Source organism: Pseudarthrobacter sp. MDT1-56, from assembly GCF_059383555.1.
Map to the genome: position 1 here is coordinate 1 of NZ_JBWZCK010000017.1, position 42,401 is coordinate 42,401.

The following is a 42,401-nucleotide window of genomic DNA, read 5'->3' on the forward strand; positions in this document are numbered from 1 at the left end:
ACAAGGAGTCCATCTCCGGCCAGATCGTGCACGCCGGCATCAACGAGGCCGGTTCGGTGGCGGCGTTCACCGCCGCGGGCACGTCCTACTCCACGCACGGCGAACCGCTGATCCCGATCTACGTCTTCTACTCGATGTTCGGTTTCCAGCGCACGGGCGACTCCTTCTGGGCCGCCGCGGACCAGATGACCCGCGGGTTCATCATCGGCGCCACCGCCGGCCGCACCACCCTGACCGGTGAAGGCCTGCAGCACGCCGACGGGCACTCCCCGATCCTGGCCGCAACCAACCCCGCCGTCGTCACCTACGACCCGGCCTACGGCTATGAGATCGGCGTCATCATGCGCGACGGCCTCAACCGCATGTATGGTCCCGGCCCGGCGGACAACGACCCGTCGCGGAACGTGATGTACTACATCACCGTCTACAACGAGCCGATCTCCCAGCCGGCAGCTCCGGCGGAACTCGACGTCGAGGGCATCATCAAGGGCATTTACCTGCTGGCGCCGGCCAAGATCGACGGCCCGCGCACGCAGATCCTTGCCTCCGGTGTGTCCGTCCCCTGGGCCCTCGAAGCCCAGCGGGTCCTCGCCGAGGACTGGGGCGTCTCCGCCGACGTCTGGTCCGTGACGTCCTGGACCGAACTGCGCCGCGACGCCATGGCGGCTGAGGAAGAAGCTTTCCTCAACCCCGGCCAGCCCGCCCGCGTCCCGTTCGTCACCGAACAGCTCGCCGGCGCCACCGGTCCGATCGTGGCCGTGACCGACTACATGAAGGCCGTCCCGGACCAGATCCGCCAGTTCCTGCCGAACGAGTTCGCCTCGCTCGGTGCCGACGGCTTTGGCTTCTCCGACACCCGCGCCGCCGCCCGCCGCTTCTTCAAGAACGACATCCACTCCGTGGTTGTCCGTTCACTGCAGATGCTGGCCCGCCGCGGCGAGGTGGATGCCCAGGCTCCGGCCCAGGCGATCGAAAAGTACCGCCTGCACAACGTCAACGCCGGCACCACCGGCAACGCGGGCGGCGACTCCTAGGGTCACCCCGGCAACAACGACGGCGGTCCCCACCGAAAGGCGGGGCCGCCGTCGGCGTTTAAGCCCCGCTTACGCCCCGCTCCCGGTCCGGCGCGGCACCCGGTCAGCCTGCAGGGCCGCATTGGGATCCAGCACTGTGATCCAGCACTGTGATCCAGCACAAGGCGCCTTGTAGCCTTTGCACAAATGGAGCTTGGGCGGCAGGCCCCGTATGCTCGATGCATGGCCGAGCCGATCACCACTCCCGCAAAACGCAAGCCCGCCTCGAGGGCGATGCCTCCGGAAAAGGTCGAGACGCTCAAGAAGCTTCGGGCGAGCGTCGGGCAGCTTTCCACGACGACGCTGCGCCAGCTCGAGAAATCCTTGCCGTGGTACAGCCGGCTGAACTCCGACGAGCGCTCGGCCCTGGGTATGGTGGCCCAGAACGGCATCGCCGCCTTCGTCACCTGGTATGAGCGCCCCAGCTCGCCGTCGTGGATCCTGTCCGACGTTTTCGGCACGGCGCCGACCGAACTCACCCGCTCCATCAGCCTGCAAAAGGCCCTCCAGCTGATCCGGATCGTCGTGGAAGTGGTGGAGGACCAGGTGCCAGTGATCGCACCGGAGGCGGACCAGGGCGCGCTGCGCGAGGCGGTGCTGCGGTACTCCCGCGAGGTGGCCTTCGCCGCCGCCGATGTGTACGCCCGTGCTGCCGAAACCCGCGGATCGTGGGACACCCGGCTGGAGGCGCTCATTGTGGACGCCATCCTGCGCGGCGAAAACACCGACGCCCTGCGGTCCCGGATCGCCGCCCTGGGCTGGAAGGCGCAGGAGCGCTTCACCGTCATGGTCGGCAATTCGCCGTCGGAACCGAACGCCAGCTACGTCAGCGAGCTGCGCCGCACCGCCGGACGCTTCGCCGAGGACGCCCTCGTCGGGATCCAGGGCGACCGGCTCATCCTCATCCTGGGCGGGCTCCACGACCGCGAAACCGCGTACCTGAAGCTGGCCGAACTTTTTGCCCCGGGCCCGGTGGTCTACGGCGCCGAAGCGGGTTCGCTGCTGGAGGCCAGCGGCTCGGCGCAGTCCGCATTTGCGGGGCTGACCGCTGCCCGCGCCTGGCCGGCCGCGCCGCGCCCGGTCGCCGCCGATGACCTCCTGCCGGAGCGGGTGATTTCCGGTGACGACGCCGCCCGGCGCTCCCTCGTCAAGAACATCTACCGGCCCCTGCTCGCGGCCTCCAACGGGCTGGTGGAGACCCTGGGCACGTACCTTGAACTGGGTCATTCGCTCGAGGCCACGGCCCGCGAACTCTTTGTCCACGCCAACACCGTGCGGTACCGGCTCAAGCGCGTCTGCGACGTCACGGGCTGGGATCCGCTGTTGCCGCGGGAGGCCTTCGTGCTCCAGACGGCGCTCGTTGTTGGCCGGCTGGCGGCCCCGCCGAAGCCCGCCACGGAGCGGCAGCCTTCGCGGAATAGCCCCTGAGAAGTTGTAGACTTCCTACAAAGTGACCCTGTGAGCTTGGTGCATGAATGCACCGATAATCTCGCCGTAGTTTGGAAAGCTGGATACGTGCTTGCAATCGTCTGCCCTGGACAGGGCTCCCAGACCCCCGGTTTTCTCGCCCCCTGGCTGGAACTGCCGCCTGTCGCAGGCCACCTGGCCTCCCTCAGCGAAATCGCCGGGATCGACCTCACCGCCCATGGAACCACCTCCGATGAGGAGACCATCAAGGACACCGCCGTTGCGCAGCCGCTGATCGTCGCGGCCGGACTGGTGGCCGCGAAGTCCCTGTTCGACGTCGAACTCGGCACCCTGCCAGTCATCCTCGCCGGGCACTCCGTCGGGGAAATCACCGCCTCCGCCTTGGCCGGTGTGCTGACGGAAACCGAAGCCATGACCTTCGTCCGCGAACGCGCCAACAGCATGGCGGCAGCCGCTGCGGCCACTCCCACCGGCATGAGCGCCGTTGTCGGCGGCGACCCGGCCGAGGTCCTGGCCGCGATCGAGGCCTGCGGCGCCACGGCAGCCAACGTCAACGGCGCCGGTCAGACCGTCGCGGCCGGAACCCTGGACCAGCTCAAAGCCCTCGCCGAGAACCCGCCGGCCAAGGCCAGGGTCATCCCGCTGAAGGTCGCCGGCGCGTTCCACACCCAGCACATGTCCCCCGCCGTCGCGGCGCTGCGGTCCCTCCGGCCCACACTGCACCCGCGGAACCCGCAGGTCCCCCTGCTCTCCAACTTCGACGGCGCAGAGGTCACCGATGGTGCCGCCGCCGTCGAGAGCCTGATCGCCCAGGTTTCCCGCCCGGTCCGCTGGGACCTCTGCATGGAAACCCTCGTGAAGCGCGGCGTGACCGGCGTGATTGAACTGGCTCCGGCCGGGACCCTTGCCGGACTCGCCAAGCGCGGCATGCCGGGTGTGAAGACCGTAACCGTCAAGACCCCGGACGACCTGTCCGCCGCCCTGGCCCTATTCGCAGAACTGGAAGGACAGGCATGAGCGTTCCCACGTTGAAGCAGGCCCCCCTGCACGAGAACACCCGCATCATGGGAGTCGGCGCCTACCGGCCCGACGTGATCGTCACCAACGATGACGTCTGCCAGTGGATCGACTCCTCCGACGAGTGGATCCGCCAGCGCACCGGCATCATCACCCGGCACCGCGCCCCCGCCGACATCAGCGTGATCGACATGGCCGAGGGCGCTGCCCGCGAGGCGCTGCAGAAGGCCGGCATCGAGGCTTCCCAGCTCGGCGCCGTCATCGTCTCCACCGTGACGCACCCCTACGCGACGCCGTCCGCCGCAGCGAGCCTCGCCGACCGCCTCGGCGCGACGCCGGCGCCCGCCTTTGACATCTCCGCCGCGTGCGCCGGGTACTGCTACGGCATCGCCCAGGCCGACGCGCTGGTCCGCTCCGGCGCGGCCGACTACGTCCTTGTGGTCGGTGCGGAAAAGCTCTCGGACGTCATCGACAACACCGAGCGCACCATCTCCTTCCTCCTCGGCGACGGCGCCGGCGCCGTTGTGATCGGCCCCTCCGACACCCCGGGCATCGGCCCGTCGGTGTGGGGCTCGGACGGCAGCAAGTGGGACGCGATCGGCATGACCGGCTCCATGCTCGACCTCCGCGAGCTCGCCACGGCGGGCAAGCAGGGCGGCGCGCTGAGCGCCGAGGAAGCCGCCGTCACCGACGCGGCGCTCTGGCCGACGCTGCGCCAGGACGGCCAGACGGTGTTCCGCTGGGCGGTCTGGGAGATGGCCAAGGTGGCCCAGCAGGCACTGGACGCTGCCGGCATCGGCGCCGATGACCTCGCGGCCTTCATCCCGCACCAGGCGAATATGCGGATCATCGACGAGATGGCCAAGAAGCTGAAGCTGCCGGAGCACGTCATCATCGCGCGGGACATTGCCGACGCCGGCAACACCTCCGCAGCCTCCATCCCCCTGGCCACCCACCGCCTGCTGCAGGAAAACCCGCAGCTCAGCGGCGGGCTTGCACTGCAGATCGGCTTCGGTGCCGGACTGGTCTTCGGTGCCCAAGTGATCGTGCTTCCGTAGGCGTTCGCCGCTTTCCCCGTATTTCCCCCATTTTTAAATCCCACGGCAAACCGAGCCCTCGGTTTGAACCATTTCCGCCCGAAGCTGCCGGCACACCGGCAGCCAACGGCAATAACAAGAAAAGGAGCCATCATGGCTAGCAACGAAGAGATCCTGGCCGGCCTGGCTGAAATCGTCAACGAAGAGACCGGCCTGGCCACCGAGGCCGTCGAAATGGACAAGTCCTTCACCGAGGACCTGGACATCGACTCCATCTCGATGATGACGATCGTCGTCAACGCCGAAGAGAAGTTCGGCGTGCGCATCCCGGACGAAGAGGTCAAGAACCTCAAGACCGTCGGCGACGCAGTCGGCTTCATCGCCAACGCACAGGCCTAATTTCGGCCCCGGCCGGTCCGGGGGCGCAACTGCACCCCCGGACCGCGCCATTTGCAGCACCATCCAGTGCAACACCCCAGAGTTTTTCAAACGCAGGCCCCGGCAGGCTTTCCCAAGCCCCGGATACGGCAGGCGCACCGACAGAGAGTGATCCCATGGCACGCAAAGTAGTCATTACCGGTTTGGGTGCCACCACACCCATCGGCGGCGATGTCCCGACGATGTGGAAGAACGCGCTGAAGGGCGTCTCCGGCGCGCACACGCTCGAGGACGACTGGGTGGCGAAGTACGAGCTTCCCGTCCACTTTGCCGCCCGCGCATCCAACCCCGCAACCGAGGTCCTGAGCCGGGTCGAAGCCAAGCGCATGGACCCGTCCACGCAGTTCGCCGTAGTCGCCTCCCGCGAGGCCTGGGCCGACGCCGGCATCACCGAGGTCGACCACGACCGCCTGGCCGTGGCTTTCGCCACCGGCATCGGCGGCGTCTGGACCCTCCTGGAGGCCTGGGACACCCTGCGCGAAAAGGGCCCCCGCCGCGTCCTGCCCATGACTGTGCCCATGCTGATGCCCAACGGCCCGGCTGCGGCGGTCAGCCTTGACCTGGGCGCCCGCGCCGGCGCCCACACCCCCGTCTCCGCCTGCGCGTCCGGCACCGAGGCCGTTCACATGGGCCTGGACTTGATCCGCTCCGGCAAGGCCGACGTCGTCGTCTGCGGTGGCGCCGAAGCCGCCATCCACCCGATGCCGATCGCCGCGTTCGCCTCCATGCAGGCACTCTCGCGCCGCAACGACGATCCCGAGCACGCCTCACGCCCCTACGACCTTGGCCGCGACGGTTTCGTCATGGGCGAAGGCGCCGGCGCCCTGGTGCTGGAGGCCGAGGAACACGCCCTGGCCCGCGGCGCCCGGATCTACGCTGAGCTGGCCGGAACCTCGGTCACCGCCGACGCGTACCACATCACCGCCCCGGACCCCCAGGGCCTGGGTGCCACCCGCGCGCTGAAGGCTGCCATGTTCGACGGCCGGATCCAGCCGGAGGACGTGGTGCACGTTAACGCGCACGCCACCTCTACCCCGGTCGGCGACAAGCCCGAGTACGCGGCCCTGAAGGCCGCCCTCGGCAAGCAGCTGGACAGCGTCGCAGTCTCCGCCACCAAGTCACAGATGGGGCACTTGCTGGGCGCCTCCGGTGCCGTGGAAGCCGTGCTGACCGTCATGGCCATCTACGACCGCAAGGCACCGGTGACCATCAACCTCGAAAACCAGGATCCGGAGATCCCGCTCGACGTCGTTACATCGGCCCGCGACTTGCCCTCCGGCAGCATTTCGGCGCTGAGCAACTCCTTCGGCTTCGGCGGCCACAACGCCGTTATCGCGGTGCGGAGCGTCTAGCTCACGCCACCCGTCCACGCCAAGATGGCGGCAATGTTCTACGTGAACATTGCCGCCATCTGTCGTTTGGCGGTGCTATGGAGTGTGTTGCGGCTGAGCCCTGCATTGCCGCCGGGCTGGCCTTCCGACCGGGCTGGGGCTCCAGCCTGTCTGGGGCTCTAGCCGACCTGGTGGAGCCAGCGCACCGGAGCGCCTTCGGCGGCGTGCCGGAAGGGCTCGAGCTCCTCGTCCCAGGCTTCGCCAAGTGCCAGGGAGAGCTCGTGGTAGACAGCGGAGGGGTCGCCGGCGCCGGATTCGTAGGCATAGCGGATGCGGTCCTCGGAGACCATGATGTTGCCGTGCACATCTGTGGCAGCGTGGAAGATGCCGAGTTCCGGCGTGTGCGACCAGCGGCCGCCGTCGACGCCCTGGCTGGGCTCCTCCGTGACTTCGTAGCGCAGGTGCGCCCAGCCCCGGAGCGCAGACGCCAATTGAGCTCCCGTGCCCGGATTTCCGGCCCACGACAACTCAGCCCGGTACATTCCGGGCGCTGCTGGCTGAGCAGTCCACTCAAGATCCGTCCGCTTGTCCACAACAGAACCTATGGCCCACTCAACGTGGGGGCACAGGGCCGTTGGGGCCGAGTGAACAAACAACACACCGCGGGTCAGTGCAACAGACATTCCATCCTCCATAGCTGTAGGTACGTCTTCCCCAACGACCTCTGCCTGGATGTCTGTCTGGTGCGCGGGTCCGTGATGATGCGGGTGGTCCCTGCCAGACTATTAAGTTACTGCCCTGTTCGTCGGTATTGCTTGATGCTCAAGAGCTTCAAGCATCACTTGAAAGTTGCCGGGCGTGAGTCTTATTCTGCCGTACCCCACCGCATTACGCCAGTGCAATTCGGCGCGTCTTTCCCGGCGCGCCGCGCGGCGACCGGTATGGAAGCATTACTGGCGACCGGCCCGGCTTGGGCTCTGGGGTCAGGCCCTTGGATGGGCCTGCTGGTAGCTCTGCCGGAGCCGTTCGACGGAGACATGGGTGTAGATCTGGGTGGTGGCCAGGCTGCTGTGGCCCAGGATTTCCTGCACCGCCCGGAGGTCAGCCCCGCCGTCGAGCAGGTGGGTGGCGGCGGAATGCCGCAGGGCATGCGGACCGGTCGCGGCGGTGTCCCCCAGGGCTTCCAGCAGATCGTGGACGACACTGCGGACCTGCCGCTGGTCCACGCGTCGGCCGCGGGCGCCGAGGAAGAGTGCCGGGCCGGAGGTTTCCGTGGCGAGGGCGGGCCGGCCCCGGCGCAGCCAGTCGTCGACGGCGAGCGCCGCAGGCAGGCCGTAGGGCACGGTCCGTTCCTTGTTGCCCTTGCCGAGCACCCGCAGGGTTCTGCGGTCGGGATCGAGGTCGTCCACGTCGAGACCGGCCAGCTCGCCGACCCGGACCCCGGTGGCGTAGAGCAGTTCAACCATGGCGCGGTTCCGCAGCGGCAGGGGCCCGCCTGCGGCGGCCGCGGTTTCCGTGCCTTCGACGAGCCGAAGGACCTGTTGCTGATGCAGTACTCCGGGCAGCGATTTCTCCCGCTTCGGCGCCTTCAGCCGCAGGGCGGGGTCCGAATCGATCAGTTCCTCACGGATGGCCCAGGCGGTGAAGGCCCTCGCGGTGGCGGAGCGGCGGGCCAGCGTGGCGCGGGACATCCCCGCTTCGCTCTGCGATCCCAGCCAGCGCCGCAGGGTGCCAAGTTCCAGCCCGGCGGGGTCTTCCACCCCTTCGGAGGCCGCATACTCCAGGAGGCTACCGACGTCGGCGAGGTACGCGCGCACAGTGTGGGCCGACCGCCCCCGTTCCGCTTCCAGGTAGCGGCCGAAACCCTGGGCGGCCTTGGCCAGTGCGGCCGGGATCTGCTGTGTGGACACCCCCTAACTCTCGCAGGAATAGCCGGGCGATCAAGGAGCCAGGCGGCGAGCCGCGGGTCTGGTGCCGGCCTGTGACCTGCCGCCACCCGCCACCGCCGGAGGCTGGCCGCCCGTCAGCCTGCCGAGCCGGACCGTTTCCAGCCGCCGCGGTGCGATTCGGCCAGGCCCAGCAGCCCGAGACGGCCCAGGCCCGCGCGGACCGAATCGGCGGATAGTCCGGCGACGGTGGTGAGCTTCTCGACAGAGGTGGTGGCCCGCAGCGGCAGGGCGTCCAGCAGGATGAGGTCTTCCAGGGTCAACCCGTCCTGGACCGCCGCCCGGCCGGTCTTGACCTCGGGCAGCGATTCGCCGCTGGGCGAGGCGAGCTCCGCGACCTCCCCGGCGTCGGTGACGCAAACCGCCCCTCCTTCCCGGAGCAGCCGGTGGCAGCCCGCGGAGTTGGCGCTGTGCACCGACCCCGGCACTGCGCCAACGGCTCTGCCCAGCGTTTCCGCGTGGTGGGCTGTGTTCAGCGCGCCCGATCTCCACCGGGCTTCCACGACGACCGTGACGGACGCCAGCGCAGCAATCAGCCGGTTGCGCTGCAGAAACCGGTACCGAGTCGGCGCGGAGCCCGGCGGGACCTCGGCCAGGACCGCGCCCTGGTTCGCGACTGCCCGCAGCAGATCCTCATTGCCGGAGGGGTAGAAACGGTCCACTCCCCCGGCCATCACGGCGATGGTGGGCATGCTCCCGGCCGTGCCGCCGGCGAGAGCTGCCCGGTGCGCGTGCGCATCGATCCCATAGGCGCCGCCCGAGATGATCGTGAAACCACGCTGTGCCAGCGAATACGCGAGGTCGCCTGTCACGGACGCACCATAGGAGGTGCTGTCCCTGGAACCGACCAGCGCAACGGACCGGGCGGGCGCAGGCAGCTCCTGCTCGATGCCGCGCCACCAGAGACAGAGCGGTTCCTGCAGTCCGAGGTCCGCCAACTGGCGGGGCCACAGCTCGTCCGAAGGGATAATCAGGCGGCCCCCGAGCCGCTGCATCGTGGCGAGGTCCCGTGCCGGCGCGAGGTCCGGGACCCTCGGCGCCCAGCGCTGACGGGCTGTCCCCAGGCCTGTCCAGCCGCTGCCTGAGCCGTTCTCGTCCAGCAGCTGGAAGATCTCCCGCTCCAGTTCGGCTCCGGCGGCCAGCTGGCCGGTGGCGATCTTCAATGCGTCCTCCGGTCCGGCGACGCGGACGAGCGCGAGGCCTGCAGCGTCCTGCGGCTCAAACAGCCGGGACAACGCTGCCCGGGCGGTCCGTTCGCTCTCTGTCATGGTGTTGTTCCTTTCGCAGGATGGCGATGAATGATGGCGCCGCACGCACGCGGCGGCGTACGCGGAATGTCCAGCTAAGCGGCGACGGCGGCCTGCCGAAGATTGAGGGCCAGGCCGATGTCGTCCGGCTCCGGGATGTCCCGCAGGGCCAGGTCGGCCAGGGTCCACGCCAGCCGCAGCACCCGGTCGTAGCCGCGGGCTGTCAGCGTGCCGCGTTCCAGGGCGTGGTCCAGGATGCGGGTGGTGGGGGCGCTGAGCCGCAGGGCACCCCGGAGGACGCGCCCAGGGACCTGGGCGTTGGTTTCCATGCCGAAGGGCAGCAGCCGCTTCAGCTGGCGCTCCCGTGCAGCGTGGACGCGCGCGGCAATGGTGGCGGTGTCCTCCTCGGCCCCGGGTAGGCCAAAGTCGGCCAGCGATACCCGCTCCACCTGCAGCTGGATGTCGACCCGGTCCAGCAGCGGCCCGGACAGGCGGGCCAGATACCGCCGGCGCATGGTCGGGGTGCAGATGCAGTCCACGCCCTTGCCCGTGGCCTTGCCGCACGGGCACGGGTTGGCCGCGAGCACCAGCTGGAAGCGGGCTGGGTACGCCGCTGTTCCCGCTGCACGGTGCAGCACGAGCTCCCCGCTCTCCAGCGGCTGCCGGAGCGCATCCAGGACCCTGCGCTCGTATTCCGGGGCCTCGTCAAGGAACAGCACTCCGCGGTGGGCCCGGGAGGCAGCTCCCGGTCTGGGCAGCCCTGAGCCTCCTCCGATGATCGCCGCGGAGGTGGCGGTGTGATGCGGGTTTTCATACGGCGGCCTGCGCACAAGTTGCAGCGGGGCTGAGGTCAGCGAGCAGAGCGAATGGATGGCGGTCACTTCCATGGCCTCCGCGTCTCCCAGGTCCGGCAGGAGTCCGGGCAGCCGTTCAGCCAGCATCGTTTTTCCCGCGCCCGGAGGACCTGTCAGCAACAGATGGTGGGCGCCGGCGGCGGCGACTTCCAGTGCCCGCCGGGCGTCCCCCTGCCCGGAGACGTCGCGCATGTCCGGCGGCGCAAAGGCCAGCGCGTCGGCTCCGGCCTCCGGTTCGTCAGGGTCAGGGGCCGGGTCGAAGTCGAGGGCCAGGTCCTGCGGATCGGCACCGAAATCGAAGGCCAGTCGGGCCAGCGTGATGTAGCCCTGCACCCGGGCGCCGGGCACGAGTTCGGCCTCGGCTGCGTTTGCCTGGGCCACAACGACGTCGGCGTAGCCTGCCCGCACCGCGGCCATGACGGCGGGAAGGACGCCGCGGACCGGCCGCAGCCTGCCGTCCAGTCCCAGTTCGGCGATGAACACCGTCCGGCCCGTGGACCGGACATCGTTGGAGGCCAGCAGGGCGGCCATGGCGATGGCCAGATCGAAACCGGAGCCGCGTTTGGGCAACGACGCGGGGATGAGGTTGGCGGTGATCTTCCGGCGGCTCAGCGGAATTCCGGAGTTCTGGGCGGCCGAGCGGATCCGCTCCTTGGCCTCGTTGAGCGAAGCGTCCGGCAGCCCGAGGATGATGAATGCCGGCAGGGTCTGGCCGATGTCGGCCTCCACTTCGACGATGTAGCCGTTCAGCCCGACGAGGGCTACCGCATAGGTCCGGCCGAGCGCCACCTACCCCACCCCTTTGAGGTGTTCCACAGCGGGGGCACCGATACCGTCGTCGAGCACGGCGATCACATCGACCCGTCTTAGCGGCATACGGAGTTCATGGTCTCGGCACCAGGCGGAGGCCAGCCGGTGCAGCCGGGCCAGCTTGTCCACACCGACAGCTTCGAACGGATGCCCGTACGCGAGGGACTTGCGGGTCTTCACTTCGGCGATGACCAGAGTGTCGCCGTCGAGGGCGACGATGTCGATTTCACCCTCGGAACACCGCCAGTTGCGGTCCACGATCCGCATGCCGTGGGCTTCGAGATAACCGGCTGCGAGTTCCTCCCCGCGCCGGCCCAGCACGTCTTTAGCTCTCATAAGACCAGCCTGCGACGCGGCAAGAGCTTGGCACAGGCGTGCAGGACGCTATGTGGGAAACCCTCGGCCAGGGCCGGCGAGTTGGATAGCCGGCGTTCCGGGCCACCGACGCGGACCACCACAGATTGTCAGGGCCACGCCATAGCTTTCAAGTGCCGGCAGCCACCAGGCGTCCGGGGAACACCCTCACCAATTCAGGAGGACTGATATGACAACGAATTCAGCATGCCGGCGGGCGGGTTCGCCGGTCAGTTCCCGAGATCCCCGGCCTTGGGCAGGGCGAGTTCCTCGCTGCGCGGGAGCTCCTCGACGTTGACGTCCTTGAAGGTGATCACGCGGACGCTCTTGACGAAGCGGGCGGAACGGTAGACGTCCCAGACCCAGGCGTCCTGCAGCGTCAGGTCGAAGTAGACCTCGCCGTCGGCGCTGCGGGCCTGCAGGTCAACGTGGTTGGCCAGATAGAAACGCCGTTCGGTCTCGACCACATAGCTGAACAGCCCGACAACGTCGCGGTATTCGCGGTAGAGCTGCAGCTCCATGTCGGTCTCATAGTTTTCAAGGTCCTCGGCACTCATGGTTCCATCTTGCACCATCCGGCGCGCCGCGCGCGCCACGGTCCGTCCCGCGGCACCCCTGGCGCCGCTGCCATCCGGGCGGGAACGGGGCGGACGTCAGTCCGCGAGCAGCTGCCAGCTCACGCGGTGGTACGGCGTGGGTCCGGCGGCGCGGATCGCTTCCTTGTGCGTGGCGGTGCCGTAGCCTTTGTTCTCGTCCCAGCCGAAGGCGGGGTATTCGTGGTGCAGTTCGCGCATCATGCCGTCGCGCTCCACCTTGGCCAGGATGGACGCCGCGGCGACGCTCAGGCACTGCATGTCGGCCTTGACCAGGGTATGCACCGGCGCGTCGCAGCCGGGCTCCGCCGGGCCGTCGTCGAACAGGGACGGCTGCGCTGTCGGCGAAAGCCAGTTGTGACTGCCGTCCAGCAGCACGACGTCCGGGATCACCCCGGCGGCCAGGACCGCGAGCCAGGCGCGGGTTCCGGCGAGCCGGAGCGCGGCGACGATGCCCAGGGCGTCGATCTCATTCGCGGAGGCATGGCCGACGGCCGAGGCCACACTCCAGCTTCGGACCAGCGGCACCAGGCGTTCGCGGTCCGCCACTTTGAGCAGTTTGCTGTCCCGCACATCGGCGAGCAGTTTCTGCTGCTGGAGGTCCACGACGGCGATTCCCACGCTGACGGGCCCGGCGAGGGCGCCGCGGCCCACCTCGTCGACGCCGGCAAGGAGCCTGGCGCCGGAGCTGCGGAAGCGCCGTTCGTAGTCGAGCGTCGGGGCTTCGGACATGACGTCAGCCGCTACTTTCCGGCCGGGTCGGTCACGTCGCGGAAGACGTCCGGGTAGTTGTCGAGGGCGGTGATGCGGTTCAGCGGCCAGGCAATGACGGCGGCCTTGCCTTCAATGTCGGCGATGTCGACGAAGCCGCCGTTGCTGTCCGTGTGGGCGCGCGAGTCGGCGGAATGGTTCCGGTTGTCTCCCATCACCCAGACCTTCCCTTCGGGGACCACGACGTCGAAGTCGCGGATTTGGGGCACTTCGGCGGGGTTGATGTAAGGCTCGTCCAGGGGCGTGCCGTTGACCAGGAGCCGTCCGCCGGCGTCGCAGCAGGCCACGCTGTCCCCCGGCAGGCCCACGACGCGCTTTACGAGGTGCTGCTCCGAGTTGTCCGGGAGCAGGCCAATGAACATCAGCCCGTCCTGGACCCAGGTGAAGGGCCCCGTTTCCTTCTCCGCCATAGGAACCAGCCAGCCTTGGGTGTCCCTGAACACGACGACGTCGCCGCGCTCCAGGGCGAAGGGTTCCGGGACCAGGAGGTTCACGAAGATGCGGTCGTTCACGTCCAGGGTGCTGACCATGGACTCCGACGGGATGTAGAACGCCCGGAACAGGAAGGTTTTGATCAGGAAGGACAGCACGATGGCGACCAGCACCACGGTGGCCACTTCCTTCGCCCAGAGGAACAGCGGGCTGTAGCGTTCCCGGGACTTCGCCCGGCGCGCTCGCTTCGACGCGGCTCCCGCATGCGCCGGCCCGCCAGTAACCCCGTGATCCGCGCGGACGGCAGGCTCAGCAGGGGCCTCCGTGGCGGGGATCGCTGAGGAGGTGGCCAGGGGCTGGTCCTGCCCCCGCGGATCTGGAGTCCGGGGTCCGGTCTCGGGCATTTACTGTCCGTTCTTCGAAGTCGTTGTGGCGGCCTCGGAGGGCCGTCCTACTGCTGCAAATCTATCAATCGGCCAGATGATCTGGACGGGTCTGCCGATCACCCGGTCCAGCGGGACCATGCCTCCGCCGGGGGCACCCAAGAGACTGCGGGAATCGGCCGACAGGGAGCGGTGGTCCCCCATCAGCCAGACCCTTCCCGCGGGCATGATCACGCTGAACTTCAGCTCGCTCGGGGAGTCACCTTCAAAAAGATAGGGTTCCGCAACTTGCTGGCCGTTGACTGTGAGCCTGCCGCCGTCGTCGCAGCAGACCACGTGGTCACCGGGGAGCCCGATGACGCGTTTAATGTAGGTGGTGTCGCCGCCGGAGAGGCCGACCCAGTGGCCGATGCCGCTCAGGAAGTCCAGGACCGGTCCGTTGCCGCTGTCCAGCGGGGCGAAGGAGCCGCGGCCGTCGAAGACGACAATGTCTCCACGGGCCACCGGTTCGGCGCGGAAGTCCGTGCGCGAGACGAGGATCCTGTCGCCCTCGCGGAACATCGGCTCCATCGAGGCGGAGGGGATGTAGTAGACATCGAGCCACAACGAGCGGACCAGGCCGCTGATGAGCACAGCCAGCACCACGGCCAGCAACACAAAACGCCAGCCGAGTTTCCTGGGCTGGCGTTTTGTGTGTTCCATGATCCGTATCCTCTAACGCTTTTCTTAACTGAACAGCGCTGTTGCGGATGCTCCGGCGCTGGCCGGACACGGTCCGTGGACCCGCGGTGGAAGCCTGCGGTGTAAGTCCGGAGGGACTTACTTTGCGGTCTGGAAGTCGCGCTTTTCCTTGATCTTCGCGGCCTTGCCACGCAGGTTGCGCATGTAGTACAGCTTGGCGCGGCGCACGTCACCCTTGGAGACGAGCTCGATCTTCTCGATGATCGGGGAGTGCACCGGGAAGGTACGCTCCACACCAACACCGAAGGAGACCTTGCGGATGGTGAAGGTTTCGCGCAGGCCGTCGCCGTGGCGGCCCAGGACGAAGCCCTGGAAGACCTGGACGCGGGAGTTCTTGCCTTCGATGATGTTCACGTGCACCTTGAGGGTGTCACCCGCACGGAAGACGGGAACATCGGTGCGCAGCGAGGCTGCGTCTACGGAATCGAGAATATGCATTGATTCACTCCTGGTGAACGCCACAGGTCCTTCACGTTGGGTCACGGCGGCCAAGCCCGGGCGCAATTGCGGCCCGGAAATTCACGCCGAAAATTTTGTGAATCCGGCTTCGTCAGGAATTGACGGGGCCGGGGTGCCGCGCTGTTGGTGACGCTCCCCCTGTGGCAGGTTCGCACCCAGCAGGCACAAGGACTAATTTTGCCACATCCGGGGCCGTCCAGCCAATCCGGTCAGGCGGAATCCCCGCCGGCGTCCGCGCGGCGCCTGAGGCGGCCGTCGACGACGTCGTACCCCAGGTCCGCGAAGGCGGTGCGGTCCGCGCGGGGCAGCTTGGCGGCGTCGAACTGCTCCAGCAGGTCCGGGCGGCGTTCAGCGGTGCGCCGGTACTGCTCGTGCCGGCGCCACTGGGCGATCTTGCCGTGGTTGCCGCTGAGCAGTACCGCGGGGACCTCGCGGTCCCGCCAGCTGGAGGGCTTGGTGTACACGGGGTACTCGAGCAGCCCGTCCGAGTGCGACTCCTCCACGAGGGACTCGGGGTTGCCGACGACGCCGGGCAGCAGGCGCCCGATGGCCTCCACCATCGCCAGCACCGCCACTTCGCCGCCGTTGAGGACGTAGTCGCCCAGGCTCATGGGCCGCACCGTGAAGTGCCCGGCCGCCCATTCCATCACGCGCTCATCGATGCCTTCGTAACGCCCGCAGGCAAACACCAGCCGCTCTTCCCCGGCGAGTTCGTGGGCGGTGGCCTGGGTGAACCGCTCCCCCGCCGGTGACGGCACAATCAGGACCGGCCTGGCCGCGTCGCTTGGGCGGTCCGCCGCGACGGCGGCCAGGGCCTGGGCCCAGGGCTCGGGTTTCATGACCATGCCCGCGCCGCCGCCGTAGGGGGTGTCATCCACGGTCCGGTGGCGGTCCGTGGTGAACTCCCTGAGGTCGTGGACGTTGAGCTCCAGCAGCCCGTCCTGGCGCGCCTTACCAATGAGGGAGAGCTCCAGCGGCGCCAGGTACTCCGGGAAGATGCTGACGACGTCGACCCTCATTTAGGCGTTGTCCCCGGTGTCGGCGCGGTCTTCGGCGCTGGCGGCCGCTGCGGACTTCGGCTTGTCGCCAGCCGGCTTGTCCCCGGACTTGGCCTCGTCCTCGGCGTTGACCTCAAAGAGTCCCGGCGGCGGGGTGACGAGCACGTAGCCCTCTCCGACGTTGACCTCGGGGACGATCTGCTCCACAAAGGGGATCAGGATTTCCTTGCCGTCCGTCGCGGTGACGACGAGCAGGTCCTGGACCGGGAGGGTGTGCAGGCCGGAAACCTTGCCGACCACCTGGTCACCGACGCGGACCTCCAGGCCCTCAAGCTCGTGCTCGTACCAGCCCTCGTCGTCGTCATCGTCGTCGAGTTCCGCGGTTTCGATGAAGAGCTTGGCGCCGCGGAGGGTCTCCGCCTCGTTGCGGGTCTCGATTTCCTCAAAGGCGAGCAGCAGGATGTCCTTGTTCCAGCGGGCGCTGATGATGGTGAGCGGGCCGGCCGAGGCAGGCTCCACCACGAACTGGGTTCCCGGGACGAAGCGGTCGCCGGGCGCATCGGTGAGCACCTGGACGGTCACTTCGCCGCGGATGCCGTGGGGCTTGCCGATTCGTGCCACCTGAAGCTGCATCTGTTCCTCTGTTCGGGGTTGGTGTTGGGGGGATCTGCGGGGGAAAACAGTCCGGCCCCTCCACCATTATCTGGTGAAGGGGCCGGACTCAAGACAAGTGTTGCTGGAAGCGTTACCGGCGGCGGTCGGTGTCGACGACGTCGACCCTGACCGGCTCGCCGTCCGCCAGTGCTGCCACCACAGTGCGCAAGGCACGTGCGGTGCGGCCCTGGCGGCCGATCACCCGTCCGAGGTCGTCCTGATGAACGCGCACTTCGAGGGTGTCCCCGCGGCGGTTGTTCTTCGCACTGACCTTGACATCGTCAGGACTGTCAACGATCCCGCGGACGAGGTGTTCGAGCGCTTCTGCCAGCAATTTACTCAGCCTCGGTGGTCTCTGCTTCGGCGTCGGCGGGAGCCTCGGCTGCATCGTCCTTCTTGGCCTTCTTGGTGATGGCTTCCGGGATGATCACGGAACCCTTTTCCGGGGTAACAAAGGCAGCCTTGGGAGCCTTGGTCTTCAAGGTGCCCTCCTGGCCCGGGAGACCCTTGAACTTCTGCCAGTCACCGGTGATCTTGAGGATCGCGGCAACCTGCTCGGACGGCTGTGCGCCGACGCCGAGCCAGTACTGGGCACGGTCCGTGTCGACCTCGATGTACGAGGGCTCTTCGGTCGGGTGGTACTTGCCGATCTCTTCGATGGCACGGCCGTCACGCTTGGAGCGTGCGTCCATGACGACGATGCGGTAGTACGGTGCGCGCATCTTGCCAAAGCGCTTAAGGCGAATCTTTACGGCCACTTTTGTGGTCACTCCTGTTTCTGAAACGGGGTCGAGCCCGGCGTTCTGCACCCGTGGGGCGGGCCGTACTAGGGGGTTCTAAAAGGACAAGATCCGGACGCGGAGAGAGGGGCCACGCAGATCGAGTACCTGTTTATTGTGCCAGATCAGCGGCGGGAATTCGACTTGACACCCGCAACCGGTCCATACAGGGGCTGAATCGGGTCAGGATGTCCAGACGTAGAGGCCGGATTTGCTGGCGGGATCGACCTCGGCGGCCAGTTCGGCGAGCTGCCGGACGTAGCGGGCGGACAGCTCCGCACCGAAGGGCATGTCCTCTTCGGCGGCCCAGCTTTCGGCGACCTCGTCCAGGACGTTGCCCTCGCCCTCGGTCTCATAGCTGAGCAGCTCGGCCAGGGCGCGGACCATCGCCGGCGGCACCCCAAGCAGGGAGTCACTGGCGACATCCACCATGGCGAGCTCGTAGTCGGCGCCGGAGGCGTGGACGGCCGTGCCGGCCAGGTCACCCAGGCGCTCGATTTCGAAGTCGGTGATGTCCGCTATCCGGACCGCACCAGAGGCTGCGGCGGCCCCGCCGTCGAGGGCAGCAGCACGCTTAAGGGCTTCATCGTGGGTGGAAACAAAGACTTCGGTGAATCCCATGGAGCTTGTCCTTAGCTGTCCGGCGGCGCTGGGCCGCTGTTTTTTGGCGTCACTTCAGCCTAGCCGCTCCAGCCCGGGGGGCACTCAGACTGGACATGCCCTCCCTGACCCCGCCGCGCACTGCCGGCCCGGTGGACATGCTCGCCCCGGACCCGCGCCCCTGGACATAGAGCCTCTATGTCCATCCGCTGCCGCCTGCGCTGGACATGTCCCTGGGGCTGGATAAGCCGGGCGCCGACGCAGGGAACAGCGGGCACTCAGCGAACGGCGACTCGGATGCGGTTGCGCCACGGGTCCTCGAAACGAAGTTCAGCTCCCGTGTGGTGGGACTGGACCCCGGCGGTCTTGAGGCGGTCGGCGAGAGCGCCGACGTCGTCCCCGGCCGGTACCTCGATCAGCACCTCGCCCAGGCCCAGGGTGTCCCGGCGCGGCCCTGCCCCTCGGCTGTTCCAGACGTTCATGGCCATGTGGTGGTGGTAGCCGCCGGCCGAGACAAACAGTGCCTGGCCGTGCCACCCGGCCGTCTTTTCGAACCCGAGGGTTCCGACGTAGAAGTCCTGGGCGGACTGGACGTCGCCGACCTGCAGGTGGACATGCCCGACGCCGGCGTCCGCCTCGCGCTGGCCGGCCAGCGACGCTTCGGTGAGGTGCTGCTCGAGGTAGCGCTGCGGGGGCAGGGCCAGGCTGTCCATCACCACGTTCTTGCCGTCCCAGGACCAGGCGTCGCGGGGCCGGTCCCAGTAGAGCTCGATGCCATTGCCTTCGGGGTCATTGAAATAGAAGGCCTCGCTGACGAGATGGTCGGCGCTGCCGGTAAAGGCCTGCGGCTCGAACTGTGCCGCACTGGCGACGGTGGCTGCCAGCGAGGACTGGTCCTCAAACAGCAGGGCCGTGTGGAAGAGGCCGGCCTCGCCGCGGGCGGGCAGGTTCAGCCCGGGGGCCGGTGCCAGGTGGACCAGCGGTTTCTGCTTGCGCCCGAGGTAGAGTCCGCCGTCCTGCTCGGCCACGATGTCGAGGCCGAGGGCGCGCTGGTAGTAGTCCGTCATGAGCTTCATGTCGCCGACCTTGAGCATCACGGTGCCCATGGTGAGTTCGGCGGGAAGAAGATCCTGGGTGCTGGTTTCTGCAGTCATGTGATCGCTCCGATGCTTCGGCGGCCACCGTCCGTCGATGACCCTTCATAGATATAAATTACTTGAAGCTTCAATTTATTCCTAATGGAGCGGGAAGGTTCCTAGCGGACCAGTTCTCCGCGCAGCACGATGCCCTTGAAGCCCTGCAGGGTGGCCAGGTTGCGGCGCGGATCCTCGGCGCAGACCAGGACGTCGGCGCTGGCGCCGTCGGAGATCCCGTCCGCCCCGAGCCACTCACGGGCGGCCCAGGCGCCGGCGTCCAGCGCCGCCGCGGCCGGGAGTCCGGCCGCGTGCAGCGCCTGGAGTTCGTCGACGATGCGCCCGTGTCTGATGACGCTGCCGGCGTCCGTCCCGGCGTAGATCGTGATGCCGGCCTCGAAGGCTGCCAGGACGCGTTCCGCCCGGCGCTCCCAGAGGGAGCGCATATGCGCCGCGTAGCGGGGGAACTTCCCCTCGGCCTGCGCGGCTATATCGGGGAACGTGGCGATGTTGATGAGCGTCGGCACGATCGGCACGCCCTGTTCGACGAACCGCGGCAGGTGCCGCGGGAGCAGGCCCGTGGCGTGCTCGATGCAGTCGATCCTGGCGTCGAGCATGTCATCGAGGGTGTCCTCGGCGAAGCAGTGTGCCGTCACGCGGGCGCCTTCGTCGTGGGCGGCAGCGACGGCGTCTTTCAGTATTCCGGCCGGGAAGCTCGCGGCCAGGTCGCCGGCGTCGCGGTCGATCCAGTCCCCCACGAGCTTGACCCAGCCGTCGCCGGCGCGCGCCTGCTTGCGCACGGCCTCGACCAGGGCATCGGGTTCAACCTCGACGGCGAAGCCCCGCAGGTACCGCCGCGTCCTGGCGATATGCCGGCCCGAGCGGATGATGCGCGGCAGCTCCGGCCGGCGCTGGAGCCAGCGGGTGTCGTGGACGGCGCCGGCGTCGCGGACCAGCAGGGTTCCGGCGTCGCGGTCGGTCGTCGCCTGTTCTTCCGCCTGCTGCGCGGTTACGTCCCCGCCGGGGCCGAGCCCGATGTGGCAGTGCGCGTCGACCAGCCCGGGGATGACCCACCCGTCCAGGACGAGATCCGGGGCGCCGGCGGGCCGGTGGAAGCTCAGGTGGCCGTCGACGGACCACAGGCCCTGGTGTTCGGTGTCCGGGCCGGTGAGGACGGTGCCGCTGAACTCGATGATGCGGGTCATGGGTTCAAGCCTAAGCCGCGGAGCGGTTCCGGACGGCCAGGTGCTAGGAGGACCGGTGCTATGACGCTTTGGAGTGCTGCTGCCGGCCGACGTCGGCGATGAACGTCCGGATGAGCCGGTTCCCCTCTGCCGAATCCTGGGGCCGGTGCCCGCCCGCCGCGGTGCGGTGCAGGGCGCCGGTCTCACGCAGGTAGCCCGCGATCTCTTCATACAGCGGTTCCCAGCCGCCGGTCAGGACCAGGGTGGGGACGCCGGGGACAATCTGCAGCGGGGCCTCCCAGGGCGGAACCTGCAAGCGCAGGCGGCGCGCCTCCCGCTGGTCTTCCGGGCTGGGGGCGCCAAGAGTCGCTTGGGCCGGGGTGTGGGCGGCGAACACCCGGCGGACGAATTCGCGGTGGAAATCCTCATCGCTGAGGTGGTGGCGGACCTCGAAGAGCGGCTGCATCAAGGCACGGTGCGCCGCCGTCGCCGGCAGCTCCGCGGTGAGCGAGAGGCAGGCCGGTTCCACGAGGGTCAGCGAGTGCACCAGGTCCGGCCGTTCGACGGCGGCCATCATTGCGGAGATGGCTCCCTGGGAGTGCGCGACGACGTGGCCGCCGGCCTCGCCGCGGCCGTCGTCGGCCAGCGCACGAAGGACGATGGCGGCGTCGGCGGCGAAGTCGGTTTCCAGCGGTTCCGCAACGGGGTCATACCCGTGCCGGCGCAGGAACAGCGCGTCGTAGTTCAGCGCCATCCCGTGCTGTTTCGGCCACGCCGCAGCGCCGAAGCTGCCCGCCCCGTGGACGAAGACTACGCGCTGCTTGAACATGGTCTAACCCTATGACACCGGCCCGGCAACGGGCCGGCGACATCTCGGCCGGCAGGGCCTATTTGCCGCCGCCGAGGAACTTGTCGAAGCCCTTGGGCAGGTTCAGCTGGGAGGGATCGAAGTCGCCGCCCTGCTGCCCGAACGCGGCACCGGTCGGGAGGGCCTTGGCGCCCTCGGCCCGCCGTGCCTGGGCATCCTTGAGCTCCTGGGCGGCCTTGGCCGGGTTGCCGGAGCGGGCCTTCTTCTTCGGCGCGCTCTTGGCACCCTTGCGGGCCCCTCCGCCGCCCATGCCGGGCATCCCCGGCATGCCGGGCATGCCGCCGCCGGCAGCCATCTTCTTCATCATCTTCTGGGCCTGAATAAAACGCTCCAGCAGGCCGTTGACCTCGGAGACGTGCACACCGGAGCCGCGCGCGATCCGGGCCCGGCGGGAACCGTTGATGATTTTCGGGGCGACGCGTTCATGCGGCGTCATGGAACGCACGATCGCCTCGACGCGGTCGATCTCACGCTCGTCGAACTGCTCAAGCTGCTGCCGGATGTTCTGCGCCCCGGGCATCATCATGAGCATCTTCTTCATGGAACCCATGTTGCGGATCTGCTGCATCTGGGCGAGGAAGTCCTCCAGGGTGAAGTCTTCCTGGTCGGCGAATTTCTTCGCCATCCGGGCAGCCTCGTCCTTGTCCCAGGACTTCTCCGCCTGCTCGATCAGGGTGAGCACGTCACCGAGGTCGAGGATGCGCGAGGCCATACGGTCCGGGTGGAAGAGCTCGAAGTCGTCCAGGCCTTCACCGGTGGACGCGAACATCACGGGCTTGCCGGTGACGGAGGAGACGGAGAGTGCGGCGCCGCCGCGGGCGTCGCCGTCGAGCTTGGAGAGCACGATGCCGGTGAAGTTGACGCCCTCGTCGAAGGCCATGGCCGTGTTGACGGCGTCCTGGCCGATCATGGCGTCGACCACGAACAGCACTTCGTTGGGAACGATGGCGCGGCGGATCTGGCGCGCCTGTTCCATCATCTCGGCGTCCACGCCGGTCCGGCCGGCGGTGTCAACGATCACGACGTCATGCAGCGTGCGGCGGGCTTCCTCGACGCCGGCCCGGGCGACCGAGACCGGGTCGCCGGCCGGGTGCTCAAGTTCGGTGGAGGTGGCTCCCGGGTGCGGGGCGAAGACGGGCACGCCGGCGCGCTTGCCGACCACCTGGAGCTGGGTCACGGCATTGGGACGCTGCAGGTCGCAGGCCACCAGGAGGGGGCTGTGGCCCTGCGCCTTGAGGTACTTGGAGAGCTTGCCGGCCAGGGTGGTCTTCCCGGCGCCCTGGAGGCCGGCGAGCATGATGATGGTCGGACCGGTCTTCGCGAGGCGGATCCGGCGGGTCTCGCCGCCGAGGATCTCGACGAGCTCCTCATTGACGATCTTAACGATCTGCTGGCCGGGGTTCAGCGCGGCGGAGACTTCGGCGCCGAGGGCGCGCTCGCGCACGCGGCCGGTGAACTCGCGGACCACGGGCACGGCGACGTCGGCGTCCAGGAGGGCACGCCGGATCTCGCGGACTGTGGCGTCAACGTCCGCCTCGGTCAGGCGGCCCTTGCCACGGAGATTCTTGAAGGTTGCTGTCAACCGGTCAGAGAGTGAATTGAACACGCGCCGTGCACTTCTTTCAGTGGATCTACAGATGGCGGCCGGTCCGGCACGCCAGCGTCGCGACTGATGTTCGCCGGAACGAACTGCCTCGACAACGGGACTCGACTATCTAGGGTACCAAGACGCGCCTTCAAGATGGCATGCTGGCTTAGGTGACCAGCCAAACAACCGTAAAAACCCTGCTCATCCTCGGCGCCTCGGGCGACCTCACCGGCAGGCTGCTGCTGCCGGGGCTGGCCCGGCTCGTGTCCCGGGGACGCGCCGACGGCCTGACCCTGGTGGGCGCCGGCTCGGATGCGTGGACCCCCGACCAGTGGCTGGAGCGCATCGACGAGTCCTTCGCCGACGCCAACTCCCAGGCCGAGGCCTACGGCCGGCAGGAGCTGAAGCGGATCCGCGAAACCACCGGCTACCACCAGCTCGATGTCACGGCCGACGGGCAGCTGGCCGGCCTGCTGGCCCGGCTGGAGGGGCCCGTCGCCATCTACTTCGCGCTGCCGCCGCGCGTCAGCCAGCTGGCCTGCGAGGCTCTGGCCCCCGGCCAGGTGCCGGCCGGAACCCGGCTGGTCATGGAGAAGCCGTTCGGTTCCAGCGAGGCGTCGGCCCGGCACCTGAATGAAACCCTGTCGGCCCTGGTCCCGGAGGACCACATCCACCGGGTGGACCACTTCCTGGGCAAGGCGACGGTGCTGAACATCCTGGGGCTGCGCTTTGCCAATACCTTCCTGGAGCCGGTATGGAACCGCGAGCACATTGAAAAGGTGGAGATTGTCTTTGACGAGGATCTCGCGCTGGAGGGCCGCGCCCGGTACTACGACGGCGCCGGCGCCCTCCGCGACATGATCCAGAGCCACCTGTTGCAGATCATGGCCCTGATGGCGCTCGAACCGCCGGCCTCGGTGGACGAGCGCGACCTCCGCGACGCCGTGGCCACGGTGCTGCGGGCCAGCAGCATCAAGGCTCCCTACGCCAGGAGCACACGCCGCGCCCGGTACACCGCGGGATCGATCGACGGCCGGAGGGTCCCGGATTACGCCAGGGAGGACGGCGTCGACCCGGCCCGGGGCACCGAAACGCTCGCCGAGGTGGAAGTGCAGATCGACAACTGGCGCTGGCAGGGCGTCCCCTTCATCCTGCGCTCCGGGAAGGCCCTGGGCGTCAAACGCAAGGAAGCCGTGGTGACGTTCCGGCCGGTGCCGCACCTGCCGAAGGGCTTCACCGGGGTGGACTCCCCCAACCAGCTGAGGATCGGTTTCGGTCCGGACACCCTGGAATTCGACGTCGATGTGAACGGCCCCGGCGATGTCCTCAGCCTGGACCGTGCCACGCTCAAGTCCGAGCTCTGCGCCTCCGAGCTGCTGCCGTACGGGGAGGTCCTGGAGGGCGTCCTGACCGGAGATCCACTGCTCTCCGTCCGTGCCGACACCGCGGAGGACTGCTGGCGGATCCTGGAGCCCGTCCTCAAAGCCTGGGCCCGGGACAGCGCACCGCTGGAGGAATACGCCGCCGGGAGCGCCGGGCCGGACGGCTGGCGGGCCTGACCGCCGCCGCCGTGGGCGGCGGGACGCACAAAAAAGCGGGCCGGGTACCCTTTCAGGTTCCCGGCCCGCTTGCTGTGCTGTTTTGTTCCAGGCAGCGCTCTAGATAGCGGCCGAACCGCGTTCTCCGGTGCGGACCCGCACTGCTTCGAACACATCCATCGTCCAGACCTTGCCGTCACCGGCCCGGCCCGTGTTCGAGCTGGCGATGATGACATCGAGGATGTCGTCGGCCTGTTCGTCGGTGGCCAGGACCTCTACCCGGATCTTGGGCAGCAGATCCACGTTGTACTCGGCGCCGCGGTACACCTCGGTGTAGCCGCGCTGCCGGCCGTAGCCGCTGGCCGCGCTGACGGTGAGGCCCTGCACCCCGTAGGCCTCAAGGCCTTCGCGGATGGTATCGAGCTTTTCGGGCCGGACGATTGCTGTGATCAGTTTCATGCCTCCACACTTTCCTTACCTGCTGCTGCGGTCTTCTTACCGTTGGACGTCGCGTCCACCGTCCCGGCGGCCGGGGCTTCGCCCTGGGCCTTGCCGGTGATGAGTTCGTGCAGCGGGGTGAAGCTTCCACCGTGGCCGCCGACGCCGAATTCGTAGGCGGTTTCGGCGTGCAGGCTGAGGTCGACGCCCACGACTTCCTGCTCCTGGGAAACCCGGAAGCCCATGGTCTTGTGGATGGCGAAGGCGATGATTGCGGTCATCGCTGCGGAGTAGGCGATGGCAATACCGGCCGCTGCGAGCTGGGCCCACAGCTGGGTGAGTCCGCCGCCGTAGAACAGGCCGCCGCCAACACCGTCGGCCGGGAGGGCGATGAAGCCCAGTGCCACGGTGCCGATGATGCCCGAGACGAGGTGGACACCGACGACGTCGAGCGAGTCGTCAAAGCCCCAGCGGAACTTGAGGCCGACGGCCAGGGCGGAAGCCGCTCCGGCGATCAGGCCGAGGCCCAGGGCACCGATCGGGCTGACGTTGGCGCAGGCCGGGGTGATGGCGACGAGGCCGGCAACCACACCGGACGCCGCGCCGAGCGAGGTCGGGTGACCGTCGCGGATACGCTCCGTGATGAGCCAGCCGAGCATTGCCGCGGCGGGGGCTGCCAGGGTGTTGACCCAGATCAGGCCGCCCTGCTCCGCCGTCGTCGCTGCGCCGCCGTTGAAGCCGAACCAGCCGAACCACAGGATCGCAGCACCGAGCATAACGAAGGGGATGTTGTGCGGGCGGTGGTTGGGGTCCTTGCCGAAGCCCTTGCGGTTGCCGATGATCAGCACGAGGATCAGCGCGGCAACACCGGCGTTGATGTGGACAACGGTGCCGCCGGCGAAGTCAATCGCCGGTCCGAGGGCCTGGCCGATTGCGCCTTCCGGGCCGAACAGCCCGCCGCCCCAGACCATGTAGGCCAGCGGGCAGTAGACCAGGGTGACCCAGACCGGGACGAACACGGACCAGGCGCCGAACTTGGCGCGGTCAGCAATCGCGCCGCTGATCAGGGCGACGGTGATGATGGCGAAGGTGGCTGCGTAGCCGACCTTGATGAGCCCGTCAGGAGTATCGATGCCCTCCAGACCGAAGGTGGCGAACGGGTTTCCAACCATTTGCATGAAGCCCTCGCCGGAGCTCATCGAGGCGCCCCAGAGCACCCAGACCACACCGACCATGCCGATGGAGATGAAACTCATCATCATCATGTTCAGTGCGGCCTTGGCGCGCGTCATGCCGCCGTAGAAAAATGCTAGTCCTGGTGTCATGAACAGCACGAGTGCTGCTGCCACCATCAGCCATACGTGACCTGCGGTAAGTTCCATGGTGCACGTCCTCCCTTGCTTGGATGCGATCTAAAAGATGTTGCGGAGTTCTCCGCGTGCCTCAACGCGGTTTGCGTTCTAAGAAGAGTTTGTCGGCGGCGTGTTTCGCCGGCAGAGGATTTAGATTGCCGGGTTGTTACAAGAACCTCCCGGAAGTAAATGGTGCAAATCCTTCTTGTTACGGTTATGTTTCACGCGTTCCAACATCCGCTCCCCCCCGCCCGTACCGCCAGGAAGCCACAGCCATGAGTAAGACCCCCCGCCCCGCGGGATCCCCGCCGCAGGCCGGCACCCGGACCAACGGCAAGGCGGTGCTGCCCCGGGACATCAAGGTGTTGTTGGTGGCTGCCTTCCTCATCGCCCTCGGCTTCGGTCTCGTGGCGCCGGTCCTCCCCCAGTTCGCCACCACTTTCGACGTCGGCGCGACGGCGGCCGCTGTGATCGTGAGCATCTTCGCGTTCATGCGGCTCGTGTTCGCTCCCGCGGGTGGCGCGCTGATTGTGCGGCTCGGGGAACGGCCGGTCTACGTGGCCGGTCTGTTGATTGTTGCGGCGTCAACGGCGGCGTGTGCCTTCGCCCAGGACTACTGGCAACTGCTGATCTTCCGCGGCCTCGGCGGTGCCGGCTCAGTGATGTTCACGGTGGCGTCGATGGCCCTGGTGGTCCGGCTGGCGCCGCCGGAAAGCCGCGGCCGGGTGTCCGGTGCCTACGCCTCGGCGTTCCTCATCGGCAATGTGTGCGGGCCCGTCGTGGGCGGGCTGCTGGCCGGCTTCGGCCTGCGTGTCCCGTTCCTCGTCTACGCGGCCGCCCTCGTCCTGGCGGCCCTCGTGGTGCAGACCCAGCTCAGCCATGTGCCCGCGGCCTCCCGCCCGGACGGGAGCACGGCGCCGGCGATGGAGCTCCGCGAGGCATTGCGGGACAGCGCGTACCGGGCGGGGCTGTTCTCCAGCTTCGCGAACGGCTGGGCGACCTTCGGCGTCCGGATGGCTACGGTGCCGCTCTTCGCCGTCGCCGCCCTGAACGCGGGACCGGAATCGGCCGGCTGGGCCCTGGCCATGTTCGCCGCGGCCAACGCGGTGGCGCTGACATTCTCCGGCAAACTCGCGGACAGCCTGGGCCGGAAACCCATGATGATCTCCGGGCTGTTGGTCACCGGAACCGCAACGGCAGCCATCGGTTTCACGCACGAGCTGCTCTGGTTCCTCGTGGCGACCGCTGTCGCCGGCATCGGTTCAGGGCTGCTCGGTCCGGCGCAGCAGGCCGCCATGGCGGACGTGATCGGCAATGAGCGCTCCGGCGGGCGGGTCCTGGCCATCTTCCAGATGACCGCCGACAGCGGGGCGATCATCGGGCCGGTCCTTGCCGGGGTGCTCGCAGACCGGCTGGGCTATGGCTGGGCCTTCGGCGTCACCGGCGGCGTCCTGGTCGCGGCTGCCGCCGGCTGGCTGCTGGCCCGGGAGACATTCCACCGGCCGGCGACCCGCAGCACCTGACCCCACCCGGGTGACCATTGCCCGCCCCGCGTCGAACTGCACCGGCGGACTTCGTTAGGCTGAGGGGAGTTCCCACCCAGAAGCTGGAGAAGTCTTTACATGCCACCCACTGAACGTTCGCCCGAACACACCGCCGACAACAGGCCGGAGGATGCGGCCGGGACCAAGCGCAAGAATCTCCGTCCTGCCGTCGTGATCTCAGTGCTCGCGGTCATTGCCGTGCTGGCGTCGCTGGTGATTTTCCTCGGGCCGGGCGCCGGAGGAAACACGGCGGCCCCCGCCGCGAGCTCGGAGGCCACCTCGGCCGCGCCGGAGGCGTCCTTGCCGCCAGCTCCGGCCGTCACGTACTACAAGCAGCCCGGCCCGCCCGCCGGCTCGCCCCTGGAAGCGGTGGAACCGCTCGAAGTCAGCGTCTCGAAGGACCTGGTCGGCACCGCGCTGACCAAGGGCCTGGTGGGCATCTCACTCGAAGCGACCGACCTCGCCGATCCCGCGCTGAGCAGCAGCAACGCCTCGACGGTGAAACTGCTGCAGGAAGCCGACCAGCCGGTGCTCCGTTTCGGTGGCAACGCCGTTGACCGCCGCTTCTTCTGGACTTCGACCAACGAGGCCGTCCCGTCCTCCGGCTACCGCGGAGATGCAGCACACCCGGTCAGGGCTGTGGGCCCGGCGGATCTGGCACGGCTGAACACCCTGCTGGAAGCTGCAAATGCGACTGTCAGCCTCACCGTGGACCTGGGCCACTACGACCCGGCCCGCGCCGCCGACATGGCCAAGCACGCGGCGGAGATCTTCGGCCCGCGGCTGCTGAGCATCACCGTCGGCAACGAGCCCAACGGCTATGGGGCCAATGGTGTCCGCCCCGGTGGCTACAGCACCGGGCAGTACGTGGAGGAACTCAAGGCCTATGCGAACGCGATTAACGCGGTGGCCCCGAACGTGCCCATCTCCGGCCCGGGCGCCTACGACCAAAAATGGTGGCAGCCGTTCATCGATGCTGACATCCCGCAGAAGAAGATCCTGTCCTTCCACAATTACCCGCTTCACAGCTGTGACGGAGGCGACCCCAAGAGTTCGCCGACCATCGCCAACGTGATGAGCCGGCTCATGCATGACCGTGCCGACGACTACCAGCAGGCAGCCCTGGAGGCCGGCCAGGCGGCAGGCATTGAAACCTGGCTTCCCGAGACGGGGATTGCAGCCTGCCCCGGCTCCAACGAAACCTCCCGCACCCACGCGTCCGCCCTTTGGACGGCTGATTACGCGCTCAACGCCGCGCAGTTGGGCATTACCCGGATCGGCTTCCACAGCTCGATGCTGACCTGTAAGGGTGGTCCCCCCATGTCCGCCGTCTGCACCGGCGGCCCCTATCTCAAGCCGAACGGCGAGGTCTCCGGGAGGGCCAACTTCTTCGGTATTTCCATGGTTGCCGAGCTGGAGGCTGGCAAGTTCATGAAGCTGGACTCAAAGGGCGGCGGCCTGATGTTCAGCTACGCCCTGCAGAACGCTGACGGCAGCACCACCGTGGTTCTGGTCAACGAGAACGATCCGGAGAAGGCGGCGCAGACGGATGTCACCCTCAAGCTGCCCGCGCGGGCGCTGACCGGAACCATGACCCAAATGACCGGGCCCAGCTACGGGGCGGAGGACAGCACGGTGATCGACGGTGCCAAGTCCGAGCCGATTCCGCTCGCGGACCGTGCCACGGTGGAGGGTTTCGCCTATGGTTCTCAGACGCAGACGTTCAAGCTGACGGCCGGCACGGTGACCGTGCTGAACTTCAAGCACTAGGCAGCACCTAAACAGCTGGCTCCCAGTTGATGTCGTTCCGGTAAGTCCGGGGCGACACCAGCTGGGAGCCAGTTGGGTTTAAGGCGTGACTGGGTGGGGCTAGTTCAGGATGGCGTCGACGAAGCTTTCTGCGTCGAATGGGGCGAGGTCATCCGCGCCCTCGCCGAGGCCGATCAGCTTGACCGGGACGCCGAGCGACTTCTGGATGGCCACCACGATGCCGCCCTTGGCCGTGCCGTCCAGCTTGGTCAGGACGATGCCGGTGACGTTCACGACTTCGGCGAAGACCCGCGCCTGGTTCAGGCCGTTCTGTCCGGTCGTGGCGTCCAGGACCAGGAGCACCTCGTCCACCTCGGCGAGCTTCTCAATGACACGCTTGACCTTGCCGAGCTCGTCCATCAGGCCGGTCTTGTTCTGCAGGCGTCCGGCGGTGTCGATCATCACGACGTCCACTTCCTGGTCGATGCCGGCCTTGACCGCTTCGTAGGCGACCGACGCCGGGTCCGCACCGTCGACGTCGGACTTCACCGTCGGGACGCCGACACGCTGGCCCCAGGTGGCAAGCTGCTCGGCGGCGGCGGCGCGGAACGTGTCCGCGGCACCGAGCAGCACGTCCTTGTCCTCGGCGACGAGCACGCGGGCGAGCTTGCCCACCGTGGTGGTCTTGCCGACGCCGTTGACGCCCACCACAAGCACGACGGCGGGTTTGTCGGCGTGGCGTTCGACGCGCAGGCTGCGGTCCATCGTGGGGTCCACCAGCTTGATGAGTTCCTCGCGCAGCAGGGCCTTGACCTGCTCCGGGGAGCGGGTGCCGAGGACCTTGACGCGTTCGCGGAGCGCGTCCACTAGCTGGAGGGTCGGCTCGGTGCCGAGGTCGGCGAGCAGGAGGGTTTCCTCCACCTCGTCCCACACGTTTTCATCGATCTTGTCCGCGGACAGCAGTGCCAGCAGGCCCTTGCCCAGGATGTTGTTGGACCTGACGAGGCGTTCGCGCAGGCGGATCAGGCGGCCTGCCACCGGCAGCGGCGTTTCGACCGGAACGATTTCCAGGCCGGCCACATCATCCGGGACTTCGACTGTTTCCGTCGCCCCGAGGCCAACGGAGTCCGGCGCCGTACGGTCGCGCGTCGGCGCGGGGTGGTCCTCGAGGAGTGTTCCACCGCCGGCGCCGGGCGCCACGGGATCGTTCTCGTCACGCTTCCCGGGGTAATTGGTGATGTTCTTCCGGGTCTTCATCAGGACCGGAATGAGTGCACCGAGGACCACCAGGGCGGCGAGAATGGGCAGAAGAATGGGGAGGATGTCGTTCACTCCCCTAGCTTCTCACAAACCGGAAAGCCGGCGCGGAGCCTGAAAAGGCCCGCCGGCGGGCCTCAGACCTGGGCGCCGAGACGCTGGCTGATGACGGTGGAGACGCCGTCGCCGCGCATGGTGACGCCGTACAGGGCATCGGCAACTTCCATGGTGCGTTTCTGGTGCGTGATGATGATGAGCTGGCTGGATTCGCGCAGCTCCTCGAAGATGGTGATGAGCCGGCCCAGGTTGGTGTCGTCCAGGGCTGCCTCCACCTCGTCCATCACATAGAACGGTGAGGGCCGGGCCTTGAAGATCGCCACCAGCAGGGCCACGGCGGTCAGGGACCGTTCGCCGCCTGAGAGCAGTGAGAGCCGCTTGATTTTCTTGCCGGCCGGACGCGCCTCAACTTCGATGCCGGTGGTGAGCATGTCCGAGGGGTCGGTGAGGACCAGCCGGCCCTCGCCGCCGGGGAACAGCCGGGCGAAGATCCGGACGAACTGCGCCGAGGTGTCTTCGAAGGCCTCGGCGAAGACCTTTTGGACGCGCTCATCAACCTCCTTGATGATGTCCAGCAGGTCCTTGCGGCTGGACTTGAGGTCCTCGAGTTGGGTGCTGAGGAACTGGTGGCGTTCCTCGAGGGCGGCGAATTCCTCCAGTGCCAGGGGGTTGACCCGGCCTAGGGCCGACAGGTCCCGTTCAGCGCGCTTGAGCCGTTTCTCCTGCTCCCCGCGGACGAAGGGCTTGCCGGCCAGGATCTCGCGGCCGTCCTCGTCCACCGGGGCGCGGAGGGCAGCCCATTTGTCCCCCGACGCCTCCGCCGCGGGCACGGGAACGGGCTGGTCCGGTCCGAAATCTTCGACCAACTGGTCGGCGGTCAGCCCCAGCTCCTCGACACTTCTCAGCTCAAGGGCTTCGATCCGGAGGCGCTGCTGGGCGCGGGCCAGTTCATCGCGGTGCACCGAGTCGGTCAGTTCTGCCAGTTCGCGGGCGAGGGCATCATTGCTGCTGCGCAGGGCGGACAGCTCGGCGTCCATCTGTTCCTTGCGTTCCTCGGCGCTGTCCCGCTCCTGCCGGGCGAGTTCCACGGAGACGTCGAGGAAGCCGATCACCTGGGCGACGGCGGCGGAGACGGCCGCGGCGCGTTTAGCCTGGAGCCGGCGGCGGCGTGCCCGTTCGGCCGCTTCCTCGCGGGCGCGCCGCTCGGTGGCGGCGGCGCGTTCCAGCGAAGACGCCCGGTTGCGGGTGGCCGAGAGCTGTTCCTCGGCGCTGCGCAGACCGAGCCGGGCCTCCATTTCGGCGCTGCGGGCCAGGGACGCGGCCAGGGCGAGGGCATCCCGGTGTTCCGGGGAGGGCTCCTCCTCCGCCGGCGCTTCCTGGGCGGCGGCAAGCCGTGCCGCCACGGCTTCCAGCGCAACCTGTTCGCTGACGATGTTGGCCTCGGCTTTAGCCAGGGAGGCGGCGAGCCGCTCGCTTTCGCCGACGGCGCTGCGGAGCACGGAGTTCAGGTGCCCCAGACGTTCAGCAACGGCCGCCAGCCGTGCATCCGAATCGTGGAGTTTCTCCAGCGCAGCGTCAGCACGGTCCTGGGCTGCAGCCCGCCGGGCCCGGGCGGCGGCAAGGGCGAACCGCTGGCGTTCCAGCCCGGCGGTGACCGCGGCCAGCCGGGAGGAGGCGTCGTCGACGGCGGCCTGCACTTCGATCAGCGAGGGCGCCTTCGCGGAGCCTCCGCTGACTGTAAGCGCGGTCAGCACGTCCCCGGCCCGGGTCACGGCAGTCAGTTCCGGGCGCGCCGCCACCAGTTCGGCCGCAGCGTCCAGGCCCTCGACGACGGCGATGCCCGCCAGCAGTCCGGGCAGCGGCAGCCGGGAGGCAACCTCGTCGGTGCCGGAGGCCGTGACGAGCTGGACGGCCCACCGGCCGCCCGCGGGGAGCTGCCCGCCGGTCGCGGGACGGGCGCCGGTGGCAGCGGCTGCCAGCAGCAGGGCTGCCCGGCCGGCGTCGTCGTCCTTCAGCCGCTGCACGGCGGCGGCCGCAGCCTCGCTGTCCTGCACCACGATCGCGTCGGAGGCGGCGCCCAGGGCCGCCGCGATGGCGGCCTCATAGCCGGGTTCCACCGTGATCATGGACGCCAGGGCGCCGAGCACCCCGGGGAGTCCTGCGCCGAGGACGTGGGCCGAGCCGTCCTTGCGGTTCAGCCCGAGCTGGAGGGCGTCGCGTCGGGCCAGGAGGGCGCCGCGTTCCCGTTCGCCGTCGCGTTCGGCCGCCGTGAGCGCGTCGATCTCGGCAACGATGCCGTCGAGGGCGGCACTGGCGTCCTCGTACTCCGCGTCGAGGCTCTCCTCGCCGTCCTCAACGCCGGCAACCTGGGATTCGAGGGCGGTGAACTCGCTGTGGGCCTGCCTGCGGCGCTCCTCCCCTGCCTTGAGGGAATCGCGGAGCCGGCCGAGTTCCGCCTGCGCGGACTCGACCCGGGAGCGTGCGGCACCCACCTGCCCGGCCAGTTTGGCCAGGCCTTCGCGGCGGTCCGCTGCGGCGCGAAGCAAGGACGCGAGCCGCTTGTCCTCGGCGGCGGCGGCGTTTTCGGCGTCCTGCTTGGCGGCGGTGGCGGCATCCAGGGCGCTGCGGCTGCCCACGATCTGGCGCTCCAGCCCGGCTTGTTCCTCCCGGACCCGGGCTGCCTGCCGGTCCAGCTGCTCGGGGTCGCGGCCGGAATCAGGGACGTTGTCGGAGGCCCCCAGCAGCCGGCGGCGTTCCTCGGCCAGCGAGCCCAGCGAGCGCAGCCGTTCCCGCCCGGCGGAGAGCTGGTACCACGTGTCGCGGGCGGCGTTGAGCCTGGGCGTGGCCTCGGCGGCGAGCTGTTCGAGGCTGGCCTGCCGCTGCCTGCCGAGTTCAAGTTCCTGCCCGACGACGCCGCGTGCCTTCAGTGCGCTCTCGTCCGCGACATCCTGTGCCAGTGCCTGCTGCAGCTGGACAAGGTCGTCCGCGAGGAGCCGGGAACGCGCGTCACGGGCCTCGAACTGGACGGTCTGGGCACGGCGTGCCACCTCGGCCTGTTTGCCCAGCGGCGTGAGCTGCCGGCGGATTTCGCCGGTGAGGTCGCTGAGCCGGGCAAGGTTCGCCTGCATGGCTTCGAGCTTGCGGACCGTCTTTTCCTTGCGGCGGCGGTGCTTGAGGATGCCGGCGGCTTCCTCGATGAAACCCCGCCGGTCCTCCGGGGTGGCGTGCAGCACCTTGTCCAGCTGCCCCTGCCCCACGATCACGTGCATTTCCCGGCCCAGGCCGGAGTCGGAGAGGAGTTCCTGGATGTCCAGGAGCCGGCAGCCGGCTCCGTTGATGGCGTACTCCGAGCCACCGGTGCGGAACAGCGTGCGGGAAATCGTGACTTCGCTGTACTCGATCGGCAGGGCGCCGTCGCTGTTATCTATGGTGAGTGAGACGTGGGCGCGGCCCAGCGGCGGGCGACCGGACGTGCCCGCGAAAATCACGTCCTCCATCTTGCCGCCGCGGAGGGTCTTGGCGCCCTGTTCGCCCATCACCCAGGCCAGGGCGTCCACCACATTGGATTTGCCCGAGCCGTTGGGGCCGACCACGGCGGTGACGCCTGGTTCGAATTCGAACGTCGTCGCCGAAGCGAAGGACTTGAATCCCCGGACGGTCAGGCTTTTGAGGTGCAAGGTGTTTCGGATCTCCTGGCTGGCGGAAACGGCTGTTCCTGTCCTAAATCTACCGTCACCGCGCCAAAATCAGCGGATTTAGGCTTTTCCCAAGGAAATCCTTTGCTGCCTTTCCGCGGGCAAACTTAGGATCGCGGCTAGGAGCTGCTTGACGCTGCTCGGGCCGGTGGTCTCACACCGGCCCGGCGTGGCAGAGCGCAGTTGATGCTGTGCTCCACCACTGGCGCAGGGGGCGTAAGACTCGCAGTTCCGGCTTTGGGGACAACTGAATACCGTGGTTGGCTGCACCGGGGGGTGGCGGCACGGGGCGGGGCACGATGCGCCGGCCCGAGACCGCGACAGCGCACTCACTCAGGAGTTCAGATGCCCGTTTCCTCAGTCGCCCGCCCGCTGAAAACGCTCAAGCGAGTCGTCATTCCACTGGCTATCGCCCTGGTTGCGGCGCTGTTGCCGGTTACCGTGCCGGCGGGCCTCCTGCCGGCGGCCAGCGCCGCGGATCCCTGCTCCCCGCTCCTGAACGCTGTGGCCTGCGAAAACTCGAAGCCGGGGGCCCCACCCTCGGAGTGGGACATCACCGGCGCGGGCGACGCGGACATCCAGGGATTCTCCACCGGGATCAGCGTCAATCCCGGCCAGCCCATCAGCTTCAAGGTGGACACCACCGCGGCCAGCTATACGATCGGCATCTACCGGACCGGCTGGTATCAGGGACTCGGCGCCCGCAAAATCGCCGACGTCACTCCGGCCGCCTTGCGGCAAACCCAACCCCAGTGCCTCTCCGACGTCACCACGGAACTCTACGATTGCGGGACGTGGGCGGTGTCCGCGACGTGGCAGGTTCCCGCGACGGCCGTCTCCGGCGTGTATGTGGCCCTGCTGACACGGCCGGACAACGGCAGCCGCAGCCACATCACCTTTGTGGTCCGCTCCGACGGCAGCCACTCCGATGTCGTGTTCCAGACCTCCGACACATCGTGGCAGGCCTACAACGATTACGGCGGCTCGGATTTCTACCAGGGCGCCCAGAACGGCCGGGCCTACAAGATCAGCTACAACCGTCCGGTGAATACGCGCGGCGCCATGGGCGGACGCGACTTCTACTTCAGCAACGAGTACCCCCTGGTCCGTTTCCTGGAGAAAAACGGCTACGACGTCAGCTACATCAGCGGGGTGGACACCGACCGGAACGGAGCCCAGCTCCTCAACCACAAGGTATTCCTGTCCGTGGGCCACGACGAATACTGGTCCGGCGCCCAGCGGGCCAATGTGGAGGCCGCCCGCGACGCCGGCGTGAACCTGCAGTTCCTCTCCGGCAACGAAGTGTACTGGCGGACCCGGATGGAACCCTCGCCGGTCGACGGAGCGGCCGGCCGCACCATCACGTCCTACAAGGAGACCTGGGCAAACGCCAAGATCGACCCCAGCACGGAATGGACCGGCACCTGGCGCGACCCGAGGTACGCCGCCCAGGCCAACGGCGGCGGCCTCCCCGAAAACGCGTTGACCGGGACGATGTATGTGTCCAACTACACGGATCTGCCCATCACGGTCAGCGCTGCCGAGGGAAAAGCGCGTCTCTGGCGCAACACCTCCCTGGCGACGCTCCCCGCAGGCGGCTCCGCGCAGCTGGCGCCGCACACGGTGGGCTATGAATCCAACGAGGACCTGGACAACGGGTTCAGGCCCGCCGGGCTGATCCGCCTGTCCACCACGACGGGGACGACGCCGCAGTATCTGCAGGATTTTGGCAACACCGTGCAGCCGGGGACCACCACCCACAACACGACCATGTACCGTGCCGGCAGCGGGGCGCTGGTGTTCTCCGCGGGCACGGTCCAGTGGACGTGGGGCCTGGACAAGGAGCACGACGGCGACGGCGCGGCCGCGGATCCGCGGATGCAGCAGGCGCAGATTAATCTCCTGGCGGACATGGGTGCCCAGCCCGCCACCCGCGACACGGCGCTGTCAGCCGCGTCGGCGAGCAGCGACACGGCGGCCCCGACCGTGACTATCTCCTCCCCTGCCGGGGGCACCACCGTGCCGCACGGCACGAGCGTCACAGTGTCCGGAACGGCCAGCGACACCGGCGGCATCGTGGCCGGGGTTGAAGTGTCCACCGACGGCGGGAGCAGCTGGCACCCTGCCCAGGGCAGGCAGAACTGGACGCACACCTATATCCAGAAAGGCCTCGCCACGGCCACCATCCAGGTGCGCGCCGTCGATGACAGCGCCAACATCGGCGCACCGTCCACCCGTCAGCTCCAGCTCACCGGGCCTTACTCCGTCTTCGGGCAGCAGGTACCAGCGGTGCCGGATTCCCAGGACGGCGGGGCGTACGAGCTGGGCATGAACATCACGCCCAGCGTGGACGGCTTCATCACCGGGGCGCGCTTCTACAAGAGCACCGCCAATACCGGAACCCACAGCGGTTCGCTCTGGAGTTCCGCCGGCCAGCGGCTCGCGACGGCCACATTCACGGCGGAAACGGCATCCGGCTGGCAGGAAGTCCGCTTCAGCCAGCCGGTTCCCGTCACCGCCGGACAGAAATACGTCATCTCCTACACTGCCCCGAACGGCCACTACGCCAGCAAGGACTACCAGTGGGCGAGCTTTGGCCTGACCGACCCGCCCTTGACCGTGGCTGGCGGATTCGGCAGCCCCCCGGCCGGGGTGTACGCCGTTCCGGGTTCGTTTCCCTCCAACAGTTTCAGCAACGGCAACTACTTCGTCGATGCCCTGTTCGACACCGTCGACACCTCCGAGCTGACGGCGTCCGGGCACTGGCCGTTGGACGGCTCATCGAGCGTCCCGCAGGCCACTACAGTCGGGGCGGTGTTCTCCAAGGCCGTTACAGGTTCCAGCGTGGACCTGACGCTCACGGCCAACGGAACGGCCGTCGCGGGCAGCACCGGCTATGACCCCGCCACGCGGAAGGTCACCTTCACCCCTGCCGCCGGCCTGGACCTGGGCACCACCTACACGGCGAGGCTCAACGCCGCAGACGCGAGCGGCGGCTCGTTGGCCGGCGGTGCGTCGTGGTCCTTTACCACCGTGGTGTCCCCGCCGGTCCCCGGGAGCTGCCCCTGCAGCCTCTACGATGACGCCGTCGTCCCGGGGATCCAGGAGGCCCGGGACGGGGTGCCGCTGACCCTGGGCGTCCGCTTCTCCAGCACTGCGGTGGGGACCGTGACCGGGGTGCGCTTCTTCAAGTCAGCGGGGAACACCGGTACGCACACCGGAACCCTGTTCACTGCGTCCGGGCAGCAACTCGCCACTGTCACCTTCGTAAACGAGAGCACCTCCGGCTGGCAGACGGCCAACTTCAACCAGCCGGTTGCCATCACGGCGAACACCGAATACGTCATGGCCTACAAGAGCACCACCGGATCCTACTCCGCGACCGTCAACGGCTTCGGATCCGGGCTGAGCGTCGGGAACCTGAGAACCCCGGCCGACGCCGGGGCCTACTCCTACACGAACGATTTCCCGGGCAACCGTTCCAGCGCCAGCTACCTGGTGGATGTGGTGATGCAGTATCCGGATCCGCCGTTCGCGGCCGGGGCACAGACACCGTCTGCCGGCTCGTCCAGCGTCGCCCTGGATGCCACGGTCTCCGCCACCTTGTCCAAGCCGCCGGCGGGGTCGGGTGCGGTGATGACGTTGACCGGTCCCGGTTCCGTCGATGTCCCAGGCACTGCCAGCTATGACGGGCCCACGGGGCGGGTCACCTTCACGCCCGCCGCACCTCTGGACCCCGCGACCAGCTACACGGCCACCTTGACCGCCACCTCGGCCACGGGGCAGACGCTCAGCGACGGGGGTACGTGGACCTTCACGACCGTTCCGCCTCCGCGGCCAGACGGCGTCTGCCCGTGCTCGCTGTACCAGGACACCGTGACGCCGGGCGCCCCGGACTTCAATGACGGAGTGCCGCTGACCCTGGGCGTCCGCTTCTCCAGCGATAGTCCCGGCCAGATCACGGGCATCCGCTTCTACAAATCCGCGGGCAATACCGGGACCCACACCGGGGGCCTTTACACCGCAGCCGGCCAGCAGCTGGCGGCAGTCACCTTCACCGGGGAATCCTCCGCCGGGTGGCAAACAGCCTCCTTCAGCCAGCCCGTGGACATTGCCGCGAACACCGCATACGTGGCCGCCTACCGCACTCCCACCGGGGTCTATTCGGCGACACCGGGCGGTTTTAATACCGGAGTCACCAGTGGTCCGCTGCGGACGGCACCCGGCGCCGGGGCGTTCACGTACAGCGGCGACTTCCCGGCATCGTCCTCGAGTGCAAGCTATCTCGTGGACGTGGACTTTGTGGTGTCGGTGCCGCCGCTCAGCGTGACGGCGCAGGTGCCGGCGGCGGATTCCGGGGGCTTCCCGGTGAATTCGAAACCGTCGGTGACATTGTCGGAGCCTCTCCGGACCGGCTTCAGCTTTGGCCTGTCCGCCGATGGCGCCGCCGTCGCCGGCTCCTCCGCCCTGTCGGCGGACGCCAGGACGATCACCTTCTCGCCGGCAGCGCCACTGCCGGCGGCGGCCGTCCTCACCGCCAGCGTCAGCAATGTGGTCTCTGTCCAGGGCGCCGTGCTGGCGCCGCTCAGCTGGGAGTTCACAACGGCCGGTCAGACCGGCGCCGACCAGACACTGTTCGGATCCCTGCTCCCGGCCACGCCGGCCGCGACCGGGGACAATTCATCCATTGAGCTCGGCACCGCTTTCTCCGTCTCGGTGGCCGGCAGTGCCACGGGCATCAGGTTCTACAAGGGCGCCGGCAACACCGGAACGCACGTCGGCTCGCTCTGGACCGCCGCCGGACAGAGACTTGCCCAGGTGACGTTCACGAACGAGACCGCCACGGGCTGGCAGACGGCGCCGCTGTCTGCTCCCGTCGCGCTCGAGCCGGGGCAGGGCTACGTTGTGTCGTACCTGGCTCCGAACGGCAACTATCCCTACACCGCGGCGTTCTTCGCCGAACCCTGGATCAACGGTGTCCTGACGTCGCCGGGCCCGCAGAACGGCCTGTACCAGTACGGCTCCGGCGGCTCGGTGCCGACGAATTCCTGGAACTCCACCAACTACTTCGTCGATGTCGTCTTCGCCCCCGGCTCCCCCTGATCTGCATCCGCTGCTCCACAACGGCCCTTTTGAGGCCTGATAAGGGCCGTTATGGAGCAATCGACGGGTGGTCACGCCCGCTGTTGAGGACCAGTGCGGTGACTCAGGTCAGCGCAGCACTGACGGAGACCAGGCGTGTTCGATGTAGAGGGAGGGCCGGGACTCGGGATCCGCCATGATCTGCCAGATATCGCTGTCGCCGGCGGCACCGTCGCGGGCCAGCCCGTAGAGCAGTGTCTGGTCGTCACGCCATTCAATCTGGTCATCGACGCTCCGCTGCTCGGACAACACGGTTTCCTTCCCGCTGGCCAGGTCCAGCACCGCGACGCGCCAGTGCGCGGCCAACGGGCTGCCGGTGTTCTTCTTGTACGCGATCCGGGTGCCATCGGGCGAGACCGACGGGCACTCCACGCCGTCGTGGATTGCCGTGAGGGTGCGCGCCGAAAGGCTCCCCTTCACAAGCCAGATGCGTCCCGATGACGCCGCCGTCGCGTAGAACGTGTCGCTTTGGCCCGGTGCGAAGGTCACACCCCAGATATTGCGGTCGGCCGCGGTGATGCGGGTGCCGTTGACCAGGAGGGCGAAGTCCTCCAGGTTCCCGGTCCCGCCGCTGCCCTGCGCCGCCGTGATGGACGTCTCTGTGGAAAAGCCCCCGCTGCCGTACGAGTGCCCCGTGACAAACACCGTGGTGGCCACCAGGGAGCCGTCCGCGCTCAACCGGGTGCGGCTGGGGATGCCGGGTACAGCCCAGCTCCTGGCCGGCTGCCAGTCCGGTTTCAGCAGGACGGCTTCGAAGCTGGTCACGAGACCGCGGTTGGTCTTCAGGCAGACGATGTTCTGCATCGTGCCGTACACCCGGTCGCAGGCTACCCCTGCCAAAGACCGCTCACCGGCGGGCTCCGACAGCGGGACGGCGCCGACCATGCCATAGCCCTGGCCGGGCGCCGTATTGCGGAACAGGACAGAGCCCTTCGCCAGCACGGCGACGCCGGAGGCTACCCGCGCCGCCGATACCGACATCCTGCTCTCCTGGAAGCGCTGGAACGCAACAGTGGCGTAGGCTCCGGCGGCGACGACGACCAGCGCCGTGACGACCAGCAGAATTGCCCACCGCAGTCTGCTTCCGGCGGCGGTGGTCAAGCTGCCGGCCTCTGCCGCAGGACGCCGCGAAGGATGAACCAGGACGCCACCACGCCGGCGGCAAGGCAGCTTCCCACCACCACCATCGCCCCGGAGGGACCCAGCGCGAACCACAGGACACCAAAGCCCACGGAGCCGGCCATCCGGCTCAGCGCCACCACTGTTTGGGCGGCGCCGAGGCCCGTGGCGAGTTTGTCCGGCGGGGCCAATTGGCTCGCCAGCGCCGCCAGCACCCCATCGGTCGCGGCGTAGAACACTCCGAGCAGAACCAGGCAGGCCACGGTGGGTCCGAGTCCCCCGGCCGGTGCCGCCGCCAGCAGGTAACAGGCAAGGAGGGAGACGTGCCCGGCAATAAAGACCCGCGCCTTGCCCCAGCGGTCCGCGAGACGGCCCAGCGGAACGGCGAGGATCAGGAACACCACGTTCGTGCCCACGTACAGCAGCGGGAACCACTGCACGGCAAAGGAGTCCCTGTCCTGCAGCACAAGGTAAATGAAGCCGTCCCCTACCGTGAGCAGGCCCAAGATGCCGGCGGCGACCAGGAGCCGGCCCAGTCCGGGCTCACGCAGGAGGCGCCAGCGGAATCCGCGCACCGGCCCGGTCTTGCTGTCCGGCGCCGCGCCGCCCGGCTTCCGGGTTTTCAGGTTCGGGACCAGGAGTGCGAGCACAGCGACACCGATTGTGGCGAAGGCCAGCGAGACCACAAAGACGGTGCCGTATCCGTTGGGCATCAGCATCAGGATGAAAAAAGCCAGCAGCGGACCGCCCGCCGCCCCGATGTTGTCCAGCATCCGGTGCACGCCGAAATGCCGCGCCAGGTATTCCGTCTGGGCTGACACCGCGATCAAAGCATCGCGCGGGGCCGTCCGGATGCCCTTGCCGATCCGGTCGGCCGTCACGACGGCGGCCAGGGCCCAGAATCCGCTGGCGAACAGGAGCCCGATCCGGGCCACCAGGGAAAGGCCATAGCCTGCCAGGGCCACCCGTTTGGGCCGGCCGATGCGGTCGGACGCATAACCGGCAGCGATCCGGACGATGGCGCTTGCGCCCTGGTTGATGCCATCGAGAATTCCGAACGCAATGACGGACAGGCCCAGGAACCCGGTGATGTACAGGGGCAGGATGGCGGACACGGACTCGGACGACACATCAGTGAGCATGCTCACCACTCCCAGCCAGAGAATGACCGGGGAAAGACGGAAAGGCGTCTTCGGCGGCCCGGCACTGCCTGTGGCCAGTGGCTCCAGGTCCTTCTTGCCGCCGCTGCGGTCTGACATGGAGATGTACACGGCGCTACCCGCCAGCCGCCGCGTGCAGATTCCCCAGAAGCATGAACCGCGTGCTCCCCGTCCCCGTGGTTGAGGCGGTGAGGGTCACGGAATCAGCGCCCCGGCTGAACCGGATGGAGCGCTGTCCTTCCGCGGCGGGGACTGGTTCAGACCAGAACTTCAGGCCGCCCAGCACCTGCTGGAAGTGCCCCGCCACGGAGTCCTGGGGCAAGGCCACGATGCAATCGGCGGACACCTGCAGGGATCCGTCGGCCGCGGAGACCGCCGTCGAGACAACAGTCGTTCCTTCCGGAAAGGAGATCACGCCCCCGGGGAAGCCGTCCACGATCGTCCCTTGGGCTGATGCCGTTGCGGGCAAGGGCAGGCTGATGAGGGGAACCGGAGGCGAGGGCACCGGCAGCCCGGAGGGCGAGGCGCTTACGGGCGGCAGGACTTCACGCCCCCCGGGGGCCGGGGCTGAGCCGCCGCCGGCGGCCCCGCCGTCCGGCGTGGCCACGCCGCCGGCGGCCCCGCCGTCCGGC

At 68.3% G+C, this 42,401-nt stretch carries 36 protein-coding genes; 10 read left to right on the forward strand and 26 right to left on the reverse strand.

Features of this window, described 5'->3' with window-relative positions; translation table 11 throughout:
* From AC50YC_RS18480 to fabF, 6 genes are all read left to right on the forward strand, one after another.
* On the forward strand, nt 1-1,034 hold a 1,034-nt coding region (locus AC50YC_RS18480; RefSeq protein ID WP_494954750.1), incomplete at its 5' end, for a transketolase-like TK C-terminal-containing protein.
* Nucleotides 1,035-1,256: 222 nt separating this feature from the next.
* Complete coding sequence (locus AC50YC_RS18485) at nt 1,257-2,501, forward strand: PucR family transcriptional regulator (protein WP_494954751.1); 1,245 nt, start codon at nt 1,257-1,259, stop codon at nt 2,499-2,501.
* Between the two features lie 87 nt (nt 2,502-2,588).
* On the forward strand, nt 2,589-3,518 hold the full coding sequence (locus tag AC50YC_RS18490) for an ACP S-malonyltransferase (RefSeq protein ID WP_494954752.1): 930 nt from the start codon (nt 2,589-2,591) through the stop codon (nt 3,516-3,518).
* Nucleotides 3,515-4,576 carry a beta-ketoacyl-ACP synthase III gene (locus tag AC50YC_RS18495; protein ID WP_494954753.1) on the forward strand — a complete coding sequence of 354 codons (1,062 nt, stop codon included), beginning with the start codon at nt 3,515-3,517 and terminating at the stop codon, nt 4,574-4,576. Before AC50YC_RS18490 ends, AC50YC_RS18495 begins: the two co-directional genes overlap by 4 nt.
* A gap of 132 nt (nt 4,577-4,708) precedes the next feature.
* On the forward strand, nt 4,709-4,954 hold the full coding sequence (locus AC50YC_RS18500; RefSeq protein ID WP_090578669.1) for an acyl carrier protein: 246 nt from the start codon (nt 4,709-4,711) through the stop codon (nt 4,952-4,954).
* A 155-nt stretch (nt 4,955-5,109) separates the two neighbouring features.
* Entirely contained in the window at nt 5,110-6,345 is a 1,236-nt protein-coding gene (fabF, locus tag AC50YC_RS18505) for a beta-ketoacyl-ACP synthase II (protein WP_494954754.1), read from the forward strand.
* 158 nt (nt 6,346-6,503) lie between these two features.
* Here the strand turns inward: fabF and AC50YC_RS18510 are convergent, their stop codons facing one another.
* From AC50YC_RS18510 to ffh, 19 genes are all read right to left on the reverse strand, one after another.
* Nucleotides 6,504-7,007: a DUF3145 domain-containing protein gene (locus AC50YC_RS18510; RefSeq protein WP_494954755.1), complete on the reverse strand. Its 504-nt coding sequence runs from the start codon at nt 7,005-7,007 to the stop codon at nt 6,504-6,506.
* 300 nt (nt 7,008-7,307) lie between these two features.
* Nucleotides 7,308-8,234 (reverse strand): tyrosine recombinase XerC, encoded by a 927-nt coding sequence (locus tag AC50YC_RS18515; protein ID WP_494954756.1) that lies wholly within the window; start codon nt 8,232-8,234, stop codon nt 7,308-7,310.
* Between the two features lie 113 nt (nt 8,235-8,347).
* Nucleotides 8,348-9,538 (reverse strand): DNA-processing protein DprA, encoded by a 1,191-nt coding sequence (gene dprA / locus AC50YC_RS18520; RefSeq protein WP_494954757.1) that lies wholly within the window; start codon nt 9,536-9,538, stop codon nt 8,348-8,350.
* Between the two features lie 74 nt (nt 9,539-9,612).
* The gene (locus AC50YC_RS18525) at nt 9,613-11,160 is read right to left on the reverse strand and encodes a YifB family Mg chelatase-like AAA ATPase (RefSeq protein ID WP_494954758.1); all 1,548 of its coding nucleotides are present in this window, start codon (nt 11,158-11,160) and stop codon (nt 9,613-9,615) included.
* A complete protein-coding gene (locus tag AC50YC_RS18530) occupies nt 11,161-11,517 on the reverse strand; it encodes a YraN family protein (protein WP_494954759.1) in 357 nt (118 codons plus the stop codon).
* A 248-nt stretch (nt 11,518-11,765) separates the two neighbouring features.
* Nucleotides 11,766-12,092 carry a DUF2469 domain-containing protein gene (locus AC50YC_RS18535; RefSeq protein ID WP_069952106.1) on the reverse strand — a complete coding sequence of 109 codons (327 nt, stop codon included), beginning with the start codon at nt 12,090-12,092 and terminating at the stop codon, nt 11,766-11,768.
* Nucleotides 12,093-12,188: 96 nt separating this feature from the next.
* Complete coding sequence (gene rnhB, locus AC50YC_RS18540; protein ID WP_494954760.1) at nt 12,189-12,860, reverse strand: ribonuclease HII; 672 nt, start codon at nt 12,858-12,860, stop codon at nt 12,189-12,191.
* 11 nt (nt 12,861-12,871) lie between these two features.
* The gene (lepB, locus tag AC50YC_RS18545; RefSeq protein ID WP_494954761.1) at nt 12,872-13,735 is read right to left on the reverse strand and encodes a signal peptidase I; all 864 of its coding nucleotides are present in this window, start codon (nt 13,733-13,735) and stop codon (nt 12,872-12,874) included.
* Nucleotides 13,736-14,416, reverse strand: a complete 681-nt coding sequence (gene lepB / locus AC50YC_RS18550) for a signal peptidase I (RefSeq protein ID WP_494954762.1) — start codon at nt 14,414-14,416, stop codon at nt 13,736-13,738.
* Nucleotides 14,417-14,533: 117 nt separating this feature from the next.
* Nucleotides 14,534-14,893 (reverse strand): 50S ribosomal protein L19, encoded by a 360-nt coding sequence (gene rplS / locus AC50YC_RS18555; RefSeq protein ID WP_354349938.1) that lies wholly within the window; start codon nt 14,891-14,893, stop codon nt 14,534-14,536.
* 230 nt (nt 14,894-15,123) lie between these two features.
* Complete coding sequence (gene trmD / locus AC50YC_RS18560; protein WP_494954763.1) at nt 15,124-15,933, reverse strand: tRNA (guanosine(37)-N1)-methyltransferase TrmD; 810 nt, start codon at nt 15,931-15,933, stop codon at nt 15,124-15,126.
* Entirely contained in the window at nt 15,934-16,545 is a 612-nt protein-coding gene (rimM, locus tag AC50YC_RS18565) for a ribosome maturation factor RimM (protein WP_494954764.1), read from the reverse strand.
* A 112-nt stretch (nt 16,546-16,657) separates the two neighbouring features.
* Nucleotides 16,658-16,900, reverse strand: a complete 243-nt coding sequence (locus AC50YC_RS18570) for an RNA-binding protein (protein WP_224046810.1) — start codon at nt 16,898-16,900, stop codon at nt 16,658-16,660.
* A 1-nt stretch (nt 16,901) separates the two neighbouring features.
* Entirely contained in the window at nt 16,902-17,324 is a 423-nt protein-coding gene (rpsP, locus tag AC50YC_RS18575) for a 30S ribosomal protein S16 (protein WP_024366590.1), read from the reverse strand.
* 204 nt (nt 17,325-17,528) lie between these two features.
* Nucleotides 17,529-17,966, reverse strand: a complete 438-nt coding sequence (locus tag AC50YC_RS18580; RefSeq protein ID WP_494954765.1) for a hypothetical protein — start codon at nt 17,964-17,966, stop codon at nt 17,529-17,531.
* Nucleotides 17,967-18,223: 257 nt separating this feature from the next.
* Nucleotides 18,224-19,099: a VOC family protein gene (locus AC50YC_RS18585; protein WP_494954766.1), complete on the reverse strand. Its 876-nt coding sequence runs from the start codon at nt 19,097-19,099 to the stop codon at nt 18,224-18,226.
* Between the two features lie 101 nt (nt 19,100-19,200).
* A complete protein-coding gene (locus tag AC50YC_RS18590) occupies nt 19,201-20,283 on the reverse strand; it encodes an amidohydrolase family protein (RefSeq protein WP_494954767.1) in 1,083 nt (360 codons plus the stop codon).
* A 58-nt stretch (nt 20,284-20,341) separates the two neighbouring features.
* A complete protein-coding gene (locus tag AC50YC_RS18595; protein WP_494954768.1) occupies nt 20,342-21,091 on the reverse strand; it encodes an alpha/beta fold hydrolase in 750 nt (249 codons plus the stop codon).
* Nucleotides 21,092-21,149: 58 nt separating this feature from the next.
* A complete protein-coding gene (gene ffh / locus AC50YC_RS18600) occupies nt 21,150-22,736 on the reverse strand; it encodes a signal recognition particle protein (RefSeq protein ID WP_494954769.1) in 1,587 nt (528 codons plus the stop codon).
* A gap of 152 nt (nt 22,737-22,888) precedes the next feature.
* Here ffh and AC50YC_RS18605 point away from each other — a divergent pair, with 152 nt between their 5' ends.
* On the forward strand, nt 22,889-24,277 hold the full coding sequence (locus tag AC50YC_RS18605) for a glucose-6-phosphate dehydrogenase (protein ID WP_494954770.1): 1,389 nt from the start codon (nt 22,889-22,891) through the stop codon (nt 24,275-24,277).
* Nucleotides 24,278-24,376: 99 nt separating this feature from the next.
* Here AC50YC_RS18605 and AC50YC_RS18610 read toward each other — a convergent pair whose 3' ends face one another.
* Nucleotides 24,377-24,715, reverse strand: coding sequence for a P-II family nitrogen regulator (locus AC50YC_RS18610; RefSeq protein ID WP_024366371.1), 339 nt, complete (start codon nt 24,713-24,715; stop codon nt 24,377-24,379).
* Nucleotides 24,712-26,076, reverse strand: coding sequence for an ammonium transporter (locus AC50YC_RS18615; protein WP_354170188.1), 1,365 nt, complete (start codon nt 26,074-26,076; stop codon nt 24,712-24,714). Before AC50YC_RS18615 ends, AC50YC_RS18610 begins: the two co-directional genes overlap by 4 nt.
* Before the next feature lie 245 nt (nt 26,077-26,321).
* Between AC50YC_RS18615 and AC50YC_RS18620 the strand changes: the two genes are divergently transcribed.
* Entirely contained in the window at nt 26,322-27,569 is a 1,248-nt protein-coding gene (locus tag AC50YC_RS18620; protein WP_494954771.1) for an MFS transporter, read from the forward strand.
* Between the two features lie 99 nt (nt 27,570-27,668).
* Nucleotides 27,669-29,360 carry a hypothetical protein gene (locus AC50YC_RS18625; protein WP_494954772.1) on the forward strand — a complete coding sequence of 564 codons (1,692 nt, stop codon included), beginning with the start codon at nt 27,669-27,671 and terminating at the stop codon, nt 29,358-29,360.
* A gap of 99 nt (nt 29,361-29,459) precedes the next feature.
* On the opposite strand, the gene ftsY is transcribed toward AC50YC_RS18625, so the two are convergent.
* Both ftsY and smc read right to left on the reverse strand, forming a co-directional pair.
* Nucleotides 29,460-30,671 (reverse strand): signal recognition particle-docking protein FtsY, encoded by a 1,212-nt coding sequence (gene ftsY / locus AC50YC_RS18630; protein WP_494954773.1) that lies wholly within the window; start codon nt 30,669-30,671, stop codon nt 29,460-29,462.
* 62 nt (nt 30,672-30,733) lie between these two features.
* Complete coding sequence (gene smc / locus AC50YC_RS18635) at nt 30,734-34,330, reverse strand: chromosome segregation protein SMC (RefSeq protein ID WP_494954774.1); 3,597 nt, start codon at nt 34,328-34,330, stop codon at nt 30,734-30,736.
* Between the two features lie 363 nt (nt 34,331-34,693).
* On the opposite strand from smc, the gene AC50YC_RS18640 reads away from it, so the two are divergent.
* On the forward strand, nt 34,694-39,451 hold the full coding sequence (locus AC50YC_RS18640; RefSeq protein ID WP_494954775.1) for a DUF4082 domain-containing protein: 4,758 nt from the start codon (nt 34,694-34,696) through the stop codon (nt 39,449-39,451).
* A gap of 108 nt (nt 39,452-39,559) precedes the next feature.
* On the opposite strand, the gene AC50YC_RS18645 is transcribed toward AC50YC_RS18640, so the two are convergent.
* The 3 genes from AC50YC_RS18645 to AC50YC_RS18655 form a co-directional block, all read right to left on the reverse strand.
* The gene (locus tag AC50YC_RS18645; RefSeq protein ID WP_494954776.1) at nt 39,560-40,591 is read right to left on the reverse strand and encodes a TolB family protein; all 1,032 of its coding nucleotides are present in this window, start codon (nt 40,589-40,591) and stop codon (nt 39,560-39,562) included.
* Nucleotides 40,588-41,880 (reverse strand): MFS transporter, encoded by a 1,293-nt coding sequence (locus AC50YC_RS18650; RefSeq protein WP_494954777.1) that lies wholly within the window; start codon nt 41,878-41,880, stop codon nt 40,588-40,590. Before AC50YC_RS18650 ends, AC50YC_RS18645 begins: the two co-directional genes overlap by 4 nt.
* 4 nt (nt 41,881-41,884) lie before the next feature.
* Nucleotides 41,885-42,401, reverse strand: a 517-nt coding sequence (locus tag AC50YC_RS18655; protein ID WP_494954778.1) for a hypothetical protein, incomplete at its 5' end; no start/stop codon positions are given.

Excerpts from the sequence above, each read along its gene's own strand:
- AC50YC_RS18485 (WP_494954751.1), top strand. The coding sequence starts at position 1,257 with ATGGCCGAGCCGATCACCACTCCCGCAAAACGCAAGCCCGCCTCGAGG.
- AC50YC_RS18495 (WP_494954753.1), top strand. The coding sequence starts at position 3,515 with ATGAGCGTTCCCACGTTGAAGCAGGCCCCCCTGCACGAGAACACCCGC.
- AC50YC_RS18500 (WP_090578669.1), top strand. The coding sequence starts at position 4,709 with ATGGCTAGCAACGAAGAGATCCTGGCCGGCCTGGCTGAAATCGTCAAC.
- fabF (WP_494954754.1), top strand. The coding sequence starts at position 5,110 with ATGGCACGCAAAGTAGTCATTACCGGTTTGGGTGCCACCACACCCATC.
- AC50YC_RS18510 (WP_494954755.1), bottom strand. The coding sequence starts at position 7,007 with ATGTCTGTTGCACTGACCCGCGGTGTGTTGTTTGTTCACTCGGCCCCA.
- dprA (WP_494954757.1), bottom strand. The coding sequence starts at position 9,538 with ATGACAGAGAGCGAACGGACCGCCCGGGCAGCGTTGTCCCGGCTGTTT.
- AC50YC_RS18530 (WP_494954759.1), bottom strand. The coding sequence starts at position 11,517 with ATGAGAGCTAAAGACGTGCTGGGCCGGCGCGGGGAGGAACTCGCAGCC.
- AC50YC_RS18535 (WP_069952106.1), bottom strand. The coding sequence starts at position 12,092 with ATGAGTGCCGAGGACCTTGAAAACTATGAGACCGACATGGAGCTGCAG.
- rnhB (WP_494954760.1), bottom strand. The coding sequence starts at position 12,860 with ATGTCCGAAGCCCCGACGCTCGACTACGAACGGCGCTTCCGCAGCTCC.
- lepB (WP_494954761.1), bottom strand. The coding sequence starts at position 13,735 with ATGCCCGAGACCGGACCCCGGACTCCAGATCCGCGGGGGCAGGACCAG.
- lepB (WP_494954762.1), bottom strand. The coding sequence starts at position 14,416 with ATGGAACACACAAAACGCCAGCCCAGGAAACTCGGCTGGCGTTTTGTG.
- rplS (WP_354349938.1), bottom strand. The coding sequence starts at position 14,893 with ATGCATATTCTCGATTCCGTAGACGCAGCCTCGCTGCGCACCGATGTT.
- trmD (WP_494954763.1), bottom strand. The coding sequence starts at position 15,933 with ATGAGGGTCGACGTCGTCAGCATCTTCCCGGAGTACCTGGCGCCGCTG.
- rimM (WP_494954764.1), bottom strand. The coding sequence starts at position 16,545 with ATGCAGCTTCAGGTGGCACGAATCGGCAAGCCCCACGGCATCCGCGGC.
- AC50YC_RS18580 (WP_494954765.1), bottom strand. The coding sequence starts at position 17,966 with ATGGGATTCACCGAAGTCTTTGTTTCCACCCACGATGAAGCCCTTAAG.
- AC50YC_RS18585 (WP_494954766.1), bottom strand. The coding sequence starts at position 19,099 with ATGACTGCAGAAACCAGCACCCAGGATCTTCTTCCCGCCGAACTCACC.
- AC50YC_RS18590 (WP_494954767.1), bottom strand. The coding sequence starts at position 20,283 with ATGACCCGCATCATCGAGTTCAGCGGCACCGTCCTCACCGGCCCGGAC.
- AC50YC_RS18595 (WP_494954768.1), bottom strand. The coding sequence starts at position 21,091 with ATGTTCAAGCAGCGCGTAGTCTTCGTCCACGGGGCGGGCAGCTTCGGC.
- AC50YC_RS18610 (WP_024366371.1), bottom strand. The coding sequence starts at position 24,715 with ATGAAACTGATCACAGCAATCGTCCGGCCCGAAAAGCTCGATACCATC.
- AC50YC_RS18615 (WP_354170188.1), bottom strand. The coding sequence starts at position 26,076 with ATGGAACTTACCGCAGGTCACGTATGGCTGATGGTGGCAGCAGCACTC.
- AC50YC_RS18620 (WP_494954771.1), top strand. The coding sequence starts at position 26,322 with ATGAGTAAGACCCCCCGCCCCGCGGGATCCCCGCCGCAGGCCGGCACC.
- AC50YC_RS18625 (WP_494954772.1), top strand. The coding sequence starts at position 27,669 with ATGCCACCCACTGAACGTTCGCCCGAACACACCGCCGACAACAGGCCG.
- AC50YC_RS18640 (WP_494954775.1), top strand. The coding sequence starts at position 34,694 with ATGCCCGTTTCCTCAGTCGCCCGCCCGCTGAAAACGCTCAAGCGAGTC.